Annotated in this window: 43 protein-coding genes, 3 tRNA genes and 2 pseudogenes (1 of these 48 cut by a window edge); 8 read left to right on the forward strand and 40 right to left on the reverse strand. The window is 74.1% G+C overall.

The window, feature by feature from the left end; genetic code table 11:
- Positions 1-209 precede the first annotated feature (209 nt).
- Positions 210-1,589 (reverse strand): erythromycin esterase family protein, encoded by a 1,380-nt coding sequence (locus tag ACF1AK_RS03510; RefSeq protein ID WP_391497087.1) that lies wholly within the window; start codon positions 1,587-1,589, stop codon positions 210-212.
- Between the two features lie 545 nt (positions 1,590-2,134).
- Between ACF1AK_RS03510 and ACF1AK_RS03515 the strand changes: the two genes are divergently transcribed.
- Positions 2,135-2,680, forward strand: a complete 546-nt coding sequence (locus tag ACF1AK_RS03515) for a hypothetical protein (protein ID WP_391497088.1) — start codon at positions 2,135-2,137, stop codon at positions 2,678-2,680.
- Between the two features lie 31 nt (positions 2,681-2,711).
- Here ACF1AK_RS03515 and ACF1AK_RS03520 read toward each other — a convergent pair.
- Together ACF1AK_RS03520 and ACF1AK_RS03525 are read right to left on the reverse strand one after the other, a co-directional pair.
- Positions 2,712-3,247, reverse strand: a pseudogene (locus ACF1AK_RS03520) (transposase).
- Between the two features lie 50 nt (positions 3,248-3,297).
- Positions 3,298-3,782, reverse strand: a pseudogene (locus tag ACF1AK_RS03525) (winged helix-turn-helix domain-containing protein).
- 242 nt (positions 3,783-4,024) lie between these two features.
- On the opposite strand from ACF1AK_RS03525, the gene ACF1AK_RS03530 reads away from it, so the two are divergent.
- Positions 4,025-4,261: a hypothetical protein gene (locus tag ACF1AK_RS03530; protein WP_391497089.1), complete on the forward strand. Its 237-nt coding sequence runs from the start codon at positions 4,025-4,027 to the stop codon at positions 4,259-4,261.
- 481 nt (positions 4,262-4,742) lie between these two features.
- On the opposite strand, the gene ACF1AK_RS03535 is transcribed toward ACF1AK_RS03530, so the two are convergent.
- The 8 genes from ACF1AK_RS03535 to ACF1AK_RS03570 all read right to left on the reverse strand — a co-directional run bounded on the left by ACF1AK_RS03535 (position 4,743) and on the right by ACF1AK_RS03570 (position 17,066).
- Positions 4,743-7,463, reverse strand: coding sequence for a ComEC/Rec2 family competence protein (locus tag ACF1AK_RS03535; RefSeq protein ID WP_391497090.1), 2,721 nt, complete (start codon positions 7,461-7,463; stop codon positions 4,743-4,745).
- 48 nt (positions 7,464-7,511) lie between these two features.
- Positions 7,512-8,462, reverse strand: coding sequence for a ComEA family DNA-binding protein (locus tag ACF1AK_RS03540; protein WP_391497091.1), 951 nt, complete (start codon positions 8,460-8,462; stop codon positions 7,512-7,514).
- A 134-nt stretch (positions 8,463-8,596) separates the two neighbouring features.
- Entirely contained in the window at positions 8,597-9,442 is an 846-nt protein-coding gene (locus ACF1AK_RS03545; protein ID WP_391497092.1) for a DegV family protein, read from the reverse strand.
- 52 nt (positions 9,443-9,494) lie between these two features.
- Positions 9,495-10,307, reverse strand: coding sequence for a hypothetical protein (locus ACF1AK_RS03550; protein ID WP_391497093.1), 813 nt, complete (start codon positions 10,305-10,307; stop codon positions 9,495-9,497).
- A gap of 236 nt (positions 10,308-10,543) precedes the next feature.
- On the reverse strand, positions 10,544-13,438 hold the full coding sequence (gene leuS / locus ACF1AK_RS03555; protein ID WP_391497094.1) for a leucine--tRNA ligase: 2,895 nt from the start codon (positions 13,436-13,438) through the stop codon (positions 10,544-10,546).
- 270 nt (positions 13,439-13,708) lie between these two features.
- Positions 13,709-15,187, reverse strand: coding sequence for a hypothetical protein (locus ACF1AK_RS03560; protein WP_391497095.1), 1,479 nt, complete (start codon positions 15,185-15,187; stop codon positions 13,709-13,711).
- Between the two features lie 170 nt (positions 15,188-15,357).
- Positions 15,358-15,430 (reverse strand) — tRNA-Ala (locus ACF1AK_RS03565).
- A gap of 106 nt (positions 15,431-15,536) precedes the next feature.
- Positions 15,537-17,066 carry an MFS transporter gene (locus ACF1AK_RS03570; RefSeq protein ID WP_391497096.1) on the reverse strand — a complete coding sequence of 510 codons (1,530 nt, stop codon included), beginning with the start codon at positions 17,064-17,066 and terminating at the stop codon, positions 15,537-15,539.
- Positions 17,067-17,168: 102 nt separating this feature from the next.
- Here ACF1AK_RS03570 and ACF1AK_RS03575 point away from each other — a divergent pair, with 102 nt between their 5' ends.
- Positions 17,169-18,155, forward strand: coding sequence for a helix-turn-helix transcriptional regulator (locus ACF1AK_RS03575; RefSeq protein ID WP_391497097.1), 987 nt, complete (start codon positions 17,169-17,171; stop codon positions 18,153-18,155).
- 115 nt (positions 18,156-18,270) lie between these two features.
- Here ACF1AK_RS03575 and ACF1AK_RS03580 read toward each other — a convergent pair.
- The 8 genes from ACF1AK_RS03580 to ACF1AK_RS03615 form a co-directional block, all read right to left on the reverse strand.
- Positions 18,271-18,343, reverse strand: a tRNA-Ala gene (locus ACF1AK_RS03580).
- Between the two features lie 37 nt (positions 18,344-18,380).
- A tRNA-Ala gene (locus ACF1AK_RS03585) sits at positions 18,381-18,453 on the reverse strand.
- A 131-nt stretch (positions 18,454-18,584) separates the two neighbouring features.
- A complete protein-coding gene (locus ACF1AK_RS03590) occupies positions 18,585-19,232 on the reverse strand; it encodes a histidine phosphatase family protein (protein WP_391497349.1) in 648 nt (215 codons plus the stop codon).
- A complete protein-coding gene (gene rsfS / locus ACF1AK_RS03595) occupies positions 19,229-19,699 on the reverse strand; it encodes a ribosome silencing factor (RefSeq protein ID WP_391497098.1) in 471 nt (156 codons plus the stop codon). Before rsfS ends, ACF1AK_RS03590 begins: the two co-directional genes overlap by 4 nt.
- A 139-nt stretch (positions 19,700-19,838) precedes the next feature.
- Positions 19,839-21,698, reverse strand: a complete 1,860-nt coding sequence (locus tag ACF1AK_RS03600; RefSeq protein WP_391497099.1) for a LytR C-terminal domain-containing protein — start codon at positions 21,696-21,698, stop codon at positions 19,839-19,841.
- 22 nt (positions 21,699-21,720) lie between these two features.
- Positions 21,721-22,353 carry a nicotinate-nucleotide adenylyltransferase gene (gene nadD / locus ACF1AK_RS03605; protein WP_391497100.1) on the reverse strand — a complete coding sequence of 211 codons (633 nt, stop codon included), beginning with the start codon at positions 22,351-22,353 and terminating at the stop codon, positions 21,721-21,723.
- 97 nt (positions 22,354-22,450) lie between these two features.
- Positions 22,451-22,609 carry a hypothetical protein gene (locus ACF1AK_RS03610; protein ID WP_344342390.1) on the reverse strand — a complete coding sequence of 53 codons (159 nt, stop codon included), beginning with the start codon at positions 22,607-22,609 and terminating at the stop codon, positions 22,451-22,453.
- Positions 22,610-22,784: 175 nt separating this feature from the next.
- On the reverse strand, positions 22,785-22,931 hold the full coding sequence (locus ACF1AK_RS03615; protein ID WP_391497101.1) for a hypothetical protein: 147 nt from the start codon (positions 22,929-22,931) through the stop codon (positions 22,785-22,787).
- Between the two features lie 265 nt (positions 22,932-23,196).
- Here ACF1AK_RS03615 and ACF1AK_RS03620 point away from each other — a divergent pair, with 265 nt between their 5' ends.
- The gene (locus ACF1AK_RS03620; RefSeq protein ID WP_391497102.1) at positions 23,197-24,276 is read left to right on the forward strand and encodes a M48 family metallopeptidase; all 1,080 of its coding nucleotides are present in this window, start codon (positions 23,197-23,199) and stop codon (positions 24,274-24,276) included.
- Positions 24,277-24,362: 86 nt separating this feature from the next.
- On the opposite strand, the gene ACF1AK_RS03625 is transcribed toward ACF1AK_RS03620, so the two are convergent.
- The 11 genes from ACF1AK_RS03625 to ACF1AK_RS03675 form a co-directional block, all read right to left on the reverse strand.
- The gene (locus ACF1AK_RS03625) at positions 24,363-25,427 is read right to left on the reverse strand and encodes a hypothetical protein (protein WP_391497103.1); all 1,065 of its coding nucleotides are present in this window, start codon (positions 25,425-25,427) and stop codon (positions 24,363-24,365) included.
- A 125-nt stretch (positions 25,428-25,552) separates the two neighbouring features.
- Positions 25,553-26,143: a hypothetical protein gene (locus tag ACF1AK_RS03630; RefSeq protein ID WP_391497104.1), complete on the reverse strand. Its 591-nt coding sequence runs from the start codon at positions 26,141-26,143 to the stop codon at positions 25,553-25,555.
- Between the two features lie 100 nt (positions 26,144-26,243).
- Positions 26,244-27,566, reverse strand: coding sequence for a glutamate-5-semialdehyde dehydrogenase (locus ACF1AK_RS03635; RefSeq protein ID WP_391497105.1), 1,323 nt, complete (start codon positions 27,564-27,566; stop codon positions 26,244-26,246).
- A 104-nt stretch (positions 27,567-27,670) separates the two neighbouring features.
- Positions 27,671-28,195, reverse strand: coding sequence for a hypothetical protein (locus ACF1AK_RS03640; protein WP_391497106.1), 525 nt, complete (start codon positions 28,193-28,195; stop codon positions 27,671-27,673).
- 141 nt (positions 28,196-28,336) lie between these two features.
- Entirely contained in the window at positions 28,337-29,473 is a 1,137-nt protein-coding gene (gene proB / locus ACF1AK_RS03645) for a glutamate 5-kinase (protein WP_391497107.1), read from the reverse strand.
- Between the two features lie 219 nt (positions 29,474-29,692).
- The gene (gene obgE / locus ACF1AK_RS03650; RefSeq protein WP_391497108.1) at positions 29,693-31,171 is read right to left on the reverse strand and encodes a GTPase ObgE; all 1,479 of its coding nucleotides are present in this window, start codon (positions 31,169-31,171) and stop codon (positions 29,693-29,695) included.
- Positions 31,172-31,273: 102 nt separating this feature from the next.
- Complete coding sequence (gene rpmA, locus ACF1AK_RS03655; protein WP_344342406.1) at positions 31,274-31,531, reverse strand: 50S ribosomal protein L27; 258 nt, start codon at positions 31,529-31,531, stop codon at positions 31,274-31,276.
- Between the two features lie 12 nt (positions 31,532-31,543).
- Positions 31,544-31,858 carry a 50S ribosomal protein L21 gene (rplU, locus tag ACF1AK_RS03660; RefSeq protein ID WP_030309710.1) on the reverse strand — a complete coding sequence of 105 codons (315 nt, stop codon included), beginning with the start codon at positions 31,856-31,858 and terminating at the stop codon, positions 31,544-31,546.
- A gap of 219 nt (positions 31,859-32,077) precedes the next feature.
- Entirely contained in the window at positions 32,078-35,785 is a 3,708-nt protein-coding gene (locus tag ACF1AK_RS03665; RefSeq protein WP_391497109.1) for a ribonuclease E/G, read from the reverse strand.
- Between the two features lie 395 nt (positions 35,786-36,180).
- Positions 36,181-36,981 carry a TIGR03936 family radical SAM-associated protein gene (locus ACF1AK_RS03670; RefSeq protein WP_391497110.1) on the reverse strand — a complete coding sequence of 267 codons (801 nt, stop codon included), beginning with the start codon at positions 36,979-36,981 and terminating at the stop codon, positions 36,181-36,183.
- A gap of 255 nt (positions 36,982-37,236) precedes the next feature.
- Positions 37,237-39,165 (reverse strand): TIGR03960 family B12-binding radical SAM protein, encoded by a 1,929-nt coding sequence (locus ACF1AK_RS03675; protein ID WP_380294621.1) that lies wholly within the window; start codon positions 39,163-39,165, stop codon positions 37,237-37,239.
- 417 nt (positions 39,166-39,582) lie between these two features.
- Between ACF1AK_RS03675 and ACF1AK_RS03680 the strand changes: the two genes are divergently transcribed.
- Positions 39,583-40,878, forward strand: coding sequence for a M14 family zinc carboxypeptidase (locus ACF1AK_RS03680; RefSeq protein ID WP_391497111.1), 1,296 nt, complete (start codon positions 39,583-39,585; stop codon positions 40,876-40,878).
- 105 nt (positions 40,879-40,983) lie between these two features.
- On the opposite strand, the gene rodA is transcribed toward ACF1AK_RS03680, so the two are convergent.
- The 8 genes from rodA to ACF1AK_RS03720 form a co-directional block, all read right to left on the reverse strand.
- Positions 40,984-42,183, reverse strand: coding sequence for a rod shape-determining protein RodA (gene rodA / locus ACF1AK_RS03685; protein ID WP_391497112.1), 1,200 nt, complete (start codon positions 42,181-42,183; stop codon positions 40,984-40,986).
- Positions 42,180-44,447, reverse strand: a complete 2,268-nt coding sequence (gene mrdA, locus ACF1AK_RS03690) for a penicillin-binding protein 2 (RefSeq protein ID WP_391497113.1) — start codon at positions 44,445-44,447, stop codon at positions 42,180-42,182. The genes rodA and mrdA overlap by 4 nt, the downstream gene beginning before the upstream one ends.
- Positions 44,448-44,510: 63 nt before the next feature.
- Positions 44,511-45,149 (reverse strand): rod shape-determining protein MreD, encoded by a 639-nt coding sequence (mreD, locus tag ACF1AK_RS03695; protein WP_391497114.1) that lies wholly within the window; start codon positions 45,147-45,149, stop codon positions 44,511-44,513.
- A gap of 3 nt (positions 45,150-45,152) precedes the next feature.
- Positions 45,153-46,127: a rod shape-determining protein MreC gene (mreC, locus tag ACF1AK_RS03700; RefSeq protein WP_391497115.1), complete on the reverse strand. Its 975-nt coding sequence runs from the start codon at positions 46,125-46,127 to the stop codon at positions 45,153-45,155.
- Between the two features lie 91 nt (positions 46,128-46,218).
- Entirely contained in the window at positions 46,219-47,244 is a 1,026-nt protein-coding gene (locus ACF1AK_RS03705; RefSeq protein WP_350569342.1) for a rod shape-determining protein, read from the reverse strand.
- Between the two features lie 333 nt (positions 47,245-47,577).
- Positions 47,578-47,991, reverse strand: coding sequence for a nucleoside-diphosphate kinase (gene ndk, locus ACF1AK_RS03710; protein WP_391497116.1), 414 nt, complete (start codon positions 47,989-47,991; stop codon positions 47,578-47,580).
- Between the two features lie 150 nt (positions 47,992-48,141).
- Positions 48,142-48,480: a DUF4233 domain-containing protein gene (locus ACF1AK_RS03715; protein WP_391497117.1), complete on the reverse strand. Its 339-nt coding sequence runs from the start codon at positions 48,478-48,480 to the stop codon at positions 48,142-48,144.
- A 2-nt stretch (positions 48,481-48,482) separates the two neighbouring features.
- Positions 48,483-49,874 carry a bifunctional folylpolyglutamate synthase/dihydrofolate synthase gene (locus tag ACF1AK_RS03720; protein WP_391497118.1) on the reverse strand — a complete coding sequence of 464 codons (1,392 nt, stop codon included), beginning with the start codon at positions 49,872-49,874 and terminating at the stop codon, positions 48,483-48,485.
- Positions 49,875-50,048: 174 nt separating this feature from the next.
- Between ACF1AK_RS03720 and ACF1AK_RS03725 the strand changes: the two genes are divergently transcribed.
- The 3 genes from ACF1AK_RS03725 (at position 50,049) to ACF1AK_RS03735 (ending at position 54,452) form a co-directional block, all read left to right on the forward strand.
- Positions 50,049-51,482 (forward strand): glycosyltransferase, encoded by a 1,434-nt coding sequence (locus ACF1AK_RS03725; RefSeq protein WP_391497119.1) that lies wholly within the window; start codon positions 50,049-50,051, stop codon positions 51,480-51,482.
- Between the two features lie 60 nt (positions 51,483-51,542).
- Positions 51,543-52,715, forward strand: coding sequence for a non-hydrolyzing UDP-N-acetylglucosamine 2-epimerase (gene wecB / locus ACF1AK_RS03730; protein ID WP_391497120.1), 1,173 nt, complete (start codon positions 51,543-51,545; stop codon positions 52,713-52,715).
- Positions 52,716-52,916: 201 nt separating this feature from the next.
- Positions 52,917-54,452 carry a chitinase gene (locus ACF1AK_RS03735; protein ID WP_391497121.1) on the forward strand — a complete coding sequence of 512 codons (1,536 nt, stop codon included), beginning with the start codon at positions 52,917-52,919 and terminating at the stop codon, positions 54,450-54,452.
- Positions 54,453-54,487: 35 nt separating this feature from the next.
- Here ACF1AK_RS03735 and ACF1AK_RS03740 read toward each other — a convergent pair whose 3' ends face one another.
- Both ACF1AK_RS03740 and ACF1AK_RS03745 read right to left on the reverse strand, forming a co-directional pair.
- The gene (locus ACF1AK_RS03740; protein WP_391497122.1) at positions 54,488-55,021 is read right to left on the reverse strand and encodes a hypothetical protein; all 534 of its coding nucleotides are present in this window, start codon (positions 55,019-55,021) and stop codon (positions 54,488-54,490) included.
- Positions 55,022-55,277: 256 nt separating this feature from the next.
- On the reverse strand, positions 55,278-57,671 hold the 3' portion of the coding sequence (locus ACF1AK_RS03745) for a valine--tRNA ligase (RefSeq protein WP_391497123.1). It continues 246 nt past the right edge of the window; 2,394 of the gene's 2,640 nt are visible here — the last part of the coding sequence; its start codon lies beyond the right edge, outside the window — the gene reads right to left on this strand; it ends in the stop codon at positions 55,278-55,280.

The raw sequence follows: 57,671 nt of genomic DNA on the forward strand, positions 1-57,671 counted from the left end.
GGGGGTTGGGCCCGGGGCGCTCCCCCCGCCCCCCCACCCCGGGGCCGCCCCACCGGGGGGGGGGCGCGTGCCCCACTCACCCCGGGTGGGGGCCGGCGCCCCCCCCGCCGCCCCACTCCGGCCGAGGGCCGCACCTCGTGCGTCGTTCCCGGAGGTCTCGGGGGGTTCGGTCGGCCTCGGGAAGGTTCGTTCGGGGTCGCTGCCCGGTGTCAGTTGAGCATGTGGGCCGCCTCGACCTGGTGGAGGTGGATCAGGATGTCGTGGGTCTGGGCGAGGCGGATCTGGGGGGCGTCGGCGATGCCGGGGTAGGTGGCGCCGATGTTCTTGATCGTGTGGGGTTCGGCGAGCCAGGTACGGGCCGCGGTCGGGGTGTTGCGCAGGTCGACGACGTAGTCGCGGTAGCGGACCTTGTCGAGGGTGTGTTCGGCGGTGCCGGGGGCGGTCGGGACGGCGGTGAAGCGCTGCGGGGCGCCGTCGTGGTCGAAGGCGTTGAACGTCCCCTGGTTGAAGCTGAGGCCGACGCTCAGGTAGCCCGCGCCCAGCTGCTCGCGCAGGAAGTCGCCCTGCACCCGGGGGTAGGTGCCCGGGGCGTAACTCTTGAGGGCGATGTGACCGTTGTGGGCGGATATCATGATCTTGTTGCCGGTGTGCTGCTGCCACCAGGCGATGTTGTCCGCCATCACGCGGTCGCGGTAGAGCATGGCGCCGGGGACGCTCTGAGGGTCGTCCCAGTCGAAGGCGTACACGGTGGTCATCTGGTGGATCGCGGTGGCGTGCTGAAGGGCCCAGGCGTGCGCGTCGGCGTCGGCTCCGGGGTGCTGCTTGAGCAGCTCCACCGCTCGCCCGGTGCGCTCGGCGAGCTCCTTGCGTTCGGCCATCGGCTTTGAGGAGTAGTCGTTGACGTAGGTGGCGGCGTCGGTGGTCGGCCGCAGGCCCCGGTAGAGCTCGGTGAGCTGGGGGGCCAGTTCGGGGAGGGCTGCGGCGGCGTAGGCGTTCACCTTGTCGTAGAGCTCCGCGCCGGCGAAGCCGTTGTCGTCGCCGACGAAGTGCACCGGGTCGCCGGGGTGCTGGATGTTGTAGGCGCGCATCCACTGGAACAGGTCGCGGTACTCGGCGTTGTTCCACCAGTGGTAGGTGCCCTGGAACTCCTCGTCCATGATCTGCTTCAGGTCGCCCTCGCCCCGGGTGAGGTAGGCATCGATCCGCAGTCCGCTGCTCCAGGCGGCTTCGAGGGCGAAGGTGCGAAAGCCCTTCTCCTCGACCAGGTAGCGGAAGGCCCGGTGCTTGAGGGCGACGAACTCGTGCGAGCTGTGGGTGGCCTCGCCCACCCCCACCACGGTGGCGTCGCCGACCATCCTGCCGAACGGGCGCAGGTCGGCGAGGCCGCCGCGGGGCTCGGTGGTGCGCAGCGGGTACGCCACCCGGTCCAGGGCGGCCTCGGGTGAACGGAACGCGACGGCCTCGGCGGAGGACGACGCGGTGGGCGGAGCGGGCGGAGCGGGCGGAGCGGCGGAGGCGGCCGGAGCGACGGCCAGGACGGCACCGAGCGGGACGAGCAGAGCGGCAAGCAGGGCCTTGTGCGTGATCATGGCCCCAACCCTCGCCGCTCAGGGACGTGTCGCACCATCCGCTGTACCCCCCGATCAGCCGGGGGGATAGCCTCACCCGCCGAAGGAGGGGGCGCCGGGACCTCGCTCCCGGTCGCGAACGGGCGTCAAGCGGGTTGCCCCACTGGAGTTGAACGGCTATCGGCGACCGGTGCTCCGCCCCGTCGGCCGCCACGGCCGGCCTCGCTCGACGAGGCCCGAGCGCGCTGCTCGGGGGCGGCGTTGCGGCGGGTCCGTTCCCGGGTCGGCGGTGTTGATCGCGGGGAGTGGGAAGTCGGTTGGGCCGACTTCCCACTCCGGGGCACGAGGGCGGACGGGTCGCTCACGCTCTCCGCTTCGGGCGCCCTTGGTGTCGCCGCGCTCCGGGCCCGGCCGTGGACGGGGGCTGAACCAGCCTCGCCAGGGAGTAATTGTCAAGAACTGTGGATCGGTGGGCGGAGCGGGGGCGAGGTAGGGCGTTACTCAGGTTGAACTCGTGATGTCGGTGGTCAAGATCAGGCGAGAGGCCGCTGTGGCATGCTCTCTGGGTGGTCGATGCCCCGAACGATGAATGGTCGTTTGCAACAGCGCGGGAGCCGACCCGCTTCGGTGCCTGCGAGGTGCACGGCGTTCCCGGTGTCGAGCATGCGGCGGGTGAGCGTGGGACGCTGTGCGGTGTCTCCGCGCGGTATACCACCTGCTATCTGCATCTTTTCGTTCCCGACGCCCTGCAGTCGTGCCGGCGGTGTCGCCAGGAGGCTGAGGCGTCGCCCACGCAGCCGTGCGTGCAGGAACGCCTTCACGGTCGAGTCCTGGAATCGGCTCAGGGCGCGATGCGTGACGAGTTGCTCGCCGCGCTGTGCAAGGGGGCGAACGTCAGTTTGTGGCTCAGCGGCCCCTCCGCAGATCTGGCGAAGTCCTACGCGAAGCTCGACGAGCTGACTGAGGGCACCAGGACCGCAGCCGAGACTTTCGCATCCGCAGCGACGATCGGACTGGCGAATGTGGAGACTGGCCTCTGGCGGTTCCTGGTCGTCCTGCCGCAGGACGGCGGCTCGCCGATCATCGCTCGCGGACCGCGGGGCGATCGTTGAGGCGGCCAGGATCCTTCGAGGTTGAATGAGATCACGGCAAAGCAGTGGTCAGCCCGGTTGCGGTCAGGGAGCCATCGATGAGCTGGGGCCGGGTACTGGATCTTCCGTAAGCCGCGCCTGATCGTCCACACGAGGTGATCGGGGTTGGCGAAGGCGACGTTGGACAGGAAGCCGCGTCGCAGCAGTGCCCAGATGCCCTCGACCGGGTTCAGGTCGGGCGCGTACGGGGCAGCTGGTAGACGGTGAGCCAGTCCTGGTCGGCGATGAACTCCTTCATGCCAGCGGCCAGATGGGTGTTCAGGTTGTCCCAGATCAGGACGATCGGGGCGTCGAGCTGGTTGTGCGCCGCGACGATCAGGTCACGGTAACCACTCCAGGCGAAGCTCTTGCGGCCCTTGGCCCGGCCCTGGCCGTCGTCGAGCCGGGGCCGGTAGACAGCCGGGACCGCTCGCCGGGCTTGCAGCAAGTCAGGGCGGCGATCGAGACCCGTCGGCGGGAGCGGCCGCGCACCCGGACGACGGGAGTGCGGCCACGGCGTTCCCAGGTGCGGGCCCACGCCGGTGTCATCGAGACTCCGGCCTCGTCCTCGAACACCAGCCAGGCCCCGAGCGCCGCCCCTAGGCTTCTACCTGCGGCCACACCTGCTTCTTCCACACCTCGACCGCCCCGTCGTCGCGTTCGATCGCCCGCCGGACCGGCTGCTGACACGACCAGCCGTTGCGCCGCATCAGCTTCCCACGTCCTGGACGGTGTCAGAGACGTGGAACCGTCGGCCGATCACCGTCTTGATCCGCGTCAGCGTCCACCGCTGATCCTCCCAGCCGTGAGCAAGCGGCCCTTTCTCCTGCTCCCTCTCCAGCCGGGCGAACTGCCGCTCGCCGAGCCGGGGCATGGACTGCGGCCCCTTCGACTCCAAGCCGGCCGAACCGCCCTGTCGCCAGGCCTGACGCCACCGCTCCACCGACCGTACGGTGACCCGAAGGTCAGCCGCGATCACCCTGTTGCCGTCACCGCGTTCGAACCGCTCAGCGGCCTTCAGCCGCACTCGCTCCCGACGCTGTTGCTCCTGGGCGGTGAACCCGCCCCCCTGCGCGTATCGCACCCCGATGTCGTACCGCAGGGATCAAGGTCCGAGCACCTACGACAGAGGCCGGCTACACCCCCGACCACTAGCTGTGGACCGGCCCGACCCGTGCCCTGGTGGCCGTCGCCGCCAACTGCTCCCACACCCCGATCCCCGGCGGCTGCGGGCCCATCAACCCCGGCGGGTGCGCGTCGCACTGCTCCGGTGGCGGCGGCGAAGCCCACTAGCCTGAACCCACCCACACGGAGAGGGCGGAAAGCATGGACGAAGACGAAGCCCAGCAGCTGTCCAAGTCGCTTCAGATACTGGGTATTCGGGGCATCGTCTCCCCCGAAGACCCGGGCGACCCGGACGGCCAATGGCGGGTGTACGACAGCACCGACCCCAGCACCAGGCGGGACATCACCGACGACGTGCTGACGGTGGTCCGGGGCCGGTCCCGTCAGGCGGGCCAGGCTGGTGCAACGCGGGGGTTCGTCGTCCCCATCCCTCGCTGAACAGCGCCCTGTAAGGGCCCCGTCCGGGTTCGCCTGGGCGGGGCTACTTCGTGCGATTGGTGACGAAGCTCCCCATCCCGGTCTCAGTCCGAATCAGCCCACCCTCGCGCAATGACGCCGTGACCTTCTGGACGGTCGCACGGGCCACGCCGGAATCCCGTTCGAGCTGCACCGCCGAAACTTGACGGCCTTGGGAAGCGATGGACGACGCCTCGCATGTCCAACTTGTCGCCGCGCTCCGGGCCCGCCCGGAGCGCGGCGACACCACCTTCCCCCCTCACTGCGCTGCTCCCCCGTGCGGGGTGCGACGCGGCACCCGCACGGCTCACCCCGCTGTGCGCCCGGCCCGAGCGTGCCGCTCGGGCCGGGCGCGAAGAATCGTTTCTGCCGGGCCCGCCCCACCCCACCCCTCCTCCCCGGCCACGTGTCCCCAACCCCAAACCCCATCCACGCACGTGGCCGGGGAGGAAGGTGGTGGGGGTTACCAGGGCGGCGCGCGCTGGCCGTTGCCAGTGCGCGCCGCGGCCGAGGCGCCGGGCCCGGCCCCGTGGGTGGCCCGCGGCTTGTGGGGGCCGGGGCCGGGGCGCTCGGCGTGCGGGTGCACGGCGGCGCCCAGGCGGCCCGGGGTGTCGCCCGTCACCGCGATGTCCCCCATGCGGTCCGTTCGCAGCACCGTGGCGCCCAGCGTCCGCAACCGGTCCACCGTGCGCGGCGACGGGTGGCCGTACGGGTTGTCCTCGCCGCACGAGACCAGAGCCACCCGGGGGCTCAGCGCCGCCGTCAACTCCCAGTCCTGGTACGCCGAACCATGGTGCGCCACCTTCAACACGTCCACCTTGCTCTCCTTCCCGGCCGTCCTCAGCCGGCTCAACAGGGCCTCCTGCGCCGGCGGCTCCAGATCGCCCAGCAGGGCCATCCGCACACCGCCCGCCAGGGTCACCAGCAGCGCGACGCTCGCGTTGTTCGCGCCCGACGTCACCGTCGACTCCTCTCCGTCCGGCCACAGCACCTCCCACCGGATCCCGGCCCCCGCCGACCGGCGCTCACCGCGACCGGTCCGCGTCAGCGGGATCCCGGCCTGCGCCGCCCAGTCCGCGACCCGGGCGGCCTCGGCCGGGGGATCGTTCACCGACGTCCCCTGCACCGCCGCGACGCGCCGGCCGTGCAGCACGCCCGGCAGCCCCTCGACGTGATCGGCGTGGAAGTGGGTGGCCAGGAAGAGCGGCACCCGGGTGATCCCCAGGTCGCGCAGACAGCGATCGGCCGCCTGCGGATCGGGCCCCGCGTCCACCACCACCGCGCTGTCGGGCGGGTCCCCGCCCTCCGGAACCACCGGCAGCACCAGCATGTCGCCCTGCCCCACGTCACACATGACCAGCCGCCAGTCCGGCGGCGGCCAGCCCGTCGCGATCCGGGCCAGCAGCGGCGGCCGCAGCAGTACGACGAGCAGGACCAGCAGCAGCACGCCCACCGCGACGACGCGGAACCGGCCGCGCGGCCCGTGCCCGCCCGCCCCGGCCCGCCGGGGCAGCAGCGCGGGCACCGTGCAGCAGAGTGCGGCCGTGCCGACGGCGAGGCTCAACGTGCCGAACCACCCTCCGGGCCAGGACAGCTGACCGCCCGGGAGCTCCGCGCCGTGCCGGGCGACCGCGGCCAGCCAGCCGGCCGGGACCGCGGCGGCCTCGGCGAGCAGCCGGGCCGGCCCGGGCAGGAGCGGGTCGAGCACCAGAACCGCGAAGCCCAGCAGGGTCGCCGGGGCCACCGCCAGCTCGGCCAGCAGGTTGCACGGGACCCCGACGAGGCTGACGTGGCCGGACAGCACCACCGTCACCGGTGTGCAGAGCGCCTGGGCCGCCGCCGTCGCCCCGACGGCGCCCGCGAGGTGGTGCGGCCAGCCCCGCGCCCGCAGGGCGTCCGCCCAGCGCGGGCCGAGGACCAGCAGGCCGGTCGTGGCGAGCACCGACAGCAGGAAGCCGAAGGAGCGCGCCAGGTACGGGTCCAGGAGGACCAGCAGCAGCGCCGTGCCCGCCAGCGCCGGAACCGCCTGCCGCGGACGGCCGGTGGCCAGCGCCAGCAGCCCGATCAGCCCCGTCCCCGCCGCTCTGAGCACGCTGGGCTCCGGGCGGCAGATCGTCACGAAGGCCAGCGTGACGGCGGCGCCGAGCAGTGCCGTGGTGCGCAGCGGGATCCCGAGCAGCGCGGCGAGTCCGCTCCGTTCGGCGGTGCCGGCCCGCCCCGGGGCGCCGAGCAGGACGCCCAGCACGATCGCCAGGTTGGCCCCGCTGACCGCGACCAGATGCGCCAGGTCGGTGTCCCGGAACGCGTCCCAGAGGTCGTCCGGCAGCCGGGAGGTGTCCCCCACGACGAGGCCGGGCAGCAGCCCTCGCTCGTCCGCGGGCAAACCGTCGGTGGCCTCGCGCAGCCCCGCCCGGAGCCGCCCCGCGACCCGCTGCGGCAGGCTGGGCGCCGCGAGGTGCCGCGGCTCGCCGTGGGCGACCAGCAGCGCCGCCGACTCGCCCGCACGATCCTCCGCCGGACGGACCGTCACCTCGGCGGCGAGCCGGGTCGAGGGCAGCAGCCGCTCCCACGCGCCGGTGTCCGCGCCGCGCACCAGGACGGTGACCGGCGTGCGGGTGCGGAGGGTGCGCGGGCCCGGCGCACCGGGGAGGACGCCGTCGGGAACGGTGACGCGGTCCACCACGGCGTCCACGGTGAGCAGGGCTTGTCCGGATCCGGAGCCGCCGCTGCGGGAGACGCGCACCCGCGGGTCCCCGGTGACGGTGAGGTCGACGCCGGCCTCGGGTGCCGGGGCGGCGGTGCGGGCCAGTTCGGGCAGGGGTCCACGGTGCAGGTCGGCGGTGTGCAGCAGGGTCGCCGTCGTGGCGGCGGCCGCGGTGAGCAGCACGGCCGCGAGGGTCACGGTGGCGGCCCGGCGCCGGAACGGGCCGCCGTCCGGCCCGGTCCGGAGGACGAGGAGGGCCAGCCCGAGGAGCGCCGACGCGCCGGCCGCGCCCGCGAGGGCGGCGCCGTGCCCGGGCCCCAGGCCGAGGACCGCCGCCGTGACCACCCAGGCGGCGACGGCGGGCAGCAGCAGCCGCAGGTCGTTCGGACGCGGCGTGGCGGAGGCCTCGGCGCCAGGGGCGGCGCCGGGGGCCAGGGCGCCGGGAGCAGGGGTGGGGACGGCGGTGGCGATGGCGGGCACCTCCTCTCGCGAAGGGGCGGACAGGGCGACGGCAGGCGTGGTGGGCCGTCAGAGGGTGAGCAGCGGCCGGAGTTCCGTGTAGGTGCGCTCGCCGATCCCGCTCACCTGCCGGAGCTGGTCGAGCGAGCGGAACGCGCCGCCGTGGGAGGCACGGAAGGCGATGATGCGCTGGGCGAGGGTCGGGCCGACGCCGGGGAGGGTGTCGAGCTGTTCGAGGGTGGCGTGGTTGAGGCTGACCGGCGGTTTCGACAACCCGGCGGGCGGCGGGCCCGCCCCCGCCCCGGCGCCCGGCGGGGTGCTCGGCTCGCCGACGAGGATCTGTTCGCCGTCCGCCAGGACGCGGGCCAGGTTGAGGTTCCTGGTGTCCGTCCCGGGCAGTGCTCCGCCGGCCACCCGCAGGGCGTCCGCGACCCGGGAGCCGTCGGGCAGGACGTGCACTCCCGGGGAGCCGACCCGGCCGCCGACGTCGACCACCACGACGGCGCCCGGCTCCGCGCCGCCAGCCTCGCTTCCGCCCGCCCCCTCGGGCGGGCCTGGCCCGGGGGTGGCGGTCGACGGCACCGGGGCGACGGCGACGGCCGGCACCTCGACCGGCTGCGGCCGCCCCAGCCAGAAGTGCTGGACGCCGTAGCTGACGGTGAGCAGGAGGAGGACGAGCAGGCCGACGACCGCCCGCCGGTCGAGCGTCAGCGCATGGCCCCGCCACGGGGGCGCGCCACCGACGGGCACGACACCGTCGGGCACGGCACGGTCGGGCGCGGCGCGCTCGGATGCGGCGCGCTCGGACGCGGCGCGCTCGGACGCAAGGCCACCCGGCACGGGGGGCGCGGCTCCGCCCGGCGGCGGCTCACCGGCGCCGGGCGGCCCCGCGTACACCGACGGTTCACTGTCCGGCGGCTCCCCGGCCCCGGGCAGCAGCGCCGCCATCCGCAGGCTCGCGGTCTCGTTGGCCCGCTGGATCTCCCGGCGCCTGCGTGCGCCGATTCGCATGCTCGTCATGCGGAGCACGGTAGGAACCGCCCGGCGGGCACGCGGAGATTACCGAATGCCTGTGGAGAACCCGGGGGTTGTGGATGAAGAACCTCACCCGCAGGAGGGAGAAGTAGCGCGGGTCGTTGACGTCCCGTCGGCCCTCAGCGGGGCGAGACCACCACCGCCAGCAGCCCCGGCCCGACATGCGCGCCGATCACCGCCCCCACCTCGCCCACGTACAGGTCGCGCAGCCCCGGCAGCCGCCCCCGCAGGCGTTCGGCGAGCGGCTCGGCCCGGTCCTCCGCCGCGAGGTGGTGCACCGCGATGTCCACTTCCCGCTCCCCCGCCCGCTCGACCGCGATCTCCTCCAGCCGGGCGATCGCCCGGGACGCGGTGCGCACCTTCTCCAGCGGCTCGATCCGCCCCCCGTCCAGGTGCAGCAGGGGCTTGACCGCGAGCGCCGAGCCGAGCAGCGCCCGCGCGGCGCCGATCCGCCCGCCCCGGCGCAGGTACTCCAGGGTGTCGACGTAGAAGAAGCCGCTGGTCCCGGCGGTCCGCCGCTCGACGGCCTCCGCCGCCTCGTCGAGGCCCCGGCCGGCCGCGATCGCCTCGGCCGCCGCCAGCACCCCGTACCCGAGGGCCATGCCGACCAGCCGGCTGTCCACCACCCGCACCGGCACCGGCGACTCCGCGGCCGCCAGCCGGGCGGCCTCCGCCGTCCCGGACAGCTCGCCGGAGATGTGCACCGACACGACGCCCCGCGCACCGCCCTCGGCGGCCGCCCGGTAGGCGGCCGCGAAGGACTCCGGGCTGGGCCGGGAGGTGGTGACCCGGTGCTTTCCGCGCAGCGCCTCGGCGACGTCCTTCGGGGAGATCTCGACGCCCTCGGCCCGCACCTCGTCACCGACCGCGACGCTCAGCGGGACCACGGTGATCCCGTGCCGGTCGACGGCGTGCTGGGGCAGGTAGGCCGTGGAGTCGGTGACGAGTGCGAGGTCGGCGGGCATGAGGCGGAGGTTACTCCCCGCCCGGGCCGGACGGCAGCATCCGGGTCCCGGCTCAGCCGGCCGAGGGTCCGGAGGACGGCTTGCGCAGCCGCTGCGCCAGCTTGGCCATGGGGTCGGAGAGGCCGAGCAGGTCCTCGGCGCTGGGCCGGCCACCGCGGCCGTCGGTGAGCCCGGGACGGGCCCCACCGGCCGACGCCCCGGACGCACCGGAAGCACCGGCCGACGCGGCCGACGCACCGGACGCACCGGCCGACGCCCCGGCGGACCCGGACGCACCCGAAGCACCGCCCGCACCGCCCCCCGCCCCCGGAGCGGCGTCCCAGTGCCGCAGCGCCCCCGCCTCGTCCTCGCACTCCTGGCTCAGCCGCCCCAACTCGTCCTCCGCGAAGCGGTGCATCCGGTCCTGCGCGGCCCACCGCATGGTCTCCGCCGAGTGCGTGATCCGCTCGGCCCGCTCGCGCAGCTCCGGCAGCTTCGCCGCGACCCGCCCGGCGTCCGGCTCCCGCTCCAGCATCCGCAGCTCGCCGTCCAGCTCCGCCGCGTGGGCGTCCAGCCGGGCCAGCAGCGCCAGCGACTCGCCGAGCTGCCCGTCCTGGCCGACGGCGCCTTGCAGGACCTGCCGGGTGCCGTCCAGCGAGGTCCGCAGGCGCAGGCGGACGGCGGAGATCTGCCCCTGCGGGCCCGTCTGGGTGTAGGTCTTCGCCTTGAGGGTGACGTTCTCGACCGCCCGCCGGGCCTTGGCCTCCTGGCGTTCCATCTTCTCGCCGACCGTCCGGGCCGCCTTGATCAGACCGATGACGACGAGCACCACCACCCCGAGCCCGAGCAGCAGGGCGAGTCCGAGCAACACCCCGAGGATCTCCATCACGCGCCACCTTCCGCCAGCCGAACCGACCCCACCGGGCCCAACGCGGACCGGCCCACCGAGGGTTCCACCGTAGCTCCGCCACCGGCTCCTCGGGCCGCCGGTCAGGGCCGCCGGGCCGGAGTTCAGGGGCGGTTCAGGGACGACTCGGGGTGAACCCCGACCCCCGGACGCCCCCGGAACGCCGCGGGGCGGGCGTTCCCGGAGGAACACCCGCCCCGCGCGACCGGCCGGCCTCAGCCGGTGACGATGTTGACCAGCTTCGGCGCCCGCGCGATCACCTTGCGCACCTCGGCCCCGCCGATCGCCGCGACGACCGCCGGGTCGGCCAGCGCCAGCGCCTCCAGCTCGGCGTCCGAGATCGACGGCGCGACCTCCAGCCGGGCCTTGACCTTGCCCTTGACCTGCACCACGCAGGTCACCGACTCGTCGACGACGTACGCCGGGTCGGCCACCGGGTAGCCGGCGTACGCCAGCGACTCGCCGTGGCCCAGCCGCCGCCACAGCTCCTCCGCGATGTGCGGGGCCAGCGGCGCGACCATCAGCACCACCTGCTCGGCCACCGCCCGCGGCGTGGACCCGCGCTTGACCAGGTAGTTGTTCAGCTCGATCGCCTTGGCGACGGCCGTGTTGAAGCGCAGTCCGGCCATGTCGGCGCGGACGCCGTCGACGGCCTTGTGCAGGGCGCGCAGCGTCGCCTCGTCCGGCTCCTCGTCCGTCACCACCAGCTCGCCGGTCGCCTCGTCGACGATGTTGCGCCACAGCCGCTGCAGGAAGCGGTAGGAGCCGACGACGGCGCGGGTGTCCCACGGGCGGGAGACGTCCAGCGGGCCCATCGACATCTCGTACAGGCGCAGCGTGTCGGCGCCGTACTCGTCGGCGATCTCGTCGGGGGCGACGGCGTTCTTCAGGGACTTGCCCATCTTGCCGGCCTCGCGCTTGACCGGCTCGCCCTGCCAGGAGTACTGGCCGTCGTGCTCCTCGACCTCGGCGGCGGGCACCGGGAAGCCGCGCTCGTCGCGGTAGACGTCGGCGGTGATCATGCCCTGGTTGAACAGCTTGTGGAACGGCTCGACGGAGGAGACGTGGCCCAGGTCGTGCAGCACCTTGTGCCAGAAGCGGGCGTACAGCAGGTGCAGGACGGCGTGCTCGGCGCCGCCGACGTACAGGTCGGCGCCGCCGCCGGGCTTCTGCTCGGTGGGGCCCAGCCAGTACTGCTCGTTGGCCGGGTCGACGACCCGCTCGCGGTTGGACGGGTCGATGTAGCGCAGCTCGTACCAGCAGGAGCCGGCCCAGTTGGGCATGGTGTTGGTCTCGCGGCGGTACGTCTTCGGGCCGTCGCCCAGGTCCAGCTCGACGGTGACCCAGTCCTCGTTGCGGGACAGCGGGGTCTTCGGCGTGGAGGTGGAGTCGTAGGGGTCGTAGGTGTGCGGCGAGTAGTCGTCGACCTGCGGGACCTCCACGGGCAGCATCGACTCGGGCAGCGCGTGCATGACGCCGTCCTCGTCGTAGACGATCGGGAAGGGCTCGCCCCAGTACCGCTGGCGGCTGAACAGCCAGTCGCGCAGGCGGTAGTTGACGGTGCCTTCGCCGATGCCGCGCGCGGTCAGCCAGGCGGTGACGGCGGCCTTGGCGTCGACGACGCTCAGGCCGTTCAGCGCGATGCCGTCCGCGGTGCCCTCGTCGTGGGCCGAGTTGACGATGACGGAGTCGTAGGTGTCGAACGCGTCGTCCCAGCCGGCCGGGTCCTCGCCGCGCCCGTCGGTGGGCTCGACGACGCAGCGCATCGGCAGGTCGAAGGCGCGTGCGAAGGCGAAGTCGCGGTGGTCGTGGGCGGGGACGGCCATGATGGCGCCGGTGCCGTAGCCCATCAGCACGTAGTCGGCGATGAAGACCGGGACGGGCTCGCCGCTGACCGGGTTGACGGCGTAGGCGCCGGTGAAGACACCGGTCTTGACCTTGGCCTCGACCTGGCGCTCGACGTCGGACTTGGCGGCCGCGGCGGCCCGGTAGGCGGTGACGGCCTCGGCGGGGGTGGCGGCGCCGCCGGTCCAGGCCTCGCGGGTGCCCTCGGGCCAGGCGGCGGGCACGATGGTGTCGACCAGGTCGTGCTCGGGGGCCAGCACCATGTAGGTGGCGCCGAACAGGGTGTCGGGGCGGGTGGTGAAGACGGTGATCTTCCGCTCGCCGACGGCGAAGTCGACGCGGGCGCCCTCGGAGCGGCCGATCCAGTTGCGCTGCTGCAGCTTGATGGCCTCGGGCCAGTCCAGCAGGTCCAGGTCGGAGATCAGCCGGTCGGAGTAGGCGGTGATCCGCATCATCCACTGGCGCAGGTTGGACTTGAAGACGGGGAAGTTGCCGCGCTCGGAGCGGCCGTCGGCGGTGACCTCCTCGTTGGACAGCACGGTGCCCAGCCCGGGGCACCAGTTGACCGGCACCTCCTTGGCGTAGGCCAGCCGGTACTCGCCCAGCACGTCGTCGCGCTCGGCGGCGTTCAGCGCGGACCAGGCGCGGCCGCCGGGGACCTCACGGGTGCCGTTCTCGAACTCGGCGACCAGCTCGGCGATCGGGCGGGCCTTGGCGGCCCGCTCGTCGTACCAGGAGTTGAAGATCTGCAGGAAGATCCACTGCGTCCAGCGGTAGTACTCGGGGTCGATCGTGGCGATCGAGCGGCGCGGGTCGTGGCCCAGGCCCAGCCGGCGCAGCTGCTGGCGCATGTTGGCGATGTTGGCCTCGGTGGAGACCCGCGGGTGGGTGCCGGTCTGCACGGCGTACTGCTCGGCGGGCAGGCCGAAGGAGTCGTAACCCAGGGTGTGCAGGACGTTGTAGCCGTTCATCCGCTGGTAGCGGGCGAAGACGTCGGTGGCGATGTAGCCCAGCGGGTGGCCGACGTGCAGGCCGGCGCCCGACGGGTAGGGGAACATGTCCATGATGAAGCTGTGTGGCTTCGAGGCGACGTCCGCGGCGGCCGGGTCGGCCAGGTCACCGGCCGGGTTGGGGGCGTGGAACGTCCCCTCCTTCTCCCAGATGTCCTGCCAGCGGGACTCGATCTCCGCCGCCAGGGCGGCGCTGTACCGGAACGGCGCGGTCGCGGTGTCGGCCGCACCGGACGCAGGGGTCGTCTCGCTCATGGTCCTTCAAGCTCCATCGATGTCAGTTGGCGAACCGGCGTTCCGGGCCGTCGGCGGGACGGGTGCCCGGGCTGCGGCCCGGACGCACGCCCGGGCCGTGGCCCGGGCGGGTGCCGGACGGCGGGCCCGCGCGGAAAACAAAAAAGCCCCTCGCAGGAGGGGGTGCCACGCCGACTCCGGCTCCGCCCTCGGGCGTGGCCGGTCCTGGTCAGCGCGGCCGACTAAGGAGCAGGCGCGCGGTTCGCATGGGCTCAGGGTACCGCAAGGGGGTCAGCGGCCTCCCGGGGATGCCGCCGACGCGCCCGCCGCCCCGTCCCTGGCGGCCCGGCCCGGCCCCGCCTCCCCGGCGCCCCGGCCCGCCGCCCCGTCCGCAGCGGCCCGGCGCGACGGCCCGTCCGCAGTGACCTGACCCACCGCCCCCGCCGCCCCGTCCGCCCCGTCCGGCACGCCCCCGCCCCCGCTCCCGCCCGGGCCGGCCGAGCGGAACGCCGCGTCGATGCCGCGCAGCGCCCGCGCCACCCGCTGCGACTGCATCCCCGCCGCCAGCGCCCGCGCCCGGTCCGCGGTGCGCGCCGCCTCGGCATCGTCGCCCGCCAGCCGCTGCGAGTCCGCGAGCCGGACCATGAGCAGCGCCCGCGCCCGGGCCCGGCCCGGCCCCAGGCCCGCCACCGCCCGGGCCAGCAGCGGCTGCGCCCGCCCGTGCTCGCCCAGGAACAGATACCCCTCCCCCACCATGCCCGCGAGGTCCGCCCGCTCCTCGCCGTCGCCGTCCAGTTCCGCGAACGCCCGCTCCGCCGCCTCGGCGAGCCCGGCCGCGTCGCCGCGCCGCCCGTGGGCGCGGGCGATCCGGCCGAGTTGCAGCGCCCGCCCGGCCGGGCCGAGTCCGTCCCCGGCCTCCGCGACCGCCTGGGCGAGCACCGTGACCACGTCCAGCCCGCGCCCACCCGGGCTCCAGGTGGCCAGCACCACCAGGCCGCCGAGCACCGCCACCGCGTCCCGCCGCTCGCCGCCGAGGTGCGCGGCGCGCAGCGCGGCGGCGAAGGCCCGCTGCGCGGCGGCGTCGTGCCCGAGGTCGAACGCGGCCCAGGCGACGAGCCGGGCGAGCCGGCCGGCCGCGCCGTACAGGGCCCGGCCGAGCGGTTCGTCGTAGCCGCCGAGTTCCAGCAGCTTGGCGACCATGGCCAGTTCGGCGCGGGCGGGGTCGAGCACGAGCCCGCCGCCGCAGGAGCGTTCCAGCCGCTGCTTGGCGCGGTGGGCGGCGGCGAGTTCGCCGATCACCGCGGGGTCGACGCGCAGCGCGCCGTCGCCGCCGGGGGCGGGCGGCGCGGTGGCCAGCCGGCGGGCGGCCTCGGCGAGGTCGGCGCCGCGGAAGAGGTCGGTGAGCCGGACGGGGCCGGCGCCGGCGGCGGTCTCGCGCAGCGCGGTCTGCGCGGTGTCGGCCGTCCACGGGTCGGTCAGCAGGCGCGGGGAGAGGGTCTTGGCGCCGCGGTGGCCGCCCATCGGGCCCCAGAGCTGTTCGTAGGTGACGGCGATGCCGAGGGTGCGGCCGAGCACCTCGCAGACGGCCTGGTCGTGCGGGCTGCGCGGGACCATGCCGCGGTCGCGCCACTTGTAGGGGGCGGTGGAGCTGATCGCGAGCCGGGCCGGGACGGTGAGGTTGACCTCGCGGGCGAGCCGCTCCGGGCTCCAGCCGAGCTGGTGGAGTATCCGGGCGAGTTCCTCGTTGCGTCTGCGTGCCAGATCGGCCATGGCTCCGACGGTAGCGCTCCGCCGGGGGCCGCCGCCGGGAGCCGGCGGAAAAGCCGTGTCCGCCGGGCCCGGTCGCCGGAACCCGCTCGCCGGGACCCGTCTGCCGGAGCCCCGCCCGGCGGAACGCCGAAGGCCGCCTCCCGTTCCCGGGAGGCGGCCTTCGTTTCCTGTGGAGCTACGGGGAATTGAACCCCGGACCTCTTGCATGCCATGCAAGCGCTCTACCAACTGAGCTACAGCCCCTTGACCTGCGATGTCACCGGGGGTTCCGTTCCGTTTCCCTCGGCGACATCGACTACTTTACACGGTCCCGGGGGTGCTCCACGAATCCGTTCCCCGGACGGCCCGGCTACCCGTCCGCCGGCCGCTCCGCCGCGGGCGCCTTCGTCCGCTCCCCGGCCGGGGCCTGCGCCCGCCCGGCCGGCACCGCCCGGGCGGCGAGCACGGCGGCGACCGCGACGGCCGCGCCCACGGCGGCCGCGGCGAGCAGCAGTGCGTGCCCGGAGTCCCCGGCCGACGCCGGCCGGCCGGCCGCGCCGAGGAACACCGAGCCGATCAGCGCGATGCCGACCACCTGGCCGAGCTGGACGGCGCTGGCCACGACCCCGCTGGCGTCCGCCGCGTCGGCGGGGTCGACCCGGGCGAGCGCCCGGCCGAACAGCGGCGCGTAGGCGCAGCCGGCCAGCAGCCCGAGGACGGCGGTGAGCAGCAGCGGCCCCGCCCCGATCGCGGCCCCGTCGCGCAGCAGCAGGCCGAGCAGCAGGTAGCCGACGGCGAGCAGGGCGGTGCCGAGCCGGGGCAGGACGCCGTGCAGGCGCCGGGGCAGCCGCTGCCAGTGCAGGCTGGCGACGCCGAAGCCGACGGCGATCGGGGCGGAGCAGAGTCCGGCCCGCAGGGCGCCGGCCCCGAGTCCGGACTGCTGGTGCAGGGCGAAGGAGAACATGAAACCGGCGAACGCCAGCATGATCATGAACACCGCGCCGACGGCGGGCAGCAGCCCGGCCGCGCCGAGCACCCGCCCGCTGATCAGCGGCTGTCCGCCGCGCCGGGCGATCCGCCGCTCGACGCCTGCGAACAGGGCGAACAGCAGCGCGCTCGCGCCGAGCATCGCCCAGCCCCAGCCGGGCCAGCCGAGTTCGTGGCCGAGCACCAGCGGGACGACGAGCAGCCCGAGGGCGGCGGCGAGCACCAGCAGGCCGGGCAGGTCGAAGCCGCGGTCGCGGTCGCCGGGCAGCCGCGGCAGCAGCCGGGCGCCGGCCGCCAGCAGCAGCACGCCGATCGGCAGGTTGACCAGGAAGACCGGGCGCCAGCCGGTGCCGAACAGGTCGGCGTCGACCAGCACCCCGCCGAGCACCTGCCCGGCCGCGATGCCGCCGGCGAGGACGGCCGAGTAGAGGCCCAGGGCGCGGATCCGGGCCTGGCCGGTGAAGGTCCGCTGGACGAGGCTCATCACCTGCGGGACCATCAGGGCCGCCCCCGCGCCCTGGAGCAGCCGGAAGGCGATCAGCCAGCCGGTGGCGGGGGCGAGTCCGCAGGCCAGCGAGGCGGCGGTGAAGGCGGCCAGGCCGCTCTGGAAGACCCGGCTGTAGCCGTAGCGGGCACCCAGCCGGGCACCGGTGATGAGCAGGACGGCGTAGGCGACGGTGTAGCCGGCCACCACGAACTGGAGGGCGGCGCCGGAGGCGTGCAGGTCGGTGCGGATGGTCGGCACCGCGACGTTGACGATGGCGGTGTCGAGCACGGCCATGAACTGGCCGCTGAGGACGAGTGCGAGGAGCAGGCCGGGCCGGGCGACGGACGCCGTCCCGGGCCCGGCGGCGGGGGCGCCGCCCGGCGAGTCGGTCCCGGCGGGGCGGCGCCGGCTCTGGAGATCGGTCATGCGTCGAGCCTCGCGACGGCCCGGTACCAGTGGTTAGAGCCTGCCGATCCTGGTACTGGCAGCACCTGTCACGCCCTTCCGGGCTGCGGCACCATGGCGGGTATGACCGTCGTGGACACCCCCGGCACCGTCAAGCCCGCCCCTGCGAACAAGGCTCCGGCCGACCCGCCCCCGACCGACCCGCCCTCCGCCGGCCCGGCCCCCGCCGGGCGGCGCGACCGCCGCCGCACCGAGCTGGCCGAGTACCTGCGCGCCCGCCGCGCCCGGGTCTCCCCCGAGGACGTCGGCCTGCCGCCCGGCCTGCGCCGCCGTACGCCGGGCCTGCGCCGCGAGGAGGTGGCCCAGCTCGCCGGGGTCGGGGTCACCTGGTACACCTGGCTCGAACAGGGGCGCCGGATCAACGCGAGCGCGCAGGTCCTCGCGGCGGTGGCCCGGGTGCTGCTGCTGGACGCCGCCGAGCGGGAGCACCTGTTCCGGCTGGCCGGGGTGGCGGAGCGCCGCCCGGCGGACCCGGATCCGGTGCCGGACCCGTCGACCCAGCTGATCCTGGACGCGCTGGTGCCGCTGCCGGCCGCCGTCTCCAACAGCCGCTACGACGTGCTGGCCTGGAACTCCAGCTACGCGGCGCTGTTCGCGGCCGGCCGGACGCGGACGACCGACGGCCGGTTCAACAGCCTCTGGTGCACGGTGACCAGCCCGGACTGCTGCAACCCCTTCCTGAACCGGGACGAGCAGCTGCCGCAGATGGTCGCGGTGCTGCGCGGCGCGTACGGCCGGCACGTCGGCGAGCCGGCCTGGGAGGAGTACGTGCGGTCGCTGCTGGAGGCGAGCGCGGAGTTCCGGGAGCTGTGGGCCCGCCAGGAGGTGTCCTCGCGGTCGACCTCGCTGAAGGTGTTCCGGCATCCGGGGGTGGGGGTGATGCGGCTGAACGCGACGTACCTGACGATCCCCGGGGTGCCGGAGGCGTACGTCGCCGTCTACACCCCGGACGGGCCGGAGGACCGCGCGCGGGTGGAGCGGCTGGCGGCGCTGCGGCCGGGCGGCTGGACCGCCCCGTGCGGCCACTCCCGCACCGGTCCCGTCTGCTGAGCCCGCAACGCGCGGCACCCGGGGAGCGCCGGGCACACCGGGCAGGCCGGGGGCAACGGGACCAGCGGGAACGCCGGAAGGCCGCCACCCACCGGGTGACGGCCTTCCTCGTCTGTGGAGCTACGGGGAATTGAACCCCGGACCTCTTGCATGCCATGCAAGCGCTCTACCAACTGAGCTACAGCCCCGCGACACACGTGGTCCCTCGGGACCCCGGGTGCGGAGTGGAGCTACGGGGAATTGAACCCCGGACCTCTTGCATGCCATGCAAGCGCTCTACCAACTGAGCTACAGCCCCTCGCTGACCGGATCTCCCGCTTCCCTTCCGGGCCGCGTTCCCTCCGTGCGAACGAGGAAGACTCTAACCGCAAAGGCCCGGAACTGCGAAATCCGCCCCCCGGTGCCCCCTCCGCACCCCCGCCGGTGACCTCAGGTGTCGTCGCCGATGACCGGCTGCGGCAGGGTGCCCGCGTTGTGCTCCAACAGCCGCCAGCCCCGCGCGCCCCGGCCCAGCACGGACCAGCAGCAGTTCGACAGCCCGCCGAAGCACTCCCACAGCTCCGGTTCCAGGCCGAGCATCCGCCCGAGCATGGTGCGGATGGTGCCGCCGTGGCTGACCACGACCAGCGTGCCGTTGTCGGGCAGCTTGCCGACCGCGTCGAGCACCACCGGCACGGCGCGGTCGGCGACCTCGGTCGCGAGTTCGCCGCCGCCGCGCCGCACCGGCTCGCCCTGCGTCCAGGCCGCGTACTCCTCGGGGTAGCGCTCGCGGATCTCCGCGTTGGTCAGCCCCTGCCAGGAGCCCGCGTAGGTCTCGCGCAGCCCCTCGTGGTGCTCGACGTCCAGGCCGGTGACCGCGGCCAGCTCGGCGGCGGTGCGCCGGGCCCGCTGGAGGTCCGAGGAGATCAGCAGGTCCGGGCGCAGCCCGGAGAGCAGCCGGGCGGCCCGCTGGGCCTGCAGCACGCCCTGCCCGGTCAGCTCGATGTCCGTGGTGCCCTGGAAGCGGGATTCGAGGTTCCAGGAGGTCTGGCCGTGCCGCCAGAAGACGATGCGCGGACCCCGCGCCCCCCGGCTCAGCTGTAGTCCTCGGCGCCGAAGTCGTCCGCCGGGGCCTGCTCGGCCAGGGCGACGGCGTTGCCGGCCGCGTCGGTGTGGGCGTCCGGGCGGTTGCGGGAGGCCAGGGCGTCCTCCGGCAGCGGCAGCTCGGGGCAGTCCTTCCAGAGGCGGTCCAGCGAGTAGAAGGAGCGCTCCTCGGAGTGCTGGACGTGCACGACGATGTCGAGGTAGTCGAGCAGGATCCAGCGGCCCTCGCGCTCGCCCTCCCGCCGCACCGGCTTGATGTCCAGCTTCTCGCGCAGCTGGTCCTCGATCTCCTCGGCGATCGAGCGGACCTGGCGGTCGTTGCTCGCGGAGGCGATCAGGAAGGCGTCGGTGATCGACAGCACCTCGCTGACGTCGAACGCGACGATGTTGTGGGCCAGCTTGTCGGCCGCCGCCTGGGCGGCGACGTTGATGAGTTCCTGGCTGTGCTCAGTGGCGGTCACGGTGTTCTTCCGGCTCGGCGGCTTGGGGGCGCCCCGGGCGCGGCGCGCCGGGGATCGCCTTCCAGGATCTCACGCCGCCCCGGTGGCCCCGGAACCGATTTCCGGGGCCACCGGGGCCCGCCGGGCGTCCGCGCCCGGGCTACGGGGCCTTGGGCGGCGCGTAGTCCTTGCCGAGGACGACGACCAGGTCGGCGTTCTGCGCCTCGGTGACCTTCTTCACGGCCGTCTCCGGCAGGTTGAGGCTGGTCGCCAGCGACTTCGCGGCGGCCTGCCGGGCGTCGTCGGTGTAGCGGATCTCACTGGCCGCCTGCGGTGCGCCCTTGGCGCCGCCGGGGACGAAGGTGAGGCCCGCGTTGACCACCTGGACCTGGGCCGCGGCGGCCGCCTGGTCGTTGCCGGTGGCGTCCTGGAGGGAGACCCGGACCGGTCCGTCGCCGCTGGTGGCGGCCTTGACGGTGCCGCCGAGGACGTCCTTGACCTGCTTGCCGGCGGTGGCCTCGTCCAGCGAGCCGTCCGGCTTGACGGTCAGCGCGGTGGTGCCGAACCGGCCGTCCTTGGAGAGCTGCGCCAGCTGGGCGAGCACTCCGGCGAGGGCGTCCTCGGGCAGCGAGGGGTCGAGCACCGCGTTCATCCGGTGCACGTCGTCCTTGGCGTCCTTGAACTCGACCGGCATGGTGCGCACCACGGCGTCCATCACCTGGCCGAACCGGGCGAGCTGGGCGTCGCGGTTCTCGCCCTCGTTCTGCAGGGTGGCGTAGGCGACCGCGGCCTTCCCGCCGAGCAGGGTGTTCTTGCCCGCGGCGGCCAGCACCTTGCCGTCCGGCTTGCCGCCCTCGTGGACCTCGGCGTTGGTGTCCACCCGGACGCCGCCGAGCTGGGCGACCAGCAGTTCCAGGTACGGGGTGTCGAGCCGCCAGGTGCCGGCGACCGGGGCGCCGAGCACGGTGGTCAGGCCGTCGCGGGTGCCGGAGGCGCCGAGGGTGTCCATGGCCTGGCCGACGGTGGTGACCGGCGGGTCGCCGGGGCCGGGCAGCCGCAGGGCGTCGGGCAGCAGCAGCACGGTGCCCTTGCGGCCGGAGGCGTCGTTGACCAGCAGCGCGCTGGAGACCTTGCCCTGCAAATCGCGCAGGTGGACGACGTTGACCTGGCGCGGTCCGGCGGCGGTGGCCGCGTTGTCCTTGTCGCCGCCGGTGAACCACAGGTAGCCGCCGGTGCCGGCCGCCGCGAGCGCGAGGACCACGGCGGCGCCGATCAGCCGGGTGCGCAGCTTGCGGCGGCGTTCGGCGCGCACCTCGCTGCGGGACTCGGCGAACTTGAGCCAGTCGATGACGTCCTCGGACTTCTCCGCCTCGTCGTCGACGAAGGTGAACTCGCCCGTGGGGTAACCGTCCTCGGCGGACCCGGCACCGGCCGCGGCGCCGCTCCTGGCCCGGGCCGGGCGGGAGCCGCCGACCTGCTCGGACGGCGCTTCGGGCCGCGCGGGGGCGGCCGGTTCGGCGGCGGCCGGGCGCGGCACCCGGGGGCGCGGCGGGACGGGCGCGGGCGCGACGGGCTCCGCCGCCGGCGGCGTCACTGGCTCGGCGACGGCCGGCATCGGCGCGGTCGTGTAGACCGACGGCTGCGGCTGCTGGTAGCCCTGCTGGTACTGGTCCTGCCCCTGCTGGTACTGGTCCTGGTAGCCGTAGCCGCCCTGCTGCTGGTACCCCTGCGGCACCTGCTGCCCGTAGCCCCCGGACTGCTCGTAGGAGGGCTGGTACCCCTGCTGCTGGTACGGGTCCTGGTAGCCGTACTGCCCCTGCCCGTAGGGCGGGGGCGCGGACTGCACCGGCTGCCCGTACTGGTCGTACTGCTCGTACCCGCCCGGCTGCTCGTACGGCCCGGGCTGCTGCTGCCCGTAGCCGCTCTGCTGCTGATACGGCGGGTACTGCTGGTACTGCCCGGCCGCCCAGTCGTCCGGCTGTCCGGGCTGCTGCCCCTGGGATCCCCTGCGCTCGCTCATCCGTCGGTCGGCCCCTCCGGGATCAGGTCCGGTGCGGCGCGTACAGCGCCCGTTTGTCGATGTAGCGGACCACGCCGTCCGGGACGAGGTACCAGACCGGCTCGCCCTTGGCGACCCGGTTGCGGCAGTCCGTGGAGGAGATGGCCAGCGCCGGGACCTCCACCAGGGAGACCCCGCCCACCGGAAGCCCGGCGTCCGACAGCGTGTGCCCCGGCCGGGTGCACCCGATGAAGTGCGCGAGCGAGAAGAGCTCGTCGGAGTCCCGCCAGGAGAGGATCTGGGCGAGCGCGTCCGCACCGGTGATGAAGAACAGGTCGGCGTCCGGGTGCAGCGCGTGCAGGTCGCGCAGGGTGTCGACGGTGTACGTCGGGCCCTCGCGGTCGATGTCGATGCGGCTGACCGAGAACTGCGGGTTCTCCGCGGTGGCGATGACCGTCATCAGGTAACGGTCCTCGGCCGGGCTGACCTCACGGTCGCTCTTCTGCCACGGCTGCCCGGTCGGGACGAAGATCACCTCGTCCAGGTGGAACGCGCTGGCGACCTCGCTGGCGGCGACCAGGTGCCCGTGGTGGATCGGGTCGAAGGTGCCGCCCATCACGCCGAGACGGCGCTTGTCCCGCGCCGGTGCTCCGGGATCCCCGGTCTGCTCTCCCATGGCGCCACACCTTACGCGACGCCCGTTGCGGTGCGGGAACGGCCGGGTGACGGGCGTCCCGGGGGCGGTGCCGCACCCCGGGCCACCGTCGGCCGGGTCAGCGGTCCCGGTTGAAGCGGGTGGTCACGAAGAGCAGCACCAGGAGGACGAACAGCGCGGCGCCACCCGTCAGGTACGGGTTGAGGCTGTCGTGGTTGCCCCCCTCGCCCTCGTTCGCGAGGAGGTTCAGGACGGGGAGTGCGGCGGCAGTGCTCATGGTCGGCGGGACCTTCTCGGCTCGGATGGCGGGCAGGGGTGTGGTGCGGACCGGTGAGGGCCCACCCGTCATCGTACGGGGGGTTACACGGCAACCGCTCGGCGGCCCACCGCGGCTGAAGCGCCGTGAGCCGGGGCCCGGCGGCGGCGGGCGGACGGGGCCCGGCGGGCCGCTGTCAGTTGTTGCGGCCGGCCCGCAGCAGGATCCAGGCCAGCAGGCCCACGCCGACGAACGACGCGACCACGATGATCCGCAGGAAGAGCCCGGGGCCGTTCTCCGAGGAGATCGGGGCGGCCAGGCTGGCAAGGGCGGCGGTGGACATCTGCGGGCTCCTCGGACTGCGCGGTGCCGCGGCCTGAGGTGGCCCGGCTCTCCCGGGCATTCAGGGTAAACCGCCCTCACACCCGCGCCGCCCACCGCCCCCGCGGGCGCCGTCCGCGCCGCCCCGGACGGCCGCCGCGCCACTTGGGACACACCGTCGGGGACGAGTGCGCAACCGCGGACGTTGTCCGGACAGTCGTTGCAGACGAAGACCAGCGGGGGCCGGCCGGGGACCGGGGCCACCGTCGACAGGGAGGCAGTCACACATGACCGACACGACCGCGAAGACCCCGAGCCGGCGCCGCCAGCGCTTCCCGGAGATCTCCACCCGGGCCTGGGAGCACCCGGCGGACCGCTCGGCGCTCGTCGCGCTGCGCAAGCTGACCGGCTTCGACGACGTGCTGAAGAAGCTCGCCGGCCTCGTCTCCGAGCGCTCGATCCGGCTGATGTTCCTGGCCACCGCCGTGAAGACCTCCGAGCGGCAGTTCCCCGAACTGCACGAGATGGTCCGCGACGCCGCCTACGTGCTCGACCTGGAGAAGGTGCCGGACCTCTACGTCACCCAGGACCCGACGGTCAACGCCTACTGCATCGGCATCGACACGCCGGTGATCGTGGTGACCAGCGGCCTGGTGGAGCTGCTGGACGAGGAGGAGCTCCGCTCGGTGATCGGCCACGAGGTCGGCCACGCGATGTCCGGGCACGCCGTCTACCGGACGATGCTGATGATCCTCACCAACATCGCCGCCCGGATAGCCTGGGTGCCGCTCGGCAACCTGGCGATCATGGCGATCGTCACCGCGCTCAAGGAGTGGTTCCGCAAGGCCGAGCTCTCCAGCGACCGGGCCGGCCTGCTGGCCGGGCAGGACCTCCAGGCCTCGATGCGGGCGCTGATGAAGCTGGCCGGCGGCCACAACCTCGCCGAGATGAACGTCGACGCCTTCCTGGAGCAGGCCGAGGAGTACGAGAAGGCCGGCGACCTGCGCGACGGCGTGCTCAAGCTGCTGCAGGTGCTGCCGCAGAGCCACCCGTTCGCGGTGGTCCGGGTCGCCCAGCTGAAGAAGTGGGCCGAGAGCGAGGAGTACCGCTCCATCCTGGCCGGCGCCTACCCGCGCCGCACCGACGACCCTGACACCTCGGTCGGCGAGCAGTGGCGGGCCGCCGCCGAGCACTACACGACCTCGGTGAAGGAGAGCAAGGACCCGCTGATGGGCCTCATCCGCGACGTGGCGGGCGGCGCGGCCTCGGTCGGCGGCAAGCTGCGCGACACCTTCACCGGGGCCGGGCGTGCCAACGGCAACGGCAACGGCAACGGCAAGGACGGCGGCTCGGGCGACAACGGCTGAGGCACCGCCCGCAGAAACGTTCCGACGGCCCGACGGCCTCCCGCCACCCGGCCGGGGGCCGTCGGGCCGTCGGGCCGCCGGCGGCCTCAGCTGCCCGCCAGCACCCCGCACACCTGCCAGGCCGGCCGCGCGTGGTTGCCCGGGTCCACCGTCTGCGGCACCGCCGGCGGCGCGGTGGCCTCCGTGCCCGCCAGCACCGGCTGCACCACCCCGGCCAACGAGCCGTCGCACGGCGCCGGCCCGGCCTGCAGCACCGAGTCCACCAGCCGCAGCTGCGCCGCCGCCAGGTCGACCCGGTCGAACTCGAAGGTCAGCTGCCGCCGCACGGTCTCCAGGGTCACCGGCGCCCCGCTCGGCGCCCCGGCCGCCTTCAGCGCGTAGACGAAGGTGTGGTCGGTGGTGATCCGCAGCGTGCCGCTGTCCGCCTCGTCGATCCGCATCGCGCCCGCCACCTTCACGGTGTCCGCGGCCAGCGCGACGTGCGCCGGGTCGAAGCGGACCAGCCAGCCGGTCAGCGCGTGGTGCCGGTCGTCGACCGGCTGGACCACGCTCGCGTCGAACTGGGCCTGCTCACCGGGGGTGACGAAGGCCCGCACCTCCGCGGTCGACCCCTGGACCAGCACCGCCGGCGACAGCGAGGAGGCCACCAGGTAGCGCTGCACGGTGTCGAGCGCCTTGGTCACCTCGACCCGGGAGAAGTGCCCGCTCGCCGCCCCGGCCGGCGTGCCCAGCCCGACCGCGCCGTCGCTGTAGCCCGGCGGCAGGCCGGCGAAGGGGTTGGCCGGGTCGGCGGCCGCGTGGACCGGCGAGGCCGGGGTCAGCGCCACCAGGCTCACGGTCAGCTGGCTGCCCTGGGGGCGGGCGGTGGGCCGCACCGGCGAACTGACGCCGAAGTACACGGCGGCCCCGAACGCCAGCAGGATCACCAGCAGCAGGGCGAGCGCCTGCCGGGGCACGGTGCCGAGCGGGCCCAGCCGGACCTTCGACCGGGTGGGCCGGCCGAACGCGCCGGACAGCCGCTCGCGGGCCGACAGCTCCTGGATCCGGGCAGCCCGGACGAACGATTCGTCGAAGACGACGGACCGGTACTCGTCCTCGTTTCCGGAACCACCCTCGGGCGCACCCTCCGGAGGCTCACGCGGGTCACCCATGACACCAGGGTAAGGCGCACCCTCGCCCCTCCACGAGGGGCCTGCGGCAGTTCACCGCGAACCCACCGTGACCGGTCACGGCCGCCTCCGGTCGCCCCGTCGCGCCGCCCCCGCCACCCCGCGGTTCAGCCCGTCGGCGCGGTGACCACGAGCGAGGGCTCGACCTGCGGCGGCGCCGGGTCGGCCCCGGGACTGCTGCTGCCGGACTCGGGCCGCCGGGGCGTACCGGCGGCCCCGCCCACGCCCTGGTAGATCGCCGCGACCGCCACCGCGACCAGGCTCACGCCCATGATCACGGCGAGCACCCAGGCCACCGGGCGGTGCCAGCGCTGCTGGGCGACGTACCGGCCGCGGCCCGCGCCGACCGGGTCGAAGCCCCCCGGGCGCCAGCGCCGCGGGCGCCGTCTCCCGGAGGCCCGGCCGGGGCCGGTCCACGGATCGGGGTAGAGGTGGTCGTCGTCGAGCCGGCTCGGGTACGGCCGCAGCTCCAGCGGCAGTCCGTCCCCGGCCGGGACGTCATAGGCCCAGCCCGGACCCGTCGTGTCCGGCTCGAACCGGGCCTCGGCGGCGGCGAGCTGCCGCTCCTTGGCCGTCGGCTCGTGCACGGCGGCGGACCGCACGAACGCCTCGTCGAAGACCACGGTGGCGAACTCGTCGTCCGCACCACCGTGGTCGGCACCGTCGGGGTACGGCAAGCCCCCCACATCGTCAGCCACGGATTCAGCGTATTACCGGGCGGGCGATTTGTCTGGGGCTCGGGGCAGTTGGTCCGTCACCCGTGTGACGGCCGGCCGGCGCCGGACGGCCCGGACGGGCTCAGCCGGCGGCCGCGGCGCCGCCCACGGTCGGCGTCGCCCCGCCCCGGACGTGGCCGTCACCAGTGACGATGTACTTGGTGCTGGTCAGCTCGGGCAGGCCCATCGGTCCGCGGGCGTGCAGCTTCTGGGTGGAGATGCCGATCTCGGCGCCGAAGCCGAACTCACCGCCGTCGGTGAACCGGGTCGAGGCGTTGACGGCCACCGTGGTGGAGTCGACGAGCTGGGTGAAGCGGCGGGCGGCGGCCTGCGAGGTGGTGACGATGGCCTCGGTGTGCCCGGAGGTCCAGCGGCGGATGTGCGCCACGGCGGCGTCCAGCGAGGGGACGACGGCGGCCGCGATGTCGTACGACAGGTACTCGGCCTCCCAGTCCTCGTCGGTGGCGGGCAGCACGGTCGCGGCCGAGCCCTCGGCGGCCTTGAGCACCGCGTCGTCGCCGTGCACGGTGACCCCGGCCTCGGCGAGCGCGGCGAGCGCGAGCGGCAGGAAGGCGTCGGCGACGTCCTGGTGGACGAGCAGGGTCTCGGCCGAGTTGCAGACGCTGACCCGCTGCGCCTTGGAGTTGAGCAGGATGCCGACGGCCATCGCGAGGTCGGTCTCGGCGTCGACGTAGACGTGGCAGTTGCCGGTGCCGGTCTCGATGACGGGCACGGTGGAGCCCTCGACGACGGTGCGGATCAGCGAGGCCCCGCCGCGCGGGATGAGCACGTCGACCAGGCCGCGGGCGCGCATCAGCTCCTGCACGGAGTCCCGGCTCTCGCCCGGGACGAGCTGGACCGCGTCGGCGGGCAGCCCGGCGGCGGCGACCGCGTCGCGCACCACGGCGACCAGCGCGGTGTTGGAGCGGTAGGCGGAGGCGGAGCCGCGCAGCAGCACGGCGTTGCCGGACTTCAGGCAGAGCGCGGCGGCGTCGACGGTGACGTTGGGGCGGGCCTCGTAGATGATGCCGACGACGCCGAGCGGCACGCGGACCTGCCGCACGTCCAGGCCGTTGGGCAGGGTGTAGCCGCGCACGACCTCGCCGACCGGGTCCGGCAGGCCGGCCACGGCGCGGACGTCGGCGGCGATGGCGGCGATCCGCTCCGCGGTGAGGGTGAGGCGGTCGATCACCGACTCGGCGGTGCCGGCCGCGCGGGCCCGCTCGACGTCCTCGGCGTTGGCGGCGGTGATCTCGGCGGCGCGGGCGACCAGCGCGTCGGCGACCGCCCGCAACGCGGCGTCCTTGGTGCCGCGCGGCAGCGGGGCGAGCGAGGCGGCCGCCTCCCGGGCTCGGCGCGCTACGGCGAGGACGGGGCTGTCGGCGGTGGCGAGGTCGCTGCTCATGCGCCCAGCGTAGTGGAGCGCTCCGGCCCTCCCCCGCCCCATTTCACCCGATGAGACACCCCTTCCGGCGCCGGCCTCGCTCGCCGTTCTCCCCCTCAGTAGCCTCAGTACGGGTGGACCCCGCCCAGTTGCGGGGGCGGGCCGGCGAAGCCCTCGGCGACGCGCTTGTGGTACGTCGCCCGGTCCACCACCTCCAGGCCGACGATCTCCCACGGCGGCAGCTTGGCCGTCACCTTGTGCTCGCCCCACAGCCGCAGCGCGATCGCCGCCGCGTCGTGCAGGTCGCGGGCCTGCTCCCAGTAGCGGATCTCGGCGTGGTCGGCGGCGTAGCGCGCGGTCAGGAAGAACGAGTGGTCGTGCGCCAGCCGTTCGAGGCCGGCCCGCAGCTCGGACAGCGGGGTGATCGAGCCGGCCACGCTGAGCACCACGTGCCAGAGCCGGGCCTGGTCGGGTCCGACGGGCGGTTCGGCGCCGGGGCGCCGCTCCGTGCGGAGCCGGTGCACCGTGCCGGGCCCCTGGGGCGGCGGACCGGCCGGCCCGGCGGCGCCGTCGTCCGCGCCGCCGTCGATGCTGGTCAGCCGCCGGCCCGCGGTCCCTCCGGTCAGCGCTGCCTCGCGCCTGCGTTCCACCGGCGGCCTCCTGTTCGGCGATGTCGTGTCGTCGTACCCGCCGGCCCCGGCCGGCGCGCGTACGACCGCGCCCCTCCTCGCCCGTGGCCGGGCGTGCTCCCCGTGCGGAGCCGCCCGCGCTTCCGGCGGTCCGGCGGCGGGTCAGCCGCGCAGGACGACCAGGTCGTCGCGGTGGACGACCTCCCGCTCGTAGGCGGCGCCGAACTCCTGGGCCAGGTCCCGGGTGGACCGGCCGAGCAGGCGGGGCAACTCCCTCGCATCAAAGTTGACCAGTCCGCGCGCCACGATGTGGCCGTTTTCGGCAAGAAGGTCCACCGGATCACCCGCGGCGAACTCGCCGTCGACCTTGGTGACCCCGGCGGGCAGCAGCGAGGCGCCGCCGGAGACGACGGCGTCGACGGCGCCGGCGTCCAGGTGCAGGGCGCCGCGCGGGCTGCTGGCGTGGGCGAGCCAGAGCATCCGGTCGGAGGAGCGGCTGCCGGTGCGCAGGAACAGGGTGCCGGTGGGGCGTCCGGCCAGCGCGTCGGCGGCGTGGCTGGCGGCGGTGAGCACGACGGGGATGCCCGCGCCGGTGGCGATCCGGGCGGCCTCGACCTTGGTGACCATGCCGCCGGTGCCGACCCCGGCCTTGCCGGCGCTGCCGATCTCGATGCCGTCGAGGTCGTGCGGTCCGGCGACCTGGCCGATCCGGCTGGTGCCGGGGCGGGACGGGTCGCCGTCGTAGAGGCCGTCGACGTCGGAGAGCAGGACGAGCAGGTCGGCGCGGACCAGGTGGGCGACGAGGGCGGCCAGCCGGTCGTTGTCGCCGAACTTGATTTCGGCGGTGGCGACGGTGTCGTTCTCGTTGACGACCGGCATCGCGCCCATCGCCAGCAGCTGGTCGAGGGTGCGGTAGGCGTTGCGGTAGTGGGCGCGGCGGCTGGCGTCCTCGGCGGTGAGCAGGACCTGGCCGACGCGCAGGCCGTAGCGGGCGAAGGAGGCGGTGTAACGGGCGATCAGCAGGCCCTGGCCGACGCTCGCGGCGGCCTGCTGGCGGGCGAGGTCCTTGGGCCGCTTCTCCAGGCCGAGCGGGGAGAGGCCGGCGGCGATGGCGCCGGAGGAGACGAGCACGATCTCGGGGGCGTCGGGGCGGGTGCGGACCTTGGCGAGGGCGTCGACGAGCGCGTCGACCCGGTCGGCGTCGATGCCGCCGGCGGCCGTGGTCAGGGAGGAGGAGCCGACCTTGACGACGATGCGCCGCGCGGTCAGCACCTCCGCCCGCAGTTCGTCCTCGCTCATCTCGGGTTCGCCCTTCCGGTGTGGTGCGCTGGCGGCGGGCGCGGGCCCGGCCTGTCCCCCGCAATCTACGCGATCGGCGCCGGCGGACGGCATCGCGTTCCGCCCGCCGGACCGCGCCCGGCCCGGCCGCCGGACGGCCGGCGGCGCGTCAACGCGGAGGCCCCCGCCGCCCGTTGGCACGGGTGGCGGGGGCCTGTCGGTGTCCCGGGGCGGGCCGGCTCAGTAGTCCTCGTCGTCGCCCTCGATAGCGGCCTGGCGGCCGCTGGAGAGCGCCTCGAAGGCGAGGTACTCGGCCTCGGCGGCGTCCTTGCCCTTCTGCTTCTCGCGGCGGCGGTCGACCGCCGGGCGCTGGGTCTCGAAGCGGTGGTCCTCACCGCGGCGGCCGAGCATCTCGGCGCCGGCGGCCATGGTCGGCTCCCAGTCGAAGACGACGGCGTTCTCGTCGGGGCCGATGATGACGGTGTCACCCTCGTGCGCGCCGATCTTCCACAGCTCCTGCTCGACGCCGAGGCGGGCCAGCCGGTCGGCGAGGTAGCCGACGGCCTCGTCGTTCGAGAAGTCGGTCTGCCGCACCCAGCGCTCGGGCTTGCCGCCGCGGATGCGGTAGGCGCCGTCCTCCTCCGTGATGGTGAAGCCGGCGTCGTCCACGGCGGCCGGGCGCAGCACGATCCGGGTGGACTCCTCGACCGGCTTGGCGGCGCGCGCCTCGGCGACGATCTGCGCCATGGCGAAGCTCAGTTCGCGCAGGCCCTTGCGGGAGGCGGCGGACACCTCGAAGACGCGGTAGCCGCGCTCCTCCAGGGAGGCGCGGGTGAGGTCGGCGATGTCCTGGCCGTCCGGCACGTCGACCTTGTTGAGGGCGACCAGCCGCGGCCGGTCGTCGAGGCCGCCGTACTGGGCGAGTTCGGCCTCGATGGTCTCCAGGTCGCTCAGCGGGTCGCGGCCGGGCTCCAGGGTCGCGCAGTCCAGGACGTGCACGAGGACGGAGCAGCGCTCCACGTGCCGCAGGAACTCCAGGCCGAGGCCCTTGCCCTGGCTGGCGCCGGGGATCAGGCCGGGGACGTCGGCGATGGTGTAGACGGTGTCGCCGGCGGTGACCACGCCGAGGTTGGGGATCAGGGTGGTGAACGGGTAGTCGGCGATCTTCGGCTTGGCGGCGGAGAGCACGGAGATCAGCGAGGACTTGCCGGCGCTCGGGTAGCCGACGAGGGCGACGTCGGCGACGGACTTGAGCTCCATCACGATGTCGCGGGCGTCGCCGGGCTCGCCGAGCAGCGCGAAGCCGGGGGCCTTGCGGCGGGCGGAGGCGAGCGCGGCATTGCCGAGGCCGCCGCGGCCGCCCTGGGCGGCGACGAAGCTGGTGCCGTGGCCGACGAGGTCGGCCAGCACATTGCCCTGCTTGTCCAGGACGACGGTGCCGTCCGGCACGGCGAGGACGAGGTCCTGGCCGTCGGCGCCGGTGCGGTGGCCGCCCGCGCCGGGCTTGCCGTTGGTGGCCTTGCGCTTGGGCGAGTGGTGGTATTCGAGCAGGGTGGTGACCTGCGCGTCGACGGTGAGGATGACGCTGCCGCCCTCGCCGCCGTTGCCGCCGTCCGGGCCGCCGAGCGGCTTGAACTTCTCGCGGTGCACGGAGGCGCAGCCGTGGCCCCCGCTGCCCGCGGCGACGTGGAGTTCGACGCGGTCCACGAAGGTGGTCATGGGTGTGCCTCCGATGTGAAAGAAGATGGTTCTGCCTGCGGTAAAGCGCGAAGGGTGGACCGGAACATTCCGGCCCACCCTTCAGTGTGAGTCAGGTGTGACTCAGGCCTCGACGGCCACGACGTTGACGACCTTGCGGCCGCGGCGGGTGCCGAACTGCACGGCACCGGCGGTCAGCGCGAACAGGGTGTCGTCGCCACCGCGGCCGACACCGGCACCCGGGTGGAAGTGGGTGCCGCGCTGGCGGACGAGGATCTCGCCGGCGGAGACGACCTGGCCGCCGAAGCGCTTCACGCCGAGGCGCTGGGCGTTCGAGTCACGGCCGTTGCGGGTAGAGCTTGCGCCCTTCTTGTGTGCCATCTGGCTATCCCCTTACTTGACCGAGTCGATGCTGGTGATGCGCACCGCGGTGTGCTGCTGGCGGTGACCCTGGCGACGGCGGTAGCCCGTCTTGTTCTTGTAGCGCAGGATGACGATCTTGTCACCCTTGGTCTGGTCGACGACCTCGGCGTGGGCCTTGACGCCGGCCAGCACCCACGGGTCGGAGGTGACGGCCTCGCCGTCGACCACCAGGATGGTGGAGAGCTCCACCGAGTCACCCGGCTTGGCCTCGATACGGTCGATCTCCAGCACGTCGCCGACGGCGACCTTGTGCTGGCGGCCGCCTGCGCGAACGATCGCGTACATGCGGTACCTACTTTCCCAACTCGGTCGGAGCTCCTGATGCCAGCCACCTGGGTACGGACACAGGGGACCTCTCCCGTGGGCCTCTCGCGAGGACCGGGAGGTGATGTGCTCGGGAGCATGGCGTAGACACGCCAGTGGTCAAGAATACGGACCGGCCGCCGCGGGGGCAAACCGGCCCGTACGGGCCCGGGGCGGAGGGTGTCCGCCCCGGGCCGGGCACTACTCGGCCGCCGTATCACCCTCGGCGGCCGCCGCCTTCTTGGCCGCCGCGCTCGTCCGCTTGGTGGCGGTCTTGCGGGCGGTGGTCTTCTTCGCCGCCGCCGTCGTCTTCTTGGCGGCGGTGGTCTTCTTCGCGGCGGTCTTGCGGGCCGCCCGCTTCTTCGGCGCCGGCGCCTCCTCGGCGGGCTCCTCCGTGGTGGCGGGCTCCTCCGTGGCGACGGGCTCCTCGGCGGCCGGCGCGGTGACGGCCGGCTCCTCGGCGGGGGCCTCGGCCACCGGCTCGGTGACCGTCTCGCCCGCGGCCTCGACGGCGGCCGGCGCGGCCGCCTCCTCGGTCACGGCCGCGACCTGCGCCTCGGCCGGCTGCTCCCCGGCCGGGGCCTCGGCGGCCGGGCTGACGGCCGCGAGGGCCGACTGCAGCGCCGCCTCGGCCTTGGCCTGCAGCACCACGATCTCCGCCTCGCCCGGCGCACCGGCCGGGGCGGTGGCCTTGCGCACCGCCCGGCGGCGGGGCCGCCCGGCGGGAGCAGCGGCCGGAGCGGCCGGGGCCTCGACGACCGGGGCCGCGGCCTCGGCCGGCTCGGCGGCGGCCTCGGCCGGCGCCTCCTCGACGCCCGGCACCTCGATCGCCAGCTGGCCCTCGATCTCCTCGCGGACCGGCGCCTCGACGGCGGCCTCGACGGCCTCCTCCGGCTCGGCCGCCTCGGCGGGCACGACCGCCTCGACGGCCTGCGGCTCCTCGTGCGCCGCACCGCCCTTGCCCCGGCGACGGCGCTTGCCGCCGCCCGGGCCCGCCTCGACGGCGGCCGCGCCGCCACCGGCGTGCACGTGGGCGCTCGGCTGCTCCATGTGGACGATCACACCGCGGCCGTTGCAGTGCACGCAGGGCTCGGAGAAGGACTCCAGCAGCCCCTGGCCGACCCGCTTGCGGGTCATCTGCACCAGGCCCAGCGAGGTGACCTCGGCCACCTGGTGCTTGGTCCGGTCCCGGCCCAGGCACTCCAGCAGCCGGCGCAGCACCAGGTCGCGGTTGGACTCCAGGACCATGTCGATGAAGTCGATCACGATGATGCCGCCGAGGTCGCGCAGCCGCAGCTGGCGCACGATCTCCTCGGCCGCCTCGATGTTGTTCCGGGTGACCGTCTCCTCCAGGTTGCCGCCCTGGCCGACGAACTTCCCGGTGTTGACGTCGATGACGACCATCGCCTCGGTGCGGTCGATCACCAGCGAACCGCCGCTGGGCAGCCAGACCTTGCGGTCCAGCGCCTTCATCAGCTGCTCGTCGATCCGGTAGGTGGCGAACACGTCCACCTCGGAGGTCCAGCGCTGGAGCCGCCCGGCGAGGTCCGGGGCCACGTTGGCGACGTAGTCGTGGATGGTGTTCCACGCCTCGTTGCCGGAGACGATGACCTTGGTGAAGTCCTCGTTGAAGATGTCGCGCACGACCCGGACCGTCATGTCCGGCTCGCCGTACAGCAGCGCGGGGGCGTTGCCGGTCGCGGCCTTCTTCTGGATGTCCTCCCACTGCTGCTGCAGCCGCTGGACGTCGCGGGTCAGCTCCTCCTCGGAGGCGCCCTCGGCGGCGGTGCGCACGATGACGCCCGCGTCGTCCGGGACGATCTTCTTGAGGATCTGCTTCAGCCGGGCGCGCTCGTTCTCCGGCAGCTTGCGGGAGATGCCGGTCATCGAGCCCTCGGGCACGTAGACCAGGTAGCGGCCGGGCAGCGAGATCTGGCTGGTCAGGCGGGCGCCCTTGTGGCCGATCGGGTCCTTGGAGACCTGCACCAGCACGGACTGGCCGGACTTCAGCACCGACTCGATCCGGCGCGGGCCGCCGTGGCCGCCGAGCGCACCGAAGTTGACCTCACCGGCGTACAGCACCGCGTTGCGGCCCTTGCCGATGTCGACGAAGGCGGCCTCCATGGACGGCAGCACGTTCTGGACCTTGCCCAGGTAGACGTTGCCGACGTACGAGGTGGCCTGCTCCTTGTTGACGTAGTGCTCGACGAGCACGCCGTCCTCCAGGACGCCGATCTGGGTGCGCTGGCCGTTCTGGCGCACCACCATGACGCGCTCGACCGACTCGCGGCGGGCCAGGAACTCGGCCTCGGTGATGATCGGCACCCGGCGGCGGCCCAGCTCGCGGCCCTCGCGGCGGCGCTGCTTCTTGGCCTCCAGGCGGGTGGAGCCCTTGATGGACTGCACCTCGTCCGGGTCGAAGGACGGCTCGGTGGAGCGGCGGCGCGGCTCGCGCACCTTCACCACCGTGCGGACGCCGTCCTCGGTGGTCTCGGCGGTCTCGACGGCGCCGGCCTCACCGCTGCGACGGCGGCGGCGACGGCGGCGGCGCGAGGAGGACAGGCCGGCGGCCAGGTCGTCGTCCTCGTCCTCGTCCTCGCCGACCGGCTCCTCGGCGGCGGGCTGCTCGGTCTCGGCCGTCTCGGCCTCGGCCTCCTCGGCCTCGCCGCGACGGCGGCGCCGGCCGCCGCGGCGGCGGCGGCGCGACGGGCGGCCGTCCTCCCACTCGTCCTCGGCCTCGGGGCCGGTGACGGGGGCCTCGACGACGGCGGGCGCCTCGGCGGGCGGCTCCTCCACGACGGGCTTGGCCGCGACGGACTTGGCGGCCGCGGACTTGGCGGCCGCAGGCTTCTCGGCGGCGGGCTTCTGGGCGGCGGGCTTCTGGCGGGCCGGGGTCTGCACCCGCACCGAGGTGCGGACGCGGCGGCGGCGGCCGACGCCGCTGTACTCGAACTCGTCCTCCTCCTCGCGCTCGGCGGGCGCGGCGGGCGCCTCGACGGCGGCCTGCTGCGGGGCCGCCGTCGAGGCGGCGGGCGCGGCGGGCGCGGCGGGGGCGACGTAGGGGGCGGGCTCCTGGAAGACCGGCGCCTGGAAGATCGCGGTGGACGGGCGCACCGCGCGGCGGCGCACCCGGTGGGGCGGCTCGGCGGCGGGCGCCGGGGCGGCCGGGGTCTCCTCGGCCTCGGGCTCCTCGGCGACCGGCTCCTCGGCCGCCGGCTCCTCGGCGACCGGCTCCTCGACGGCGGGCGCGGCCTCGACCACCGGGGCGGCCTCGACGACCCGGCGGCGGCGGGTGCGGCGCGCCGGGGCGGCCGGGGCCTCCTCGGCGGGCGCCTCGACGGCCACCGGCTCAGCGGCGGGCTCGGGCGCGACGGCCGGCTCGGGCGCGACGGCGGGCTCGGCGACGGCCTGCACCGGCTCCTCGGCCGGCGCGACCTCGGCCTTCTTGCGGGTCCGGCGGGCCCGCACGGGCTTCTCCGGCGCCTCGGCCGTCTCCGGCGCCTCGGCCTTCGCGGCCTTCTCGCTCTTCGCGGCCTTCTTCGGCGCGGCCGCCGGCTCCCCGGCCTCCGGCCCGGTGACCACGATGGCGGTGGCCTCGGGCGCACCGGCGGGCGCCTCGGCGCGCTTGCGGGTGCGGCGGGCGCGCACCGGCTTCTCCGCGGCCGGCTCGGCGGCGGCGGGCTCGGGCTCGGCGGCCGGCTCGGGCGCGGCGGCGGTCTGCGCCGGCTCCTCGGCCGCGACGACCGTCTCGGCGCTCTCGGCGGCCGCGCCCTGCGGCGCTCCCGCGGGGCGGGACACCGCCCGGCGGCGCCGGCGCGGCGGCGCGGCGGACGCGCTGTCGCCGCCGGTCGCGGCGGTGTCGTTCGGTTCCGTGGCCGCAGACTGCTGCGGATCGGTGTTGTCGAGCATGCGGGTGGATCTCCCGTCAGGCCCCCGGGCTCCGCGTCCGGGCACGGCTCGGCACCGGTGGCCGGCCGGCATCGCGACGATGCTCGGGCCGGACCCTTTCACGGTGCCGCCGCGCGGACGCGAGGCCGCACAGGGGCTCGTAGTCTCGCTCGGCGCCCCGCGCTCGGCGGGGTGTCGAAAGTCTTCTGGTCTGACCAGTCTTCTGAGGTTTTCCCAAGCTGCGCCGTTCCCCAACCCCGGGTGGCTCCCGGACGGGGTCCTCGGGCCCACCGACCGTCGGGGTCGGCGGGCCGCAAGAGGCCGGCCTGTGCTTCGACGACGCTCGCTCCCCTGGGGAGCCGCGGGGGCCTGGAGGACCAGCGGGCCCAGCGGGAACTGGACCCGGCCTCCGCCCGCTAGGCGGACGCGGTTGCGCGCGGCTCGCCGGTGGCCACAGGGCCGGCCGGGGCCGCGGCGCGGTCGAGCGCCAACGGGTCGGTCACCGTGCCGGTCCCCTCGTCGAGCGGCCCCTGCGCCAGCCTGGTCACCTCTGCGGGGACCGGCGGCGCCAGGTCGGCCGTCGCACGGAGACCGGACAACACGTCGTCGGGTCGTACGGCGGGTGTGGCGTGTCGTACTACCAGGCGCAGTATCGCACAGGGACGCCCGGTCCGAACATCGTGGGCCTCTTCGCCCGCCGTGTCCGCACCATCGTCGACCTGCGACGGGAGGAGTTCGATCGCGGCGACCGCGCCGCGCGCGTCGAAGACCCGGACGCCGTTCTTGGTGAGGCGTTCGACCTCGACCCGCTCCTCGGCGAGGAAGGCCGCGACGGCGCGGGCCGCCTCCTGCGGCTCGACCCCGTCGAGCCGGACCCGCCATTCGGAGGCCTCCAGGCGCTCCACGAAGCTGGACGTGCGCACCTCGACCGCGTCGATCACGTCGAGGCCCTTGGGCAGCGACTCGTCCAGCAGGACGCGCAGCTCCTCCGGGTCGCGGGGGGCGGCGAGTCCGATCTCCAGGTACTCCGCCTCGCTGGCCACACCGGTCGGCGCGGCGTTGGCGTAGGACACCTTGGGGTGCGGGGTGAAGCCGGCCGAGTAGGCCATCGGCACCGCCGACCGGCGCAGGGCGCGCTCGAAGGCGCGCTGGAAGTCGCGGTGGCTGGTGAAGCGGAGCCGGCCGCGCTTGGTGTAGCGGAGACGGATCCGCTGCACCGTCGGCGCGGGCGGGGGACCGTCGGGCGTACGGCGTGCCAGGGTCGCTCAGTCCTTCGTCAGTTTTTCCCGTCCGGGCGGAGGGCGTTTCCCCCCGCCGTCCGGACGCTGTCACCTCAAAGGGTACGCGCCCCGGCCCGCCCCTCGCCCCACCCCCGGTCGGCGCCCGGCCCCCGGGCCCGGCCGCCACCGGAATGTCCGGATGCACCGGGACCCCCGGCGGACGCGTCCGCCGGGGGTCCCGAAGGCTGCTGCCTACTTGTTCACCACGGTGAGCGGGAGGAGCTTCTTGCCGGTGGGGCCGATCTGGATGTGGGTGTCCATCTGCGGGCAGACGCCGCAGTCGAAGCAGGGCGTCCAGCGGCAGTCGTCGACCTCGACCTCCTCCAGGGCGTCCTGCCAGTCCTCCCAGAGCCAGTCCTTGTCGAGACCGCTGTCCAGGTGGTCCCAGGGCAGGACCTCCTCGTAGCCGCGCTCGCGGGTGGTGTACCAGTCGACGTCGACGCCGGTGCCGGCCAGGCCCTTCTCGGCGCTCGCCATCCAGCGGTCGTAGGAGAAGTGCTCGCGCCAGCCGTCGAAGCGGCCGCCGTCCTCGTAGACCGCGCGGATGACCGCGCCGACCCGGCGGTCGCCGCGCGAGAGCAGGCCCTCGACGATGCCGGGCTTGCCGTCGTGGTAGCGGTAGCCGATGTTCTTGCCGTACTTGCGGTCGCCGCGGATCGAGTCGCGCAGCTTGGCCAGGCGGGCGTCGGTGGCCTCGGCGGACAGCTGCGGGGCCCACTGGAACGGGGTGTGCGGCTTGGGCACGAAGCCGCCGATGGAGACGGTGCAGCGGATGTCGTTCTGGCCGGTGACCTCGCGGCCCTTCTGGATGACGTTCTTCGCCATCTCGCCGATCTGGAGCACGTCCTCGTCGGTCTCGGTGGGCAGGCCGCACATGAAGTACAGCTTCACCTGGCGCCAGCCGTTGCCGTAGGCGGTGGCGACGGTGCGGATGAGGTCCTCCTCCGACACCATCTTGTTGATCACCTTGCGCATGCGCTCGCTGCCGCCCTCGGGGGCGAAGGTGAGGCCCGAGCGGCGGCCGTTGCGGCTGAGCTCGTTGGCGAGGTCGATGTTGAAGGCGTCGACGCGGGTGGACGGCAGCGACAGGCCGATCTTGTCGTCGGCGTAGCGGTCCGCCAGGCCCTTCGCGACGTCACCGATCTCGGTGTGGTCCGCGGAGGACAGCGACAGCAGGCCGACCTCCTCGAAGCCGGTCGCCTTGAGCCCGCGCTCGACCATCTCGCCGATGCCGGTGATGCTTCGCTCCCGCACGGGGCGCGTGATCATGCCGGCCTGGCAGAAGCGGCAGCCGCGGGTGCAGCCGCGGAAGATCTCCACGGACATCCGCTCGTGGACGGTCTCGGCGAGCGGGACGAGCGGCTGCTTCGGGTAGGGCCACTCGTCGAGGTCCATCACCGTGTGCTTGGAGACCCGCCACGGCACGCCGGGGGCGTTCGGCACGACGCGGCCGATCCGGCCGTCGGCCAGGTACTCGACGTCGTAGAACTTCGGCACGTACACCCCGCCGGTGCGGGCGAGGCGCAGCAGCAGCTCGTCGCGGCCGCCGGGGCGCCCCTCGGCCTTCCACTCCCGGACGATCCGGGTGATGTCGAGCACGGCCTGCTCGCCGTCGCCGATCACCGCGCAGTCGATGAAGTCCGCGATCGGCTCGGGGTTGAACGCGGCGTGGCCGCCGGCCAGCACGACCGGGTCCTCGTCGGTGCGGTCGCGGGCGTCCAGCGGGATGCCGGCCAGTTCGAGCGCCGCCAGCATGTTGGTGTAGCCGAGCTCGGTGGAGAAGGAGAGCCCGAACACGTCGAAGGCGCGCACCGGCCGGTGGGCGTCCACGGTGAACTGGGGGACGCCGTGCTCGCGCATCAGCGCCTCCAGGTCCGGCCAGACGCTGTAGGTACGCTCGGCGAGGACGCCCTCCTGCTCGTTGAGCACCTCGTAGAGGATCATGACGCCCTGGTTGGGCAGGCCGACCTCGTAGGCGTCGGGGTACATCAGCGCCCAGCGGACGTCGCAGGCGTCCCAGTCCTTGACGGTCGAGTTCAGCTCGCCGCCGACGTACTGGATCGGCTTCTGGACGTGCGGGAGGAGGGCCTCCAGGCGTGGGAAGACCGATTCGACAGTCATGTGTAGTGGGAACCCTTACGACGTTCGGGACCGCCGCGCACTTGGCGGGGGCGACGGCTGGGAGGGGTGACCCTCAAGGGTAGCCGAACCGCCGTGCGCCCCGGTCCGGCCGAGGGCCCGGATCCACCGCACCCGGACGGTCCGGGGCCGGGATCCCGGCACGTGAACGCGGCCCCACCGGCGGCCCACCGCGGGCCCACCGCGGCCCCACCGCGGGTGCCCGACGACTGTTGACACGCTCCGAGGGCGCGTGCGGTACTGGCAAGGCTCCACCGGAAGGTCCTGTGCGTCCCCGGAACGAGGGAGTCGGCCGCGCGCGCACCGGCCGTGCCGGGAGGACCCGGCGCGACCCCGCGCCGCGCTCCCGCCGAGCCCCCGGCCGCGCCGCCCCGCCCGCCCCCCGAGGACAGGAGAGTCATGGCCGACACGGGCCGGCGGACGCGCCGGATCGACGCCCCGCCACAGGACACCGGGACCTATCCGACGGCGGCGCGCGCGGTCGCCGCGGCCCGCCGGCTGGCCCGCCGCCACCCCGGGCGCTGCCGGGTCCGCGAGGTGGGGCGTTCCCGGGCGGGGCGCCCGCTGGTCCTGCTCTCGGTGGACGAGGGCGAGCACACGGTGCTGGCCGTCGGCGGTCCGCACCCCAACGAGCCGGTCGGCGTGGCCTCCGCCGTGCGGCTGGCCGAGCGGGTGCTGGAGCTGCCGCCCCGGCCGGGGGTCGGCTGGCACGTCCTGCTCTGCCTGGACCCGGACGGCGCCGCGCTCAACGAGGGCTGGCTGACCGGTCCCCTCACCGCGGCCCGGCACTACGAGCACTTCTTCCGCCCGGCCTTCCACGAGCAGCCGGAGCTGCTGCCGCACCCGGACGGCCCGCTGGCGCCGATGCCGGAGAGCCGGGTGCTCACCGGGCTGATCGACGAGCTGCGCCCGGTGCTCCAGTGCTCGCTGCACGGCGTGGACTTCGGCGGCGCGTTCGTGCAGCTCACCCGGCCGCTGCCGGCCCTCGCGGAGCGCTTCGCCCGCTCGGTGGCGCGCGGCGGCATCCCGCTGGACGTCGACTCCTACGACGCGGTCGGCTGGGACAGCCCGGCCCCGGGCAGCTACGTGATGCCGCCGCCGGGCCGCCGCCGTCAGCCGCTGCCGGACCGCCCGGAGCTGTCCACCTGGTCGTACGCGGGCCGGTACGGCGGCACGACGGCGGTGCTGGAGGTGCCGATGTGGGCGGTCGACGCGGTCGGCGACGCCCGCCCGGCGCCGGACGTGCGCGCCGCCGTCGGGGCCTGCGCGGACCGGCTGGGCGGGCGGGTCGCCGAGCTGACCACCCTGCTGCCGCAGGTGCCGCCGCACGCGGGGGTGGCGTACGGACCGCTGCTGCGCGCCGTCGAGTTCAACCTGGCGGTCTGCCGCCCGGTGGTGGACGACTGGCTCGCCGCCTGGTCGTCGGCGCCGCTGACGGTGTCCCGGGTGACGGCGGCGCGGATCGCGGCCGAGCGGGTGCCGCTGCGGATCGCCTCGATGCTGCTGCGGCTGCTGGCGGACAGCGGCGGTCCGGCGGCGGACGCGGCCCGGGTCCGGGCCCGGGGGATCGTCGCGGCGAGCCTGGAGGGCCTGCACCGGCTGGGCGCCCGCTGGGTGCCGGTGGAGACCCAGGTCGCCCACCAGACCCGGGCGGTGTTCGCCGCCGCCGACCTGCTGCTGCCCCCGGCCGGGTAGCGCGCCTGGGGGCGCCGCGGGCCGGGGCTCCCGGTGGCCGCAGCACAGCGCCGGGGGCCGGCCCGGGGAGGTTCCCCGGACCGGCCCCCGGCGCTCGTCAACCGCTCAGGCCGCTATCGGCCGCTGGCTCTGCACCGCCTGCAACAGCCCGATCGCCACCCAGGTGGAGAACATCGACGAGCCTCCGTAGGAGACGAACGGCAGCGGGATGCCGGCCACCGGCATGATGCCCAGGCACATCCCTATGTTCTCGAAGCCCTGGAAGGCGAACCAGGCGACCACCCCGGCCGCCACGACGGTGCCGTACAGGTCGGTGGCGTGGCGGGCGATCCGGCAGGCCCGCCAGAGCACCACGCCGAGCAGCACGATGATCGCCATCGCGCCGAGGAAGCCCAGCTCCTCACCGGCCACCGTGAACACGAAGTCGGTCTGCTGCTCCGGCACGAACTGCCCGGTGGTCTGCGTCCCGTGGAACAGGCCCTTGCCGGTCAGCCCGCCGGAGCCGATCGCGATCCGGGCCTGCGCGGTGTTGTAGCCGACCCCGGACGGGTCCAGCGCCGGATTGGCGAAGGCCGCGAAGCGGTCGATCTGGTACTTGCTCAGCACCCCGAGCTTCCAGACCGCCACGCAGCCGCCGACGCCCGCCAGGATCAGCCCGAAGACCCAGCGGTTGGCCGCGCCGGAGGCCAGCAGGATGCCCAGCACGATGACGGCCATCACCATCACCGAACCGGCGTCCGGCATCAGCATCACTATGGCCATCGGCAGCGTCGCCCAGACCAGCGCGCGGAACACCGCCTTGTTCGCCGGGAACTCCCGCTCCCCCGCGTCCACCTGGTCGGACAGCACGACCGCCATCGACAGCACGATCGCCAGCTTCGCGAACTCGGCCGGCTGCACCGAGAAGCCGCCGCCCAGCTGAATCCAGGAGTGCTGGCCGTTGATGGTCGAGCCGAGCGGGCTGAGGGTGGCCAGCAGCAGCACGATCACACCGGCGTACAGGAACGGCACGACCGTCCGGAAGCGCCGGCTCCCTATCGCTATCACCACCGCGCACAGCAGCGCCCCGATCAGGACGTTGGTCAGGTGCCGGAACAGGAAGTACTGCGGGTCGCCGTGGGTGAGCGTGTCCCGCCCCCGGGTCGCCGACCAGACCAGCAGCGAGCTGCCCAGCGAGAGGACCACCGCGGCCAGCAGCAGTATCCAGTCGATCCGCCACAGCGGGGAGTCCTTGGCCAGCGCCTTGGGCACCCCGCCGCGCTGCGGCACGAGGCGCAGCTGGCGGTACGAGCCGTAGGAGGTCATGCCCGGCCCCTTCCGGTGGAGCGGGTGGGTTCGACGGCAGCCACCGCCGCCACGGGCACCGGGGCGGTGCCGCCGGGCTGCGCCGGGTCGAGGAAGACCCGCGGCGAGGCGCCGCTCACCCCGGGGTCGGCGGGCGCCGTGCCGCCGTCGGCGAACGAGGCCGGCTTGATGATCGCGGTGCCGTCCGGGTTGAACTTGGGCAGTTCGGCCTGCGGCGTGGGGAGCAGCGCCTTGCCCTGGTCGATGTTGCCCTTGTCGTCGACGCCGTACAGCGCCTGGTAGATCCGCCGGATCGCGTCACCGGAACCGCCGGAGCCGGTGCCGCCCTGGCTTATCGTCATCACGACCGCGTAGTCGCGGCTGTAGGTGGTCAGCCACGAGGTGGTCTGCTTGCCCTCGACCTCGGCGGTGCCGGTCTTGGCGTGCAGCTCGATCTTGCCCTGCGGCCAGCCCGCGCCGGTGAACTTCCAGGCGGCGGTGCCGCTGGTGACGACGCCCGCGGTGGCCTGGTCGATGTAGCTGAGCAGCTTCTGGTCGCCGGGCAGCCGGCCGTCCTCGTGCGGGGCGATCTCGCGGACGAGCTCCCCGCCCGGGCTTATCACGGCCTTGGCGACGGTGGGCCGGTAGAAGGTGCCGCCGTTGGCGAGCGCCGCGTAGATCCGGGCCATCTGGACCGGGGTGACCAGGGTGTCGCCCTGGCCGATCGCGAAGTTGACGGCGTCACCGGCGCGCATCTGGTAGCCGTCGACGCAGTTCTCCCGGGCGATCTGGTCGGAGAAGCTGGTGCCGCCCTTCTCGGCCTGACGGCACCAGGCGTCCTTGTTGTTGTCGTAGAAGGACTGCTTCCACTGGCGGTCGGGCACCCGGCCGGGGACCTCGCTCGGCAGGTCGATGCCGGTCTTGGCGCCGAGGCCGAACTGGTGGGCGGTCTTGAAGAACCAGTCGCCCGGGTCCTTCTTGGGCTTGATGCCGCCGTCCTTCATCCACTGGTCGTAGGCCAGGCCGTAGAAGACGGTGTCGCAGGAGACCTCCAGGGCCCGCTCCAGGGAGATCGAACCGAAGCTCTCGCTCTCGAAGTTCTTGAACTCCCGGCCGCCGATGGTCATGCTCTTCGGGCAGTCGTAGCGGCCGTCGATCGGGTAGCCGGCCTGGACGGCGGCGGCGGTGGAGATCACCTTGAACGTCGAGCCGGGGGCCGACTGACCCTGTATGGCCCGGTTCAGCAGCGGGAAGTTGGACTCCTTGCTGGTCAGCGCCTGGTAGTCCTTGCCGCTGATGCCGCCCTGCCACAGGTTGGGGTCGTAGGTGGGGGCGCTGGCCATCGCGACGATCCGGCCGGTGTGCACGTCCATCACGACGGCGGCGCCGGAGTCGGCCTCGTAGTTGCGGTTGGTGACCTTGTCGAAGGTCTTGCGGGCGTCGGCCATGGCCTGCGCCAGGTTGTCCTCGACGACCTTCTGCACCCGGGCGTCGATGCTGGTCACCAGGTTGTTGCCGGTCTGCGGGGCGGCCTGGTCGGCGGTGCCGATGACCCGTCCGAGGTTGTCCACCTCCAGCTTGGTGATGCCGGCGGTGCCGCGCAGGTCGCGGTCGTAGACGGACTCCAGCCCGGCGCGGCCGATCTGGTCGGCCGGCAGGTAGCGGTCGAGGCCGGCCTTGTCGGCGGTCCTGGAGACCTCCTCGTCGGTGACCGGCGAGAGGTAGCCGAGCACCTGGGCGAGGTTGGCGCCCTCGACGCCGGTGTAGTGGCGCACGGCGGTGGGCTGGGCGGTGACGCCGGGGAAGTCCTCGCGGCGCTCCATTATCTGCATCGCCTGCTGGGTGGTCGCCTCCTTGGTGACCGGGATCGGCTGGTAGGGCGAGCCGTTCCAGCAGGGCTGCGCGGTCTTGGCGTCGCAGAGCCGGACCTTCTCCTGGACGTCCTTGGCGGGCATCCCGAGCACCTCGGCGAGCCGGGTGAGCACCTCCTTGCCGCCGTCCTTCTGCTGCAGCAGCGAGGTGCGGCTGACCGAGACGACCAGCTTGGTCTCGTTGCCGGCGAGGATGCGCCCGGAGGCGTCCAGGATCTCGCCGCGCACGGCCGGTTCGACGACCTCGCGGATGTGGTTGCCGGTCGCCTTGGCGGTGTAGACGCTGGCGTTGCGGATCTGCAGGTACCACAGCCGGCCGCCGAGGGTGGCGAGCAGCGAGAGCACCAGGATCTGCAGCACCACCAGACGGATCGTCACCCGCCGGGTACGGCCGGTCTCGGGGATGTTGCTCACGTCTCGTGCGCTCCAAAACAGAACGGGGTCGGGCGGGCTGGTCGGGCCGGGACGGCGCCGGGGCTACGGGCGCTTCCCCGCGCCGAGCAGGCGCTTCTTCTTGAACGACACACCGCCCGTGGTGTCGCGGGTGGTGCGGTAGCGGGCCAGGGTGCCGAGCCCGGGGCCGCCCTCGTCGTCCTCGGCGACGCTCAGCGGGTCCTTGCCGAAGCGGCGGGCGACCAGCATCACGACGGGCACCACGAACGGGGCGAGCAGCAGGTCGTAGAGCAGGGCGGTGATCACCAGCTGGCCGAGCCCGACGTGCCGGGCGGCGGTGTCACCGACCAGCGCGCCGACCATCGCGTAGAGCAGGGTGGAGGCGATCGCGGCCCCGGCCACCACCAGCAGCGCGCTGGAGACCGAACGCTGCCGGCCGTGCTCGGGGCGCAGCAGCCCGGCGGCGTAGCCCATCAGGCAGAGCACCAGCGCGTAGCGGCCGATGGCGTGGTCGGAGGGCGGGGCGAGGTCGGCGAGCAGGCCGGCCGCGAAGCCGACCAGGCAGCCGCCGGAAGGTCCGTAGACCAGGGCGAGGCCGACGACCACGAGCAGCAGGACGTCCGGGGTGGCCCCGGGCAGTTGCAGCCGGCCGAGGACGCTGACCTGGAGCAGCAGGCCGAGCAGGATCAGGACGGCGGAGACGGGGATGCGGGCGAGGCGCATGGCTCAGTTCCCCCCAGTGGGCGTGGCGGGCGGGACGGCGGCCGGGGCGGCGGGGACGACGGGGACGGCCGGTCCGGCCGGCGCCGCCGCGGCGGCCTGGCCCTGGGCGGCCGGCGCGGGGGCCGGCGGCAGGACGGCGTCGCGCGGGTCGGTGCGCGGCGGGACGACGACCACCCCGACCAGGTCGAGCCGGGTGAACTGGACGAAGGGCTCGACGAGGACCGTCTTGGTGAGCTGCCCGGGGTTGGCCTCGACCTGGACGACCTTGCCGACCGGGACGCCGGGGACGAACGGACGGCCGCTCTGGGAGCCGAAGGTGACCAGCCGGTCGCCCTCCTTCACCTGGGCCTTGCCGTTGAGCAGCGAGACCTTCATGGCGCTGGTGCCGCCGCCGGCGGCGAAGCCGATCTCGCCGGTGCCCTCCAGCCGGGTGCCGGCGGTGAAGCCGGGGTCGGAGGCGAGCAGCACGGTGGCGGTGGTCGGGGCGACGGTGGTGATCCGGCCGACCAGGCCCTGGCCGTTGATGACGGTCATGTCGCGGGTGAGGCCGTCGTCGCTGCCGGCGTCGATGGTGATGGTCCAGGAGAAGCCCTGGGCCGGGCCGATCGCGATGGTCTGGGCGGCCTTGACGGTGTAGCCGCCGGCGCCCGCGGTGCGCAGCAGGTCGTCGAGCTGCTGGGTGCGCCCGCCGGCCATGTCGGAGGAGGCGAGCTTCTGCCGCAGTTCGGTGTTCTCGCGGGCGAGCTGGTCGGTGCGTCCGCTGTTGGAGGCGGCGTCGCGGAAGGCCCGGACGGTGTCGGCGACCGGGTCGACGGCGGTGGCGGCGCCGCGTTCGACCGGGCCGAGGACGGCGGCGGCCGCGCGCCGGGCGCCGCCGAGCGGGGAGCTCTCACCGCCCTTGATGTCGACGGTGATCAGTGCGAAGGCGACGGCCACCAGCAGGATGAGCAGCAGCCGGCTCTCTCGTGTGTCCCTCACGGTGCTGGTACTGCCCCTTCGTGCCCCTGGCCACCGGCCCGGGCTGTGGACCCGGGCGGCGGCCCGTCAGTTCGGCTGGTGTGTCGTTCTGCTAACGGCGCGGCGCGGCGTCGAGTACCTGCTGGAGCGCCTCGAACTCCTCGACGCACTTGCCGGAGCCGAGTGCGACGGAGTCCAGCGGGTTCTCCGCGATGTGGATCGGCATGCCGGTCTCCCGGCGCAGCCGCTCGTCCAGGCCGCGCAGCAGGGCGCCGCCGCCGGTGAGCACGATGCCCCGGTCCATGACGTCGCCGGCCAGCTCGGGCGGGCACTGGTCGAGGGTGGTCTTCACCGCGTCGATGATCGAGTTGACCGGCTCGTCGATGGCCTCGCGGACCTCGGCGGCGGAGATGACGACGGTCTTGGGCAGCCCGCTGACCAGGTCGCGGCCGCGGATCTCGGCATGCTCGTCCTTCTCGCCCTCCAGGCCGAAGGCGGAGCCGATGCTCATCTTGATCTGTTCGGCGCTGCGCTCGCCGAGGAGCAGCGAGTACTCCTTCTTGATGTGCTGGACGATGGCGTTGTCCAGCTCGTCGCCGGCGACCCGGATGGACTGCGCGGTGACGATGCCGCCGAGCGAGATGACGGCGACCTCGGTGGTGCCGCCGCCGATGTCGACGACCATGTTGCCGGTGGGCTCGTGGACGGGAAGTCCGGCACCGATGGCGGCGGCCATCGGCTCCTCGATGATGTGCACCTGGCGGCAGCCGGCCTGCAGGGAGGCCTCGATGACCGCGCGGCGCTCGACGCCGGTGATGCCGGAGGGGACGCAGACGACGACCCGGGGGCGGGCGAGGAAGCGGCGGCGGTGCACCTTGAGGATGAAGTAGCGCAGCATCCGCTCGGTGATCTCGAAGTCGGCGATCACGCCGTCCTTGAGCGGGCGGATGGCGACGATGTTGCCGGGCGTGCGGCCGATCATCTTCTTGGCCTCGGCGCCGACGGCGAGGATGCCCCCGGTGTTGGTGTTGACCGCGACGACGGACGGCTCGTTGAGGACGATGCCCTTGCCCCTGACGTACACCAGCGTGTTGGCAGTTCCGAGGTCGATCGCCAAGTCGCGGCCGATGAACGACAGGTTGCTCGCCATGGGGTGGGGTGCCTTTCCCGGGCTCGGAGTCTTGTGGGGTGGACGGTGTGCGCGCCCACACGTGGGCGGCGACCAGCTGAGCTGCCTTACCGGGCCCTTGAGTCGCGTCCATCGTAGTCACGCCGGTCGGCACGGAGGTCGACGTGGGGCATACCGTCCATTGTCCGGGGCGTGATCGCTTCTCCGGGCATTGGGACGCCGTGTCGGAGGGCCTGGTTCCCTATTTCCCGATAAGAATGCCCCGGCCGGGCCAATGGTCCCGACCGGGGCCTTCCGAAGGTCCCTGGAACGGCTCCGGGTGGCCGTGGTTGCCCGCTCGGATCAGGCGTGCGAGGGGAAGAAGATCTTGATCTCGCGCTCGGCGGACTCGACCGAGTCGGAGGCGTGGATGAGGTTCTCTCGGGTGATCGTCGCGTAGTCGCCGCGGATGGTGCCGGCCCCGGCCTCCAGCGGGTTGGTGGCGCCGGCCAGCATGCGGATGCCGGCGACGACCTCCTCGCCCTCGACGATCAGCGCGATGGAGGGGCCGGAGGTCATGAACTCCAGCAGCGGCTCGTAGAACGGGCGGCCGACGTGCTCCGCGTAGTGCTGCTCCAGCGTCGTCCGCTCGAAGGTGCGCAGTTCGACGGCGGCGAGGCGCCAGCCGGCCTTGCGCTCGATGCGGCTGATGATCTCGCCGGCCAGGCCGCGCTTGACGGCGTCGGGCTTGAGCAGGACGAGAGTGCGCTGGGACACGGGGCGTCTCCTGGGGAATTCGGGTTCGGCGCGCACGCGCGGTTCGGCGCGCACGGATCGGCGCGCACGCGCGGATGCCGCGTGCGCCGTGCGACTACCGCAGAGGTTACCTTGCGTGAGCGAACGCCCCGGACCCGGTCCGGGGCGCCCTCAGGCGGCCGCGGCGGCGGCCCGGGCGGCCTTGATCTCGTCGATCTTGCGGCCGTAGTGCACCGAGCACCACCAGAGTCCGGCGAAGACCGCGCCGAGCCCGAACATGGTCGGCACGACGAAGCCGCTGGCGATCAGCGCGAGCTGCAGGCCCCAGCCGACGGCCACCGCGCCGGGGCGGGTGATCATGCCGCAGAGCAGCAGGCACAGCGCCATGGCGATGCCGCTGACGGACCACAGCGCGGCGCTGGAGACGTCGGAGAGCTGCATCGCGACCAGGGCCGCGAAGAGCACCACCAGGGCCTCGCCGATCAGCGTCGAGGAGCAGAGCGTCCTCATCGTCACTTCCTCCCGAGCAGCAGGCGGGCCTCGCCCACCGTGATGACCGAACCGGTGACCAGCACCCCGGCGCCGCCGAGGTCGCCCTCCTCCTCGGCCAGGGTGACGGCGGCGGCGATGGCGTCGTCGAGCCGGGGCTCGACCTGGACGCGCTCCTCGCCGAAGATCTCGACCGCGAGCGCGGCCAGCGCGTCCACGTCCATCGCGCGGTGGGTGGAGTTCTGGGTGACGACGACCTCGGCGAGCACCGGCTCGAAGGCCTCCAGCACGCCGGCCACGTCCTTGTCGCCGCTGGTGCCGACGACGCCGACCAGCCGGGTGAAGCCGAAGGACTCGGTGAGTGCGGCGACGGTGGCCCGGGCGCCGTGCGGGTTGTGGGCGGCGTCCAGGACGATGGTGGGGCTGCGCCGGACGACCTCCAGCCGGCCCGGGGAGGTGACGCCGGAGAACGCCTGGCGGACCTTGTCCGCGTCGAGCTGCCCGCCGCGGGCGCCGCCGACGCCGAAGAACGCCTCGACGGCGGCCAGCGCGAGCGCGGCGTTGTGCGCCTGGTACTCGCCGTGCAGCGGCAGGAAGACGTCCTCGTACTCCGCGCCGCCGAGCCCGCGCAGGGTCACCAGCTGGCCGCCGACGGCGAGTTCGCGGCGGATGACGCCGAACTCCATGCCCTCGCGGGCGACCGTGGCGTCCACCTCGACGGCGCGCCGCAGGACGGTCTGGGCGGCGTCGAGCTGCTGCTGGGCGACGACGGCGACGGCGCCGGGCTTGATGATCCCGGACTTCTCGACCGCGATCTCGCCGGTGGTCTCCCCCAGCTTGTCGGTGTGGTCCAGGCCGATCGGGGTGATCACGGCGACGGGGGCGTCGATGACGTTGGTGGCGTCCCAGGAGCCGCCCATGCCGACCTCGACCACCGCGACGTCCACCGGCGCGTCGGCGAAGGCGGCGTAGGCCATGCCGGTGAGCACCTCGAAGAAGGACATCGCGACCGGCTCGCGCTCGTCGACCATCCGCACGTAGGGCTCGATGTCGCGGTAGACCTCGACGAAGCGCTCGGGGGTGATCGGGGCGCCGTCCAGGGTGATCCGCTCGGTGACGCTCTCCACGTGCGGGCTGGTGTAGCGGCCGGTGCGCAGCTCGAAGGCGCCGAGCAGCTGCTCGATCATCCGGGCGGTGGAGGTCTTGCCGTTGGTGCCGGTGACGTGGATGGAGGGGAAGGACCGCTGGGGCTGGCCCAGGATGTCCATCAGGGCCTCGATCCGGTCGAGCGAGGGCTCCAGCTTGTTCTCCGGCCAGCGCTCGGAGAGCGCCGTCTCGACGTCGCGCAGGGCGTCGCCGGTGCCGCCGTCGGCGGGGCGCAGGGTGTACGGGTTCGGGTCGGCCTTGTCGCTCACGACCACAGTCTACGGAGCCGGGCCCCGCACTCCTCACGGGGTGAGAACGACCACTTTGCCCGAGTTGGCCGGCTTCCCCTGCGTACTATCGATTTAGCGACATCAGACCGCAAAGAAGCATTGATTCGCACCCCAGGGAGACAAATCACCTTTGATCATGAGGAGCACTGCGCCATGCCCGACGCCCTTCGCCAGTTCGTCGAGATGCGCCGCGAGGGCTTCCTCCAGCTCGGCGGGCTGATCTCGCTGGCCCTGCTCTGCTACATGGTCCTGGTGTTCGGCCGCTTCCTGGTCTACTGGGCCGGCTCCCGGCACGCCCTGCGGCACAACGGCCCGGCCGAGCCCGGCGACCCCGCCGCCTTCCAGTGGCATCTGGTGATCCCCTGCCGCGACGAGGAGGCGGTGGTCACCCAGACCCTTGCGGGCCTGCGCGCCGTCGCCCCCGCCGCCCACCTGTGGGTGATCGACGACGACAGCGACGACGCCACCCGCGACCTGGTGCTCGCCGCCGCCGCAGGCGACGGGCGCGTCCACCTCGTCCAGCGCCGCCGCCCCCACGCCCGGATCGGCAAGGGCGCCGCCCTCAACGCCGCCTACCGGGAGATCTCCGCCTGGCTGCCGCCCGGCACCGACCGCTCCCGGGTGGTCCTCGGCGTCGTCGACGCCGACGGGCAGCTCGACCCCGGCACCCTCGAACAGGTCTGCAACGACCGCGCCCTCGGCCGCCCCGACACCGGCGCCGTGCAGATCGGCGTCCGGATGCGCAACGCCGAGGACGAACGGCCGCTGCCCGGCCGCGGCCGCGCCGCCAACGCGGTGGCCCGCGCCCTGGTGCGGATGCAGGACGTCGAGTTCCAGGCCAACAACGCCGGCATGCAGCTGCTGCGCCGGCGCACCGGCAGCGTCGGCCTCGGCGGCAACGGCCAGTTCGTGCGACTCACCGCCCTGGACTCGCTCACCGCCGAGGAGGGCCGCGACGGGCGCCCCTGGCCCGAGCGCGCCCTGCTGGAGGACTACGAGTCCGGCCTCGACCTGCGGCTGGCCGGCTGGCGGCTCACCCACGTCACCGAGGCCAACGTCTCCCAGGAGGCCCTGGTCTCCTGGCGGCGCTTCCTCACCCAGCGCACCCGCTGGGCCCAGGGCAACATGCAGTGCCTGCGCTACACCGGCCGGGTGCTGCGCTCGCCGCACTACCGGCCCGCCGGCAAGGCCGAGGTGCTCTACACCTTCCTCCAGCCGGTGGTCTGCGTGCTGCTGGTCGTCCTCACCCCGCTGTCGCTGGCGATCACCGGGGCGGGACTGGCGCTCTTCCCCGAGGAGACCGCCGACTTCCAGCTGCGCTACGGCCCGTGGATGGCGCTCGCCTTCGTGCTCGCCACCCTGCCGATGGTCCTCTGGGGCCCGGCCTACCGCCGGCTGGTCCACCCCGGCCGCGGCCGGGCCGCCGGGCTGCTCTGGGGCCTGCTGGTCTGGCTCTACGCCTACCACCTCTTCGTGGTCGCCACCCGGGCCGCCGTGCGCCTGCTGCTCGGCCGCAACGGCTGGGCCAAGACCCGGCGCAACGCCGAGAAGGTCGCCCTCGGCGCCCCCACCGCGCTCGAATCCTGAGCCGCCCCCTCCCCCGCCCTCCCCCTCCCCTCCCCCGGACCCGAACGGAGCCTTCGCGCCATGACCCCGTACCCGTCCCCGAAGCCCGCCGCCGAGAGCCCGCTCGCGCCCGGCAGCGTCGCCGTCGTCCTCGGCACCCGCCCCGAACTGGTCAAGCTCGCCCCGCTGATCCACGAACTCGGCCCCGCCACCCGCCTGGTCCACACCGGCCAGCACTGGGACGAGGCGATGTCCGGCCGCTTCCTGCGCGACCTCGGCCTGCCCCGCCCCGAGCTGCTCACCGGCGTCGGCGGCCGCCCCCGGGCCGGCCAGATCGCCCGCTCGCTCGGCCAGCTCGACGCCGCCTTCGCCGAGGACCGCCCGGCCGCCGTCGTCGTCCAGGGCGACACCAACGCCACCCTGGCCGGCGCGCTCGCCGCCAACGCCCGGGACATCCCGCTGGTGCACGTCGAGGCCGGGCTGCGCAGCTTCGACCGGGCGATGCCCGAGGAGCACAACCGGGTGATGGTCGACCACATCGCCGACCTGCTGTGCGCCGCCACCCCCGACAACGCCGCCAACCTGCGCGCCGAGTCCCTCGCCGAGGAGCGGATCGCGCTCACCGGCAACACCGTGGTCGAGGTGGTCCGCAGCTCGCTGCCGCACGCCGCCGCCCGGGCCGCCCTGCTCGCCGCCCACGGCCTGACCGCGGACGGCTACGTGCTGGCCACCGTGCACCGGCCGGAGAACACCGACACCGCCGAGGCGCTCGGCGCCGTCCTCGCCGAGCTCGACCGGATCGCCCGCCGCGGCACCCCGGTGCTGTTCCCGATGCACCCGCGCACCCGGGCCGCCGTGGAGCGGTTCGCCCTGGACGGGCTGCTGGAGCGGATCGCGGTCACCGGACCGGTCGGCTACGCGGACTTCCTGGGCCTGGCCCGGCACGCCGCACTGCTGGTCTCCGACTCCGGCGGGGTGCAGGAGGAGTGCACCGTGCTCGGCCGCCCGCTGCTGGTGGTGCGCCGCTCCACCGAGCGGCCGGAGGCCGTCGAGGCCGGCTTCGCCGCGCTGGTGGCCCCCGGCGCCGAGCTCGGCGGGCTGGCCCGGGCCTGGCTGGCCGACACCCCCGAGCGGCTCGCCCGGCTCGCGGCCGCCCCCAGCCCCTACGGCGACGGCCTGGCCTCCGCCCGGATCGCGCGGCTGACCGCACGGCTGGCCGAGGAGCCCGCCGCGGCGGTGCCGGCGGCCGCCTGACACCGGGCCCCGGACCGGCCGTGGACCGGCCCCGGACCGGGGCCCTCTTGACAGCCGAATTGGTCTACTCCATTTTGTGAGGGCAAGTCTCCGATCCCGACAGGGACTTGAGTTGTCGGTAGCTCCCGCACGCGTCCCCATCGACACCCGGACGGTTCTCCCCCACGAGAGCCGCCGGCCTCCCCCACAGGAGATGGAGTCATGCCACCTGCCCGACAGCGGCGCCCGCGCGCCGTCCACTCGATGCTCGCCGGCGCCAGCGCCGTCGCCATCGGCCTCAGCGGTCTGGTCCTCGCCGGCGGCTCCGGTACCGCCCAGGCGGCGCCCGGCGACGTCGAACTGATCACCAACGGCGGCTTCGAGGACGCCAACCGCCTCAACGGCTGGACCTGTACGGCCGGCGCGCCGGAGACCACCACGGTCCACGCCGGCACCGGCGCCCTGCGCTCCACCCCCGAGGGCAGCGGCACCGGCGAGTGCACCCAGACCGTCACGGTCAAGCCGTCCTCGACCTACACCCTGAGCAGCTGGGTCCAGGGCTCGTACGTCTACCTCGGCGCCCGCGGCACCGGCGGCACCGACCCGAGCACCTGGACGCCCGGCGGCACCACCTGGTCCAAGCTCAGCACCACCTTCACCACCGGGGCGAACACCACCAGCGTCACCGTCTACCTGCACGGCTGGTACGGGCAGCCGGCCTTCCTGGCCGACGACGTCTCCCTGCTCGGCCCGGGCGACCCGAAGCCCAGCCCCACCGCGACCAGCCCCACCCCGACCGGCCCGGGCAGCCCCTCGCCCACCGACACCACCACGCCCTCCCCCACCGCCACCACGCCGCGGCCGCCGTCCAAGCACCTGCTCACCGGCTACTGGCAGAACTTCGACAACGGCGCCACCGTGCAGCGGATCAGCGACGTCCCGGCCGCGTACGACATCATCGCGGTCTCCTTCGCCGAGGCCACCGGCACGGCCGGCGGCCTGGGCTTCGCCCTGGACCCGACGCTCTCCTCCCGGCTCGGCGGCTACACCGAGGCCCAGTTCAAGGCCGACATCGCGGCCAAGAAGGCGGCCGGCAAGAAGGTGATCCTCTCGGTCGGCGGCGAGAAGGGCTCCGTCTCCGTCAGCAGCGCCTCCGCGGCCGCCAACTTCGCGAACACCGCCTGGTCCCTGATGCAGACCTACGGCTTCGACGGCGTGGACATCGACCTGGAGAACGGCATCAACTCCACCTACATGGGCCAGGCCCTGCACACGCTGGCCGCCAAGGCCGGAGCCGGCTTCACGCTCACCATGGCGCCGCAGACCATCGACATGCAGTCCACCGGCATGGAGTACTTCAAGCTGGCGCTGAACGTGAAGGACATCCTCACCATCGTCAACATGCAGTACTACAACTCCGGCGCCATGCTGGGCTGCGACGGCCAGGTCTACTCCCAGGGCACCGTCAACTTCCTGACCGCCCTGGCCTGCATCCAGCTGAAGGGCGGGCTGCGGCCCGACCAGGTGGGCCTCGGCGTCCCGGCCTCCACCAGCGCGGCCGGCGGCGGCTACGTCAGCCCGAGCGTGGTCAACAACGCACTGGACTGCCTGGCCGCCGGCACCAACTGCGGCAGCTTCAAGCCCGACACCAAGTGGCCCGGGATCGGCGGGGCGATGACCTGGTCGACCAACTGGGACGCCAAGGCGGGCGGCGGCATCGCCTCCACCGTCGGCTCCCACCTGCACGCGATGCCGTAACCGGCGCACGCGCGGCCGCGGGGCCCGGGCGGGGTTCAGACCCCCGCCCGGGCCTCCGGCACTCCCACGGGCGCGCCGCCGTGCCGGCGGCGCAGTTCGGCGGTGATCCCGGCGAGCTCGCCCTCGGGCAGCAGCGGCAGCATCATCGCCACGCCCTGGAGCAGTCCGCCGAGCAGGAAGGTGGTGTCGGGGGTGGTGGCGACCAGGCCGCGCACCTCGGCCACCGAGCCCTGCGCGACCGCCTCGATCAGCCGGGCGGCGTCCACGCCCTCCTCGTCGATGTGCACGGCGCCGGTGTCCCGCGGGGCGCGCCGGGCCATCGCCCGCAGCACCCGGTCGCCGACCTCGGGGGCGTAGGCCTTGCGGACCGCCTCGGCGGCGATCCAGGTGAGCAACGTGGTCACCTCGCGCTCGACGTGCTCCTCGAACAGCCGGTCCAACGCGTGGTCGAAGGCGAGCTGGTTGCCGTGCCGGAAGGCGAGCAGCAGGGCCGCCGCCCGTCCCTTGGCCTCCTCGACCGCCTCGGCAGGCAGTTCGCCGGCCAGCTCCTCGGTCACCATCACGTCCATGCCCTCCCGTCAACTCCTCGCCGTGCGGAACTCGAAGCACACCGTACACAGTCGACCTGGAAACTTCCGCGAGCGCGCGCGGGCAAGACAGGAATGAATTCGGGCGGAATAGGACCCCACCCGGTCCGGGACGATTATTCGCCGGAAGGGACCAACGGATTGGGCTATTGGGCCGCACGATTTTCCGACCTGAGGAAAAACGCCGGGAGCCGCACCCCGCGTCGGCGGGGTGCGGCTCCCGGGAACCGTCGGCGTGTCAGCCCTGGGGCAGCCCCGCGAGCTGGGCGGTGATCCGGGCGATGTCCGCCTCGGCGGCCTCCTGACGGCCCCGGATCTTGGCGACCACGTCGTCCGGCGCCTTGGCCAGGAAGGCCTCGTTGCCGAGCTTGGCGCCGCACTGCGCCTTCTCCTTCTCGGCCGCCGCGAGGTCCTTGGCGAGGCGCTTGCGCTCCGCCGCGACGTCGATCGTGCCGGACAGGTCCAGCGCCACGGTCGCGCCGGCGACCGGCAGCGAGGCGGTGGCCGCGAAGCCCTCCTCGGGCACGGTCAGCCGCAGCAGCGAACGGATCGCGTCCTCGTGGACGGCGAGCACGGTGCCCGCCAGCTCCAGCCGCGCCGGGACCTTCTGGGCCGGCTGCAGGCCCTGGTCCGAACGGAACCGGCGGACCTCGGTGACCACCTGCTGCACCGTGGCGACCTCGGCCTCGGCCGCGGCGTCCCGGAAGCCGCTGTCCTTCGGCCAGTCGGCGACGACCACCGACTCGGCGCCGGTCAGCGTGGTCCACAGCGCCTCGGTGACGAACGGCACGACCGGGTGGAGCAGCCGCAGGGTGACGTCCAGGACCTCGCCCAGCACCCGGCGCGAGGCCTCGGCCTGCGCGCCGCCCTTGGCCAGGGTGGTCTTGGAGAGCTCGACGTACCAGTCGAACACCTCGTCCCAGGCGAAGTGGTACAGCGCGTCCGAGGCCTTGGCGAACTCGTAGTCGTCGTACAGCGCGTCGACCTCGGCCACGGTCGCGTTCAGCCGCGACAGGATCCAGCGGTCCACCGCGGTCAGCTGCTCCGGAGCGGGCAGCGGGCCGTCCACGGTCGCGCCGTTCATCAGCGCGAACCGGGTCGCGTTCCAGATCTTGTTGCAGAAGTTGCGCGCGCCCTTGACCCAGTCCTCGCCGATCGGCACGTCGGCGCCCGGGTTGGCGCCGCGGGCCAGGGTGAAGCGGACCGCGTCGGCACCGTAGGCGTCCATCCAGTCCAGCGGGTCGACGGCGGTGCCGGAGGACTTCGACATCTTCTTGCCGAACTCGTCGCGGACCAGACCGGTCAGCGCGACCGTACGGAACGGCGCCTCGCCGTCCATCGCGTAGAGGCCGAACATCATCATCCGGGCGACCCAGAAGAAGATGATGTCGTGGCCGGTGACCAGGACGTCGGTCGGGTAGAACTTCTCCAGGTCGGCGGTCTTCTCCGGCCAGCCCAGCGTGGAGAACGGCCACAGGCCGGAGGAGAACCAGGTGTCCAGGACGTCCGGGTCCTGGTGCCAGCCCTCGCCCGACGGCGGCTGCTCGTCCGGGCCGACGCAGACGACCTCGCCGTCCGGGCCGTACCAGACCGGGATCCGGTGGCCCCACCACAGCTGGCGCGAGATGCACCAGTCGTACATGTTGTCGACCCAGTCGAAGTAGCGGCGCTCCAGCTCCTTCGGGTGGATCTCCACCTTGCCGTCGCGGACCGCGTCGCCGGCCGCCCTGGCCAGCGGCTCGACCTTGACCCACCACTGCAGCGACAGCCGCGGCTCGACCACCGTGTGGCAGCGCGAGCAGTGGCCGACGGCGTGCATGTACGGACGCTTCTCGGCGACGATCCGGCCCTGCTCGCGCAGCGCGCCGACGACGGCCGAACGGGCCTCCAGCCGGTCCAGGCCGAGGAACGGGCCGTGCACGGTGATCGCGCCGCGCTCGTCCATGACGCTCAGGTTCGGCAGGTCGTGGCGCTGGCCGATGGCGAAGTCGTTGGGGTCGTGCGCCGGGGTCACCTTGACGGCGCCGGTGCCGAACTCCGGGTCGACGTGCTCGTCCGCGACGACCGGGATCTCCCGGTCGGTCAGCGGCAGCTTGATGGTGCGGCCGACCAGGTGCCGGTACCGCTCGTCCTCCGGGTGGACGGCCACCGCGGTGTCGCCCAGCATCGTCTCGGCCCGGGTGGTGGCGACGACGATCGCGTCCTCGCCGTCCCCGTAGCGGATCGAGACCAGCTCGCCGGGGACCTCCTCGTGCTCCACCTCGATGTCGGACAGCGCGGTCAGACAGCGCGGGCACCAGTTGATGATGCGCTCGGCGCGGTAGATCAGACCGTCGTCGAAGAGCCGCTTGAAGATGGTCTGGACGGCCTGCGACAGGCCCTCGTCCATGGTGAAGCGCTCGCGCGACCAGTCGACGCCGTCGCCGAGGCGGCGCATCTGGCCGAGGATCTTCCCGCCGTAGTTCGCCTTCCACTCCCAGACCTTCTCGACGAAGGCCTCGCGGCCCAGGTCGTGGCGGGAGAGGCCGGACTCGGCGAGCTGCTGCTCGACCTTGTTCTGGGTGGCGATGCCGGCGTGGTCCATGCCGGGCAGCCAGAGCGCCTCGAAGCCCTGCATGCGCTTGCGGCGGGT

Origin of the sequence: Kitasatospora sp. NPDC015120, from assembly GCF_043080305.1 — a bacterium.
Lineage (GTDB): Bacteria > Actinomycetota > Actinomycetes > Streptomycetales > Streptomycetaceae > Kitasatospora.

What these genes read in the sequence shown, in the direction of transcription:
- ACF1AK_RS03510 (WP_391497087.1), bottom strand. Translation starts at nt 1,589, where the DNA reads ATGATCACGCACAAGGCCCTGCTTGCCGCTCTGCTCGTCCCGCTCGGT.
- ACF1AK_RS03530 (WP_391497089.1), top strand. Translation starts at nt 4,025, where the DNA reads ATGGACGAAGACGAAGCCCAGCAGCTGTCCAAGTCGCTTCAGATACTG.
- ACF1AK_RS03540 (WP_391497091.1), bottom strand. Translation starts at nt 8,462, where the DNA reads ATGACGAGCATGCGAATCGGCGCACGCAGGCGCCGGGAGATCCAGCGG.
- ACF1AK_RS03545 (WP_391497092.1), bottom strand. Translation starts at nt 9,442, where the DNA reads ATGCCCGCCGACCTCGCACTCGTCACCGACTCCACGGCCTACCTGCCC.
- ACF1AK_RS03550 (WP_391497093.1), bottom strand. Translation starts at nt 10,307, where the DNA reads ATGGAGATCCTCGGGGTGTTGCTCGGACTCGCCCTGCTGCTCGGGCTC.
- leuS (WP_391497094.1), bottom strand. Translation starts at nt 13,438, where the DNA reads ATGAGCGAGACGACCCCTGCGTCCGGTGCGGCCGACACCGCGACCGCG.
- ACF1AK_RS03560 (WP_391497095.1), bottom strand. Translation starts at nt 15,187, where the DNA reads ATGGCCGATCTGGCACGCAGACGCAACGAGGAACTCGCCCGGATACTC.
- ACF1AK_RS03570 (WP_391497096.1), bottom strand. Translation starts at nt 17,066, where the DNA reads ATGACCGATCTCCAGAGCCGGCGCCGCCCCGCCGGGACCGACTCGCCG.
- ACF1AK_RS03575 (WP_391497097.1), top strand. Translation starts at nt 17,169, where the DNA reads ATGACCGTCGTGGACACCCCCGGCACCGTCAAGCCCGCCCCTGCGAAC.
- ACF1AK_RS03600 (WP_391497099.1), bottom strand. Translation starts at nt 21,698, where the DNA reads ATGAGCGAGCGCAGGGGATCCCAGGGGCAGCAGCCCGGACAGCCGGAC.
- nadD (WP_391497100.1), bottom strand. Translation starts at nt 22,353, where the DNA reads ATGGGAGAGCAGACCGGGGATCCCGGAGCACCGGCGCGGGACAAGCGC.
- ACF1AK_RS03610 (WP_344342390.1), bottom strand. Translation starts at nt 22,609, where the DNA reads ATGAGCACTGCCGCCGCACTCCCCGTCCTGAACCTCCTCGCGAACGAG.
- ACF1AK_RS03615 (WP_391497101.1), bottom strand. Translation starts at nt 22,931, where the DNA reads ATGTCCACCGCCGCCCTTGCCAGCCTGGCCGCCCCGATCTCCTCGGAG.
- ACF1AK_RS03620 (WP_391497102.1), top strand. Translation starts at nt 23,197, where the DNA reads ATGACCGACACGACCGCGAAGACCCCGAGCCGGCGCCGCCAGCGCTTC.
- ACF1AK_RS03625 (WP_391497103.1), bottom strand. Translation starts at nt 25,427, where the DNA reads ATGGGTGACCCGCGTGAGCCTCCGGAGGGTGCGCCCGAGGGTGGTTCC.
- ACF1AK_RS03635 (WP_391497105.1), bottom strand. Translation starts at nt 27,566, where the DNA reads ATGAGCAGCGACCTCGCCACCGCCGACAGCCCCGTCCTCGCCGTAGCG.
- proB (WP_391497107.1), bottom strand. Translation starts at nt 29,473, where the DNA reads ATGAGCGAGGACGAACTGCGGGCGGAGGTGCTGACCGCGCGGCGCATC.
- obgE (WP_391497108.1), bottom strand. Translation starts at nt 31,171, where the DNA reads ATGACCACCTTCGTGGACCGCGTCGAACTCCACGTCGCCGCGGGCAGC.
- rpmA (WP_344342406.1), bottom strand. Translation starts at nt 31,531, where the DNA reads ATGGCACACAAGAAGGGCGCAAGCTCTACCCGCAACGGCCGTGACTCG.
- rplU (WP_030309710.1), bottom strand. Translation starts at nt 31,858, where the DNA reads ATGTACGCGATCGTTCGCGCAGGCGGCCGCCAGCACAAGGTCGCCGTC.
- ACF1AK_RS03665 (WP_391497109.1), bottom strand. Translation starts at nt 35,785, where the DNA reads ATGCTCGACAACACCGATCCGCAGCAGTCTGCGGCCACGGAACCGAAC.
- ACF1AK_RS03675 (WP_380294621.1), bottom strand. Translation starts at nt 39,165, where the DNA reads ATGACTGTCGAATCGGTCTTCCCACGCCTGGAGGCCCTCCTCCCGCAC.
- ACF1AK_RS03680 (WP_391497111.1), top strand. Translation starts at nt 39,583, where the DNA reads ATGGCCGACACGGGCCGGCGGACGCGCCGGATCGACGCCCCGCCACAG.
- rodA (WP_391497112.1), bottom strand. Translation starts at nt 42,183, where the DNA reads ATGACCTCCTACGGCTCGTACCGCCAGCTGCGCCTCGTGCCGCAGCGC.
- mreD (WP_391497114.1), bottom strand. Translation starts at nt 45,149, where the DNA reads ATGCGCCTCGCCCGCATCCCCGTCTCCGCCGTCCTGATCCTGCTCGGC.
- ACF1AK_RS03715 (WP_391497117.1), bottom strand. Translation starts at nt 48,480, where the DNA reads ATGAGGACGCTCTGCTCCTCGACGCTGATCGGCGAGGCCCTGGTGGTG.
- ACF1AK_RS03725 (WP_391497119.1), top strand. Translation starts at nt 50,049, where the DNA reads ATGCCCGACGCCCTTCGCCAGTTCGTCGAGATGCGCCGCGAGGGCTTC.
- wecB (WP_391497120.1), top strand. Translation starts at nt 51,543, where the DNA reads ATGACCCCGTACCCGTCCCCGAAGCCCGCCGCCGAGAGCCCGCTCGCG.
- ACF1AK_RS03735 (WP_391497121.1), top strand. Translation starts at nt 52,917, where the DNA reads ATGCCACCTGCCCGACAGCGGCGCCCGCGCGCCGTCCACTCGATGCTC.
- ACF1AK_RS03740 (WP_391497122.1), bottom strand. Translation starts at nt 55,021, where the DNA reads ATGGACGTGATGGTGACCGAGGAGCTGGCCGGCGAACTGCCTGCCGAG.